This is a genomic window from Pseudomonas sp. 10S4, from assembly GCF_034344865.1.
Classification (GTDB): domain Bacteria; phylum Pseudomonadota; class Gammaproteobacteria; order Pseudomonadales; family Pseudomonadaceae; genus Aquipseudomonas.
Window position 1 is genome coordinate 1,380,793 of the sequence record NZ_CP133774.1, and the last position, 57,671, is coordinate 1,438,463.

General features: G+C 59.5%; 47 protein-coding genes and 8 pseudogenes (2 of these 55 only partly in view). 20 read left to right on the forward strand and 35 right to left on the reverse strand.

All coding sequences use genetic code 11. The features are described from left to right. Positions 1-64 carry the end of an HAD family hydrolase gene (locus RHM58_RS06495; RefSeq protein ID WP_201198641.1) on the forward strand. Its footprint begins 593 nt before the window's first position, so only the last 64 of its 657 coding nucleotides appear in the window; the start codon falls outside the window, past its left edge; its stop codon occupies positions 62-64. A gap of 120 nt (positions 65-184) precedes the next feature. Here the strand turns inward: RHM58_RS06495 and RHM58_RS06500 are convergent, their stop codons facing one another. Then, positions 185-610 (reverse strand): DUF2269 family protein, encoded by a 426-nt coding sequence (locus RHM58_RS06500; RefSeq protein WP_201198643.1) that lies wholly within the window; start codon positions 608-610, stop codon positions 185-187. A 39-nt stretch (positions 611-649) separates the two neighbouring features. Then, a pseudogene (gene ilvA / locus RHM58_RS06505) lies at positions 650-2,165 on the reverse strand (threonine ammonia-lyase, biosynthetic). A gap of 347 nt (positions 2,166-2,512) precedes the next feature. Between ilvA and rpiA the strand changes: the two are divergent. Then, positions 2,513-3,187, forward strand: coding sequence for a ribose-5-phosphate isomerase RpiA (gene rpiA / locus RHM58_RS06510; RefSeq protein ID WP_123404076.1), 675 nt, complete (start codon positions 2,513-2,515; stop codon positions 3,185-3,187). Between the two features lie 126 nt (positions 3,188-3,313). Here rpiA and RHM58_RS06515 read toward each other — a convergent pair whose 3' ends face one another. The 4 genes from RHM58_RS06515 to RHM58_RS06530 all read right to left on the reverse strand — a co-directional run bounded on the left by RHM58_RS06515 (position 3,314) and on the right by RHM58_RS06530 (position 7,716). Beyond that, complete coding sequence (locus RHM58_RS06515; RefSeq protein WP_201198649.1) at positions 3,314-4,231, reverse strand: SdiA-regulated domain-containing protein; 918 nt, start codon at positions 4,229-4,231, stop codon at positions 3,314-3,316. Between the two features lie 184 nt (positions 4,232-4,415). Beyond that, on the reverse strand, positions 4,416-5,345 hold the full coding sequence (locus RHM58_RS06520) for an SdiA-regulated domain-containing protein (RefSeq protein WP_201198651.1): 930 nt from the start codon (positions 5,343-5,345) through the stop codon (positions 4,416-4,418). Between the two features lie 273 nt (positions 5,346-5,618). Continuing rightward, a complete protein-coding gene (locus tag RHM58_RS06525) occupies positions 5,619-6,284 on the reverse strand; it encodes a fumarylacetoacetate hydrolase family protein (protein WP_201198653.1) in 666 nt (221 codons plus the stop codon). 37 nt (positions 6,285-6,321) lie between these two features. Beyond that, positions 6,322-7,716, reverse strand: coding sequence for an FAD-binding oxidoreductase (locus RHM58_RS06530; RefSeq protein ID WP_201198655.1), 1,395 nt, complete (start codon positions 7,714-7,716; stop codon positions 6,322-6,324). A 204-nt stretch (positions 7,717-7,920) separates the two neighbouring features. Here RHM58_RS06530 and serA point away from each other — a divergent pair, with 204 nt between their 5' ends. Then, the gene (gene serA, locus RHM58_RS06535; protein WP_201198657.1) at positions 7,921-9,150 is read left to right on the forward strand and encodes a phosphoglycerate dehydrogenase; all 1,230 of its coding nucleotides are present in this window, start codon (positions 7,921-7,923) and stop codon (positions 9,148-9,150) included. Positions 9,151-9,212: 62 nt separating this feature from the next. Here the strand turns inward: serA and RHM58_RS06540 are convergent, their stop codons facing one another. Next, positions 9,213-9,638, reverse strand: coding sequence for a DUF4399 domain-containing protein (locus RHM58_RS06540; protein ID WP_201198660.1), 426 nt, complete (start codon positions 9,636-9,638; stop codon positions 9,213-9,215). Positions 9,639-9,773: 135 nt separating this feature from the next. On the opposite strand from RHM58_RS06540, the gene RHM58_RS06545 reads away from it, so the two are divergent. Next, on the forward strand, positions 9,774-10,361 hold the full coding sequence (locus RHM58_RS06545; protein ID WP_201256775.1) for a transporter substrate-binding domain-containing protein: 588 nt from the start codon (positions 9,774-9,776) through the stop codon (positions 10,359-10,361). A 142-nt stretch (positions 10,362-10,503) separates the two neighbouring features. On the opposite strand, the gene RHM58_RS06550 is transcribed toward RHM58_RS06545, so the two are convergent. After that, positions 10,504-10,989, reverse strand: coding sequence for a DUF523 domain-containing protein (locus tag RHM58_RS06550; RefSeq protein WP_322269911.1), 486 nt, complete (start codon positions 10,987-10,989; stop codon positions 10,504-10,506). Positions 10,990-10,991: 2 nt separating this feature from the next. Beyond that, positions 10,992-11,624, reverse strand: a complete 633-nt coding sequence (locus RHM58_RS06555; protein ID WP_201198666.1) for a 2OG-Fe(II) oxygenase — start codon at positions 11,622-11,624, stop codon at positions 10,992-10,994. A gap of 108 nt (positions 11,625-11,732) precedes the next feature. On the opposite strand from RHM58_RS06555, the pseudogene RHM58_RS06560 reads away from it, so the two are divergent. Further along, a pseudogene (locus RHM58_RS06560) lies at positions 11,733-12,484 on the forward strand (DUF2059 domain-containing protein). A 104-nt stretch (positions 12,485-12,588) separates the two neighbouring features. Here RHM58_RS06560 and RHM58_RS06565 read toward each other — a convergent pair. Then, the gene (locus tag RHM58_RS06565; RefSeq protein WP_201198670.1) at positions 12,589-13,536 is read right to left on the reverse strand and encodes an alpha/beta hydrolase; all 948 of its coding nucleotides are present in this window, start codon (positions 13,534-13,536) and stop codon (positions 12,589-12,591) included. Positions 13,537-13,632: 96 nt separating this feature from the next. Between RHM58_RS06565 and RHM58_RS06570 the strand changes: the two genes are divergently transcribed. Further along, positions 13,633-14,211, forward strand: a complete 579-nt coding sequence (locus tag RHM58_RS06570) for a DUF6436 domain-containing protein (RefSeq protein ID WP_201198672.1) — start codon at positions 13,633-13,635, stop codon at positions 14,209-14,211. 103 nt (positions 14,212-14,314) lie between these two features. Continuing rightward, complete coding sequence (locus RHM58_RS06575; protein WP_322269912.1) at positions 14,315-16,717, forward strand: penicillin acylase family protein; 2,403 nt, start codon at positions 14,315-14,317, stop codon at positions 16,715-16,717. A 129-nt stretch (positions 16,718-16,846) separates the two neighbouring features. On the opposite strand, the gene RHM58_RS06580 is transcribed toward RHM58_RS06575, so the two are convergent. Further along, entirely contained in the window at positions 16,847-17,752 is a 906-nt protein-coding gene (locus tag RHM58_RS06580) for an AraC family transcriptional regulator (protein ID WP_201256777.1), read from the reverse strand. Positions 17,753-17,862: 110 nt separating this feature from the next. Here RHM58_RS06580 and RHM58_RS06585 point away from each other — a divergent pair, with 110 nt between their 5' ends. Further along, the gene (locus tag RHM58_RS06585) at positions 17,863-18,204 is read left to right on the forward strand and encodes a carboxymuconolactone decarboxylase family protein (protein WP_201256778.1); all 342 of its coding nucleotides are present in this window, start codon (positions 17,863-17,865) and stop codon (positions 18,202-18,204) included. A 158-nt stretch (positions 18,205-18,362) separates the two neighbouring features. Here RHM58_RS06585 and RHM58_RS06590 read toward each other — a convergent pair whose 3' ends face one another. Next, positions 18,363-19,328: a GlxA family transcriptional regulator gene (locus RHM58_RS06590; RefSeq protein WP_322269913.1), complete on the reverse strand. Its 966-nt coding sequence runs from the start codon at positions 19,326-19,328 to the stop codon at positions 18,363-18,365. Positions 19,329-19,688: 360 nt separating this feature from the next. Between RHM58_RS06590 and RHM58_RS06595 the strand changes: the two genes are divergently transcribed. Continuing rightward, positions 19,689-20,330 carry an HD domain-containing protein gene (locus RHM58_RS06595; RefSeq protein ID WP_201256780.1) on the forward strand — a complete coding sequence of 214 codons (642 nt, stop codon included), beginning with the start codon at positions 19,689-19,691 and terminating at the stop codon, positions 20,328-20,330. Between the two features lie 140 nt (positions 20,331-20,470). Here the strand turns inward: RHM58_RS06595 and RHM58_RS06600 are convergent, their stop codons facing one another. The 8 genes and pseudogenes from RHM58_RS06600 to RHM58_RS06635 all read right to left on the reverse strand — a co-directional run. Next, positions 20,471-21,361, reverse strand: a complete 891-nt coding sequence (locus RHM58_RS06600) for an ABC transporter permease subunit (RefSeq protein WP_201256781.1) — start codon at positions 21,359-21,361, stop codon at positions 20,471-20,473. Further along, a complete protein-coding gene (locus RHM58_RS06605; RefSeq protein WP_201205056.1) occupies positions 21,358-22,239 on the reverse strand; it encodes an ABC transporter permease subunit in 882 nt (293 codons plus the stop codon). The genes RHM58_RS06600 and RHM58_RS06605 overlap by 4 nt, the downstream gene beginning before the upstream one ends. A 35-nt stretch (positions 22,240-22,274) precedes the next feature. Further along, positions 22,275-23,415, reverse strand: a pseudogene (locus RHM58_RS06610) (ABC transporter ATP-binding protein). Between the two features lie 72 nt (positions 23,416-23,487). Further along, the gene (locus tag RHM58_RS06615) at positions 23,488-24,585 is read right to left on the reverse strand and encodes a polyamine ABC transporter substrate-binding protein (protein WP_201198689.1); all 1,098 of its coding nucleotides are present in this window, start codon (positions 24,583-24,585) and stop codon (positions 23,488-23,490) included. A 188-nt stretch (positions 24,586-24,773) separates the two neighbouring features. Then, positions 24,774-25,868: a polyamine ABC transporter substrate-binding protein gene (locus RHM58_RS06620; RefSeq protein WP_201205058.1), complete on the reverse strand. Its 1,095-nt coding sequence runs from the start codon at positions 25,866-25,868 to the stop codon at positions 24,774-24,776. 183 nt (positions 25,869-26,051) lie between these two features. Continuing rightward, on the reverse strand, positions 26,052-27,416 hold the full coding sequence (locus tag RHM58_RS06625) for an aspartate aminotransferase family protein (RefSeq protein ID WP_201198690.1): 1,365 nt from the start codon (positions 27,414-27,416) through the stop codon (positions 26,052-26,054). A 56-nt stretch (positions 27,417-27,472) separates the two neighbouring features. Then, entirely contained in the window at positions 27,473-28,831 is a 1,359-nt protein-coding gene (locus RHM58_RS06630) for a glutamine synthetase family protein (RefSeq protein WP_201198692.1), read from the reverse strand. Positions 28,832-28,965: 134 nt separating this feature from the next. Next, a pseudogene (locus RHM58_RS06635) lies at positions 28,966-29,247 on the reverse strand (gamma-glutamyl-gamma-aminobutyrate hydrolase family protein); the annotation flags it as partial. Positions 29,248-29,524: 277 nt separating this feature from the next. On the opposite strand from RHM58_RS06635, the pseudogene RHM58_RS06640 reads away from it, so the two are divergent. Together RHM58_RS06640 and RHM58_RS06645 are read left to right on the forward strand one after the other, a co-directional pair. After that, positions 29,525-30,900 (forward strand): annotated as a pseudogene (locus tag RHM58_RS06640) (glutamine synthetase family protein). Between the two features lie 285 nt (positions 30,901-31,185). Then, entirely contained in the window at positions 31,186-31,824 is a 639-nt protein-coding gene (locus RHM58_RS06645) for a TetR/AcrR family transcriptional regulator (RefSeq protein WP_201198694.1), read from the forward strand. A 203-nt stretch (positions 31,825-32,027) separates the two neighbouring features. Here the strand turns inward: RHM58_RS06645 and RHM58_RS06650 are convergent, their stop codons facing one another. The 8 genes from RHM58_RS06650 to RHM58_RS06685 all read right to left on the reverse strand — a co-directional run bounded on the left by RHM58_RS06650 (position 32,028) and on the right by RHM58_RS06685 (position 39,288). Continuing rightward, positions 32,028-32,243, reverse strand: a complete 216-nt coding sequence (locus tag RHM58_RS06650; RefSeq protein WP_003229256.1) for a TOBE domain-containing protein — start codon at positions 32,241-32,243, stop codon at positions 32,028-32,030. Positions 32,244-32,277: 34 nt separating this feature from the next. Further along, entirely contained in the window at positions 32,278-33,084 is an 807-nt protein-coding gene (ssuB, locus tag RHM58_RS06655; RefSeq protein WP_201190231.1) for an aliphatic sulfonates ABC transporter ATP-binding protein, read from the reverse strand. Beyond that, positions 33,081-33,863, reverse strand: a complete 783-nt coding sequence (gene ssuC, locus RHM58_RS06660; RefSeq protein WP_201198698.1) for an aliphatic sulfonate ABC transporter permease SsuC — start codon at positions 33,861-33,863, stop codon at positions 33,081-33,083. The genes ssuB and ssuC overlap by 4 nt, the downstream gene beginning before the upstream one ends. 9 nt (positions 33,864-33,872) lie before the next feature. Beyond that, positions 33,873-35,021 carry an FMNH2-dependent alkanesulfonate monooxygenase gene (gene ssuD, locus RHM58_RS06665; RefSeq protein ID WP_322269914.1) on the reverse strand — a complete coding sequence of 383 codons (1,149 nt, stop codon included), beginning with the start codon at positions 35,019-35,021 and terminating at the stop codon, positions 33,873-33,875. Between the two features lie 25 nt (positions 35,022-35,046). Next, positions 35,047-36,012, reverse strand: a complete 966-nt coding sequence (locus RHM58_RS06670; protein WP_201198702.1) for a sulfonate ABC transporter substrate-binding protein — start codon at positions 36,010-36,012, stop codon at positions 35,047-35,049. Positions 36,013-36,113: 101 nt separating this feature from the next. Then, positions 36,114-36,707 (reverse strand): NADPH-dependent FMN reductase, encoded by a 594-nt coding sequence (gene ssuE / locus RHM58_RS06675; protein ID WP_201198704.1) that lies wholly within the window; start codon positions 36,705-36,707, stop codon positions 36,114-36,116. 315 nt (positions 36,708-37,022) lie between these two features. After that, the gene (locus tag RHM58_RS06680; RefSeq protein ID WP_322269916.1) at positions 37,023-37,661 is read right to left on the reverse strand and encodes a peroxiredoxin; all 639 of its coding nucleotides are present in this window, start codon (positions 37,659-37,661) and stop codon (positions 37,023-37,025) included. A 295-nt stretch (positions 37,662-37,956) separates the two neighbouring features. Then, a complete protein-coding gene (locus RHM58_RS06685) occupies positions 37,957-39,288 on the reverse strand; it encodes an OprD family porin (protein WP_201198709.1) in 1,332 nt (443 codons plus the stop codon). 367 nt (positions 39,289-39,655) lie between these two features. Here RHM58_RS06685 and tauA point away from each other — a divergent pair, with 367 nt between their 5' ends. After that, positions 39,656-40,642 carry a taurine ABC transporter substrate-binding protein gene (tauA, locus tag RHM58_RS06690; protein WP_416195321.1) on the forward strand — a complete coding sequence of 329 codons (987 nt, stop codon included), beginning with the start codon at positions 39,656-39,658 and terminating at the stop codon, positions 40,640-40,642. Between the two features lie 153 nt (positions 40,643-40,795). Here the strand turns inward: tauA and argA are convergent, their stop codons facing one another. Both argA and argE read right to left on the reverse strand, forming a co-directional pair. After that, complete coding sequence (gene argA, locus RHM58_RS06695; RefSeq protein WP_201198711.1) at positions 40,796-42,094, reverse strand: amino-acid N-acetyltransferase; 1,299 nt, start codon at positions 42,092-42,094, stop codon at positions 40,796-40,798. Positions 42,095-42,361: 267 nt separating this feature from the next. Next, positions 42,362-43,531, reverse strand: coding sequence for an acetylornithine deacetylase (gene argE, locus RHM58_RS06700; protein WP_201198713.1), 1,170 nt, complete (start codon positions 43,529-43,531; stop codon positions 42,362-42,364). A gap of 157 nt (positions 43,532-43,688) precedes the next feature. On the opposite strand from argE, the gene RHM58_RS06705 reads away from it, so the two are divergent. Next, positions 43,689-45,056 (forward strand): inorganic triphosphatase, encoded by a 1,368-nt coding sequence (locus RHM58_RS06705; RefSeq protein WP_322269918.1) that lies wholly within the window; start codon positions 43,689-43,691, stop codon positions 45,054-45,056. Positions 45,057-45,211: 155 nt separating this feature from the next. On the opposite strand, the gene RHM58_RS06710 is transcribed toward RHM58_RS06705, so the two are convergent. Continuing rightward, positions 45,212-45,682: an Lrp/AsnC family transcriptional regulator gene (locus RHM58_RS06710; RefSeq protein WP_123509746.1), complete on the reverse strand. Its 471-nt coding sequence runs from the start codon at positions 45,680-45,682 to the stop codon at positions 45,212-45,214. A 126-nt stretch (positions 45,683-45,808) separates the two neighbouring features. On the opposite strand from RHM58_RS06710, the gene RHM58_RS06715 reads away from it, so the two are divergent. From RHM58_RS06715 to RHM58_RS06740, 6 genes and pseudogenes are all read left to right on the forward strand, one after another. Then, positions 45,809-46,147 (forward strand): hypothetical protein, encoded by a 339-nt coding sequence (locus RHM58_RS06715; protein WP_201198717.1) that lies wholly within the window; start codon positions 45,809-45,811, stop codon positions 46,145-46,147. 114 nt (positions 46,148-46,261) lie between these two features. Continuing rightward, a pseudogene (locus RHM58_RS06720) lies at positions 46,262-48,048 on the forward strand (GspE/PulE family protein). 109 nt (positions 48,049-48,157) lie between these two features. Continuing rightward, entirely contained in the window at positions 48,158-49,078 is a 921-nt protein-coding gene (locus tag RHM58_RS06725) for an SPFH domain-containing protein (protein ID WP_201256269.1), read from the forward strand. Positions 49,079-49,086: 8 nt separating this feature from the next. Further along, entirely contained in the window at positions 49,087-49,536 is a 450-nt protein-coding gene (locus tag RHM58_RS06730) for an NfeD family protein (protein WP_322269919.1), read from the forward strand. Positions 49,537-49,601: 65 nt separating this feature from the next. Then, entirely contained in the window at positions 49,602-49,922 is a 321-nt protein-coding gene (locus RHM58_RS06735; RefSeq protein WP_201190679.1) for a DUF2388 domain-containing protein, read from the forward strand. Positions 49,923-50,133: 211 nt separating this feature from the next. Next, entirely contained in the window at positions 50,134-50,802 is a 669-nt protein-coding gene (locus tag RHM58_RS06740) for an outer membrane protein (protein ID WP_322269920.1), read from the forward strand. Between the two features lie 138 nt (positions 50,803-50,940). Here RHM58_RS06740 and gcvP read toward each other — a convergent pair. Beyond that, a pseudogene (gcvP, locus tag RHM58_RS06745) lies at positions 50,941-53,817 on the reverse strand (aminomethyl-transferring glycine dehydrogenase). 155 nt (positions 53,818-53,972) lie between these two features. On the opposite strand from gcvP, the gene RHM58_RS06750 reads away from it, so the two are divergent. Next, positions 53,973-55,112, forward strand: a complete 1,140-nt coding sequence (locus tag RHM58_RS06750; RefSeq protein WP_322269921.1) for a DegT/DnrJ/EryC1/StrS family aminotransferase — start codon at positions 53,973-53,975, stop codon at positions 55,110-55,112. A 64-nt stretch (positions 55,113-55,176) separates the two neighbouring features. Here the strand turns inward: RHM58_RS06750 and gcvH are convergent, their stop codons facing one another. The 3 genes and pseudogenes from gcvH to RHM58_RS06765 all read right to left on the reverse strand — a co-directional run. Then, positions 55,177-55,560: a glycine cleavage system protein GcvH gene (gene gcvH / locus RHM58_RS06755; RefSeq protein ID WP_201198737.1), complete on the reverse strand. Its 384-nt coding sequence runs from the start codon at positions 55,558-55,560 to the stop codon at positions 55,177-55,179. Between the two features lie 50 nt (positions 55,561-55,610). Further along, a complete protein-coding gene (gene gcvT, locus RHM58_RS06760) occupies positions 55,611-56,693 on the reverse strand; it encodes a glycine cleavage system aminomethyltransferase GcvT (protein WP_201198739.1) in 1,083 nt (360 codons plus the stop codon). 155 nt (positions 56,694-56,848) lie between these two features. Next, positions 56,849-57,671: pseudogene (locus tag RHM58_RS06765) on the reverse strand (ABC transporter permease) (it continues 793 nt past the right edge of the window).

Below are 57,671 nucleotides of genomic sequence, written 5' to 3' on the forward strand. Positions count from 1 at the left end.
TGATCCGAATCTGCGGGCCGAGGCCGAGAAGCGTGGTTGGCCGGTGATGACTCTGCGCGACTGACATCGCTATCGCGAGCAAGCTCGCTCCCACAGGATTTGTGAAAGGCCACAATGTTGTGATCGACACAAATCCCCTGTGGGAGCGAGCTTGCTCGCGATGGGGTCAACGCGGCCCAACGCCTTAAACCGGCTTGGCGCCCATCAACCCCGCAATCGCGATAAAGCAGACAAAACTGAACAACGCCAAGGCAAAGGTAAATTTACCCACGCCACCCGGCGCCTTGCGCAGTTTGTTGAGGCGCACCAGCAGCCAGAACCACGCCAGCGCCGCCACGGTGTAGAGCACGCTCGACGCCAGAATCCAGGTCTGCCCCAGCGGCCAACCCACCAGATGCACCATCCACCACCCCGTGAACGGCATGCTCAGCAACGCCAGGCCCATCAGCAGCCAAACGAACACCCGGGGCCGCTGCAACGTGCGACTTCCCGCCGTTGCGTCGCCCTTGCGCCGTGCAAGCCCGACCCAGATCGCCAGACCCAAGGCACTGGCCAGCAGCAACACCGTTGCCACCATATGAGCCATTTTCAGGGCGGTTAACGTTTCCATTGTTCGATTTCCTTATGACTTGCCCATCAGCGTAGCCGCTCAGCCGAGAAACAGCTTATAGGCCGGGTTGTCGCTTTCGTCCCAGTACGGGTAACCGATTTCTTCCAGCGCTGCCGGCACCAGATGACGTTCGTCATGCGGGACTTGCAGGCCGGCGACCACACGGCCATCCGCCGCTCCGTGGTTGCGGTAGTGGAACATCGAGATGTTCCAGCGCCCGCCCAGTTTGTTGAGGAAGTTGAACAGCGCTCCCGGACGCTCCGGGAATTCGAACCGCAGAATCACTTCATCAACCACATGCGCCGCGCGACCACCAACCATGTGGCGGATGTGCAACTTGGCCAGTTCGTTGTCGGTCAGGTCGAGCATGCCGCGGAAGCCCTGCTCGCTCAGGCTGGCGATCAGCGCACTGCGCGGATCGGTTTCCGGGTGCGTCTGCACACCGACGAAGATGTGCGCTTCGCTGCCGGTGTTGTAGCGGTAGTTGAATTCGGTGATCTGGCGCTTGCCAATCGCCTCGCAGAACGCCTTGAAGCTGCCCGGCTTCTCGGGGATGGTCACGGGAGAGTGCCTCGGCCGCGCCGGCCAGTTCGGCGCGTTCGGCCACGTGGCGCAGGCGGTCGAAGTTGACGTTGGCGCCGGAGTCGATGGCCACGAAGGTGTGCCCGGTGACGCCGTTCAGCTCGACGTATTTCTTGATCCCGGCCACGCCAAGCGCGCCGGCAGGCTCGGTGATCGAGCGGGTATCGTCGTAGATATCCTTGATCGCCGCGCAGATTTCATCGGTACTGACGGTGATCACATCATCGACGTAGTCTTTGCAGATATCGAAGGTGTGCTTACCGATCTGGGCCACCGCCACGCCGTCGGCAAAGATGCCCACAGTCGGCAGAATCACCCGCTCGCCAGCGGCCATAGCGGCTTGCAAGCAGTTGGAGTCATCCGGCTCGACGCCGATGATTTTGATTTCAGGGCGCAGGTATTTCACGTAGGCCGCGATACCGGCGATCAAGCCGCCGCCGCCCACCGGGACGAAAATCGCATCCAGACGACCAGGGTGCTGGCGCAGAATCTCCATCGCCACCGTGCCCTGCCCGGCAATGGTGTGGGGATCGTCGTACGGGTGGATGTAGACGTAGCCTTTTTCGTCGACCAGTTTCAGCGAGTAGGCCAGGGCCTCCGGGAACGAATCACCGTGCAGCACCACTTTGCCGCCACGGGAACGCACGCCTTCGACTTTGATTTCGGGAGTGGTCTTGGGCATGACGATGGTCGCTTTGACGCCCAACACCTTGGCCGCCAGGGCCAGACCTTGCGCGTGGTTGCCCGCCGATGCGGTGACCACACCACGAGCGCGTTCTTCATCGCTCAGTTGGGTCAGCTTGTTGTAGGCGCCGCGAATTTTGAACGAAAACACCGGCTGCAAGTCTTCGCGCTTGAGCCAAATATTGTTGCCCAGCCGCTCGGAGAGCTGGCGAGCAGTCTGCAATGGGGTTTCTACGGCAACGTCATAAACGCGCGAGGTGAGGATCTTTTTGACGTACTGTTCGAGCATCGGAAAGCATCACTGAGCGGGTTGGGCAGGGCCAAGGAGTCTAACCCGGCTTTTACCTGAGCGACCACACTAAACAGGTGGTTTTATCCTTCGGGGACACCGTCGATCCATTGTGGCGAGGGGGCTTGCCCCCGTTCGGCTGCGAAGCAGTCGTAAAACCTACTAATTTGATGTACCTGGAAGAATGCTGGGGAGCGCTTCGCACTCCAACGGGGGCAAGCTCCCTCGCCACAGGGATCTGCGCCGACCGCCTCATCTCCATCCCGCCAATCGGGCAATGACCTTCACCGCCCCGAAGCCTATAATGCCGGCCTTTCCGTTCCCTCCTTGCCCGCTTCGGAGCCCGCATGACCCAGGATCAACTCAAACAGGCAGTGGCTCAGGCCGCCGTCGACTTCATCCTTCCGAAACTCGACGACAAGAGCGTCGTCGGTGTCGGCACCGGCTCCACCGCCAACTGCTTCATTGATGCACTGGCCAAGCACAAGGGCGCTTTCGATGGCGCGGTCGCCAGTTCCGAAGCCACCGCCGCCCGCCTCAAGGGCCACGGCATTCCGGTGTATGAGCTGAACACCGTCAGCGACCTGGAGTTCTACGTCGACGGCGCCGACGAAAGCGACGAACACCTGAACCTGATCAAGGGTGGCGGCGCCGCCCTGACCCGCGAGAAGATCGTTGCGGCCGTGGCCAAGACCTTCATCTGCATCGCCGATGGCAGCAAACTGGTGCCGGTACTCGGCGCGTTCCCGCTGCCGGTGGAAGTGATCCCGATGGCCCGCAGCCACGTGGCCCGCGAGCTGGTGAAACTGGGCGGCGACCCGGTTTACCGTGAGGGCGTGCTGACTGACAACGGCAACATCATCCTCGACGTGTTCAACATGCAAATCACCAACCCGGTAGAGCTGGAAACGCAGATCAATGCGATCGTCGGCGTGGTGACCAACGGTTTGTTCGCGGCGCGTCCGGCAGATTTGCTGTTGTTGGGCACGAGCGAAGGCGTAAAAACCCTGCGCGCTGAATAAGCCATACACAGATCCCAATGTGGGAGCGGGCTTGCTCGCGAAGAGGCCGTGTCAGTCGATAGAGATGTCGACTGACAAACCGCTTTCGCGAGCAAGCCCGCTCCCACATTGGGTTTGTGGTGATTGTTAGGGTTTTGTCGGTTTTTTGAAGGTGTAGAACAGGTTCGGTTCGCTGACGAGGTACAAGGTGCCGTCGTCGTCCATCGCGATCCCTTCCGCCTGCGGCACGGTCTTTTGCAGGCCCTGGCGCCCACTGTTCAGTGACATCGTACTCAGCGGCCGGCCGTCGATATCCAATTCCAGAATCAGCCGTGACTCATCGGACAGCGCCATCAGGTGGCCGCTGCGCTCATCGTATTGCAGGCTCGACAGGTCTCGCACAAACATCCCGGCATCGCGCTTGGGGTTGTTGACGACGTGTACGGCGTAGGATTTCTCCGGGTTGTAATGCGGGAAGCCCTGCACTTCGTAGATCAGCATCGGGTCGCGCTCCTTGGCGACAAACAGCCGCTTGCCCACCGAGTCATAAGCCAACCCTTCAAAGCCCTTGTTGCCGCTCATGTGCACGCCAAGGGTCATTTGCTCGGCGTCCGCGGCATCGAGGAACGTCGTGTCCTTCTCCAGATGAATCTTGATCAGCCGCTGCTGGCGCTCATCGGTCACCACGTAGGTATCGACGCTGATGAACTCCACCGCCTCCGGGTCACCGAAGCCGATCAGCGCCACCCGCCGCAGGATCTTGCCGTCCAGGGACAGCTCGATCAGCTCGGCGTTTTTGTTGGTCACGGTGAACAGGCTTTTGCGCACAGGATCGTAGGTCAGTGCCGAGACGTCGTCGTTCAACCCGTCAATGACGTGCGCCTCGACCACGACTTGATACTGGTCGAGGCCAATCGACTGGGCATTTTCCGGCAGCCAGACCGTCTGAAGGTTGAACCAGGCACGTTCGAACAGACGCAAGTACTGGCCCACCGCGACGAGCACGCTCAGCGCAATCACCGACAGAATCAAAATCAGGGGTTTGGGGCGGGCAAGTCGACGCATTCAGGCAAGCTCGAAAACAGGGCGGGCGGATGAAATATCACGGCCGTCTGAATTCAAGCTTAATGGCCAGTAGCCTTGAACCACAACCGTGGGAGCGAGCTTGCTCGCGATGGCGATCTCAAGGACGCCTTCGCCGGCAAGCCGGACTCCTACAGGTGTTTCCCGCAGGGCGGGGGGAATGTGGTTACTTTTGCTTTTCGAAGCGATAGAACAGGTTCGGCTCACTGACCATGTACAGCGTGCCCGCTTCGTCCATGGCCACGCCCTCGGCGCGGGGAATGGTCTTCTTCAAGCCGTTGAAACCGCCCAGCAGGGTCATGAAGCTGACCTGATCGCCCTTCTCGTCCAACTCAATCAGCAGGTGCGAGTCGGCGGACAGCACCAGGGTGTGACCAGTGCGCGGGTCGATGGTCAAGGCCGACAGGTTACGGATGTCCAGATCGTTATTAATCAGTTTCTCTTTGTCGCCCTTAAGGCTCTGGCTGCCGTCGCTCTTCCAGCGGAACAGTGCTGGCGGACGCTCTTCACCCAGCAAAAGCTGCTGATTGCGCGGGTCCCAGGCAACGGCTTCGAAGGCCTTGTTCTGGTCTTTTGACGGGCCCAGATCGTATTTCGGGAAGTTGTCGCGGTTCAGTTCGCGGGTAGTGGCATCGACCTTGATGATGGACAGCATGTGCTCTCGCTCATCGGTGATGGCCAGCAGACCGTTGCCCATGACCGTCACACCTTCCGGATTGACCCAACCCACCAGCGGCATCTTGCGCAGCACATCGCCCTGCAACGTCAACTCGACCAGGAACGGGTTCTTGCCCATGACCGAAAACAGGGTTTTTGTCTGCGGGTCGTAGGACAGGTCCGAAGCTTCGTCCTTTTCCATGCCCGGCAGCAGTTTGGCGTCGATCACCGCCCGATAATCCGGCAGCCAGACACTTTGCTGGCGTTCGGCCGGGCTTTCGAAGCTCTCCTTGACCCAATGCACAGCGCGGTTGTCCCAATGCATCGCGAACGCGAGGCCATAGCCCGCCGCCGCAGCCAGCAACAGCCAGTAATACCAGCGCATGAGGAATCGTGGACGACGAGGAGTTTGCAGGGGCGGGAGCGGTTGCGTTGCCATCAGGGGATGCGTTCCAGAAATTCAGGCTAGAGGTAATAGCACAAACGGGCAGGCTCAGCCGCCAAGAGTCCCGGATTTTCCAGACAGGATGTGAAAAAAACGGAAAATGGCTGGAAAGCCTTGTGTGGGCAGATGCAGTTTGCGGGCAGGATCACAAAACCAATGTGGGAGCGGGCTTGCTCGCGAAAGCGGTGGATCAGTCAACATCGTCGTTGAATGACACACCGCTTTCGCGAGCAAGCCCGCTCCCACAGGGGTTCAGCGGTGTTGCAGTTAGCGGACGCTGCTGGTGAAGCTGCTCGCACCGGCCAGTTCCAGCACCAGGTCGTCACCGACATTCAGCGGGCCAACACCCACCGGGGTGCCGGTCAGAATCACGTCACCCGCCTGCAGCGAGAAGCAGCCAGCCATGTACTGAATCATCGGCACGATCGGGTTGAGCATGTCCTTGCTGTTGCCATCCTGGCGCACTTCGCCGTTGATGGTCAGGCGAATGCCGATATCGGTCAGGTCGGCAAAGGTGCTGCCAGACACGAACGGGGCAATCACCGCCGCGCCGTCGAAGGACTTGGCGACTTCCCACGGCAAGCCCTTGGATTTCAGCTCGGCCTGTTTGTCCCGCAGGGTCAGGTCCAGGGCCGGAGCGAAACCGGAGATCGCGTCGAGCACTTCTTCACGGCTCGGCTTGGTCGACAGCGGCTTGCCGATCAACACAGCGATTTCCGCTTCGTAGTGCACCGAGCCACGCTCGGTCGGAATGGCAAAACCGCCTTCCAGCGGCACCACGCAACTGCCCGGCTTGATGAACAGCAACGGCTCGGTAGGCACCGGATTGTCCAGTTCCTTAGCGTGTTCGGCGTAGTTGCGGCCGATGCACACCACTTTCCCGAGCGGGAAGTGAATACGCGTACCGTCGACATACTGGTGCTGATAGCTCATTACCGACTCCTGCTCGTGGATTCTTAAAACTCGCGGATCACACCGCGAAGATCTTGCCCGGGTTCATGATGCCGTTCGGGTCGAACACAGCCTTGACGGCTTTCATGTACTCGATCTCAACCGGGGAACGGCTGTAGGTCAAGTAGTCACGCTTGGTCATGCCCACGCCGTGCTCGGCGGAAATCGAACCGTTGTACTTCTCGACGGTTTCGAATACCCACTTGTTCACCGTAGCGCACTTGGCAAAGAACTCGTCCTTGCTCAGGTTATCCGGCTTGAGGATGTTCAAGTGCAGGTTGCCGTCGCCGATGTGGCCGAACCAGACGATTTCGAAGTCCGGGTAATGTTCGCCGACGATCGCGTCGATTTCCTTCAGGAACGCCGGGACTTTCGATACGGTGACCGAAATGTCGTTCTTGTACGGCGTCCAGTGGGAGATCGTTTCGGAGATGTATTCGCGCAGCTTCCAGAGGTTCTGCAACTGGGTTTCGCTCTGGCTCATCACGCCGTCCAGCACCCAGCCCTGCTCGACGCAATGTTCGAAAGTTTCCAGGGCATGGTTGGCCACTTCTTCGGTGGTCGCTTCGAATTCCAGCAGCGCGTAGAACGGGCAATCGGTTTCGAACGGTGCCGGCACATCGCCGCGGCCCATGACCTTGGCCAGGGCTTTGTCGGAGAAGAATTCGAACGCGGTCAGGTCCAGTTTGCTCTGGAACGCGTGCAGTACCGGCATGATCGAGTCGAAATCGGTGGTGCCGAGGACCATCGCGGTGAGGTTTTTCGGCGCACGGTCCAGACGCATGGTCGCTTCGACCACAAAACCGAGGGTGCCTTCGGCGCCGATGAACAGCTGGCGCAGGTCGTAGCCGGTGGCGTTCTTGATCAGGTCGCGATTGAGCTCCAGCAGATCACCCTTGCCGGTGACGACTTTCATGCCGGCCACCCAGTTGCGGGTCATGCCGTAGCGAATAACCTTGATCCCGCCGGCATTGGTGCCGATATTACCGCCAATCTGGCTCGAACCTGCCGAAGCGAAGTCCACCGGGTAGTACAACCCGTGTTCTTCGGCCTTGTTCTGCAACTGCTCAGTGACCACACCCGGCTGACAAACGGCCGTACGGTCGGTGAGGTTTACCTCGAGAATCTGGTTCATGTAGTCGAACGAGACGACCACTTCGCCATTGGCCGCCACGGCAGCGGCGGACAACCCGGTGCGCCCACCGGACGGCACCAGCGCGACCTTGTGCTCATTGGCCCAACGGACAATGGCCTGGACCTGCTCGGTGGTCTTGGGGAACACGATGGCGGTGGGCGCGGGGGCGAAATGCTTGGTCCAATCCTTACCGTAAGCATTCAGGGAGTCGGCGTCGGTCAGGACCTTGCCAGGCTCAACCAGGGTCTTCAGCTCTTCAATCAGGGAAGGATTGGTCATCGACAGAACTCTCGAACAATTCATGGTCATCCTGAGAACGCTTCACGTCGCAGGAATGAGTGTTTAGCGGGGTGCGTATGCTAGCATACCGACCCCGCAGGGTAGTGCCCAAAGGCTATTCTGCGGTGACGGCATTGTTGCCGTCCGGGTCAGCATCTGCTGGCTACTTCCTGCCAATTTTCTCCGGGATACAGGTTTACGCAGATGAGCAAGACTTCTCTCGATAAGAGCAAGATCAAGTTCCTTCTTCTCGAAGGCGTCCACCAATCGGCTGTCGACGTTCTCAAGTCGGCTGGCTACACCAGCATCGAGTACCTTACAGGTTCTCTGCCGGAAGCCCAGCTGAAGGAAAAGATCGCTGATGCGCACTTCATCGGCATTCGCTCTCGCACTCAACTGACCGAAGAGATCTTCGATCACGCGAAGAAGCTCGTGGCTGTAGGGTGTTTCTGCATCGGCACCAACCAGGTTGACCTGAACGCTGCCCGCGAACGCGGTATCGCCGTGTTCAACGCCCCGTACTCCAACACTCGCTCCGTTGCCGAGCTGGTGCTGGCCGAAGCGATCCTGTTGCTGCGCGGCATCCCTGAGAAGAACGCTTCCTGCCACCGTGGCGGCTGGATCAAGAGCGCGGCCAATTCCTTCGAGATCCGTGGCAAGAAGCTCGGCATCGTCGGTTACGGCTCGATCGGTACGCAACTGTCGGTCCTGGCTGAAGGCCTGGGCATGCAGGTGTTCTTCTACGACACCGTGACCAAGCTGCCATTGGGCAACGCGACTCAGGTCGGTAACCTGACCGAGCTGCTGGGCATGTCCGACATCGTCACCCTGCACGTACCGGAAACCGCAGCCACCCAGTGGATGATCGGCGAGAAGGAAATCCGCGCTATCAAGAAGGGCGGCATTCTGATCAACGCCGCTCGCGGCACCGTGGTCGAACTGGACGCCCTGGCGGACGCGATCAAGGACAAGCACCTGATCGGCGCGGCCATCGACGTATTCCCGGTGGAGCCTCGCTCCAACGACGAAGAGTTCGAAAGCCCGCTGCGTGGTCTGGACAACGTGATCCTGACCCCGCACATCGGTGGTTCCACCGCTGAAGCGCAAGCCAACATCGGTCTGGAAGTGGCAGAAAAACTGGTCAAGTACAGCGACAACGGTACGTCCGTATCGTCGGTGAACTTCCCGGAAGTGGCCCTGCCGGCTCACCCTGGCAAGCACCGTCTGCTGCACATCCACCAGAACATTCCGGGTGTGATGAGCGAGATCAACAAGGTCTTCGCCGAAAACGGTATCAACATCTCCGGTCAGTTCCTGCAGACCAACGAGAAAGTCGGCTACGTGGTTATCGACGTAGACGCCGACTACTCGGAAATCGCCCAAGAGAAACTGCAGCACATCAACGGCACCATTCGTTGCCGTGTACTGTTCTGATAACTGCTTGAGCGACAAAAAAAGGGAACCCTCGGGTTCCCTTTTTCATGCCTGCGGAAAAGTTACTTCACCGTCACGGTGATCTTTTCCGAGACGATTGGCGGATCGAAAGCCATGTGGTTCTTGTCGCCCAGTTCGAGTTGCAACGTGTGCTGGCCTGGGGTCAATGTCACCTCGGTTTCAGTCTGGGCCTTGCCGAAGTGCACATGATTGGCATCTGACGGGATCACCGAACCGGCAGGAATGACCTCCTTGGCGTCGATCAGCAGGTGGTGGTGGCCGGTGTTCGCAGTGGCGTCACCCGCCGGAGCCAGAGCAACGCCTTTGACTTCAAACTTGACCTTGAACGTCTTGCCAACAGTTTCGCCGCTGGTTGGCGAGCCGATGTTCACTGCGGCACCTTGCGGGGCCGGGGTAGCTGCGCTGGCCATCATCGAAGCGCCCAGCAAAAGGGCCGCCAAAACAGCACGTGACATGAATGTTTGCATTCTCTTCTCCAGTTTTTTCGTAAAATCCGCTTGGCCGTGACAACTTCACGGCTATTCGTTGTCGAAGGACCTCAATAACCATAGCAAAGCGCGCCTGAACCAGAGCGCCGCGATAATGAATTCAAAGGAGTGACCATGCGTTTTTTGCCTGGCCTGATCTGCCTGCTACCCCTTTTGAGCCCTTTGGCTCATGCCGAACTGATTGATGACGTTAACGACCGTGGCGAATTGCGCATTGCCCTGGAAGCCAATACACCGCCATTCAATTTCAAGGACGACGGCAAACTCACAGGGTTTGAAGTCGAGCTGGGTCAGTTGCTGGCCAATGAACTGGATGTGCGGGCCGACTTCGTTGTCACTGAGTCAAACGATCTGCTGCCAGGCGTTGAAACCGGCAAGTACGACGTCGCCATCAACCACATAGCAGTGACCGCGAATCTGAAGGATCGTTTCGACTTCAGCGAACCTTACAGCCACACCGATGCGCAATTGATCACACAGAAAGAAGAAGCGCCGCGCTCGATGCTGCTGGTGCAGTCGCTGAAGGAAGAGGCGCCCAAGGCGAGCCAGCCAGTGAGCCTGGCGATTCCGTTCCAGAAAGGAAACCCGGCATTCCACGCCAGCCTCGACAACGCGTTGCAGCGGATCAAGGCGGATGGTCGGTTGGAGGCGTTGACGCAGAAGTGGTTTGGGGCGGATACGAGCGTAGAGCCCAAACCCTGATTAACCCGCAATAGATCAAGTGCTGGAGATCCAATGTGGGAGCGGGCTTGCTCGCGAATGCGGTGTGTCATTCAATGATGATGCTGACTGATCCACCGCTTTCGCGAGCAAGCCCGCTCCCACAGGGGTTTTGTGTAAGTCGTCAGTCTTGCGCGATTAATGCCACTGCGGCTTGCGGCAACTCAAGTTCGCTGAAAACTTGGACTCCATGGCGCTTAAGCAACGCCGTCGTCACCCCTTCGCCACTGACCTTCACCCCACTGAAGCTCCCGTCATAGGTCAGCAAATTCCCGCACGACGGACTATTAGCCTTCAAAACAGCAATCCGGATGCCGTGCTTCTGCACCAGCTCCAACGCTTGATAAGCCCCCGAAAGAAACGCCGCGCTGACGTCCTCACCCTCGGTAGTGATCACCGGCGCACGGCCATCAAGCACGTCACCACCCTGCCCGCCCGGAATCTCCGCCGCAGCCCTTGGCGTCGGCAACCCGCCGGCCATTTCCGGGCACAACGGCACGACCCGGCCTTCGGCGATCCACTGATCCAGCAAATCAAACGGCCCACTGGCCCCGCCGTCGTAGCGCACGCGGTGGCCCAACAGGCAGCGGCTGACCAGAATCTTTTGCATGATCAGAACGGCTCGTTGCCACGACGCCGGAACCAGCCCGTCAACGACAGGCGCTCCCGGGTCGCAGGCAGGACTTCGTGGGGCACTTCGCCCGACAGGAATACCACCAGGCAGCCACCAGTAGGCACGACGTTGTGTTCGACGCCATCCTCCAGGTACATGCGCAGTTCGCCGCCGTGCTCGGGCAGCCAGGCGTCATTGAGGTAGATCACCGCCGAGACCATGCGCCGGTCGTCGTCGCGGAAACGGTCCACATGCTTGAGGTAGAAAGCACCGGGCGGGTACAGGGCGAAGTGGCTTTCGAAGTCTTCCAGACCGAGGAACAACCCGCGATTCATCGCCTCGCGCAGGCTGTCCATCAAACTCAGATAACTGTCGCAGGCCTCGGTTTCACCGGGTTCGAGCCACTGAATGTGGTCGCCACGAATGCCTTCGCGAATCTCTGAAGTCGGCCCACGGCCCACCGCCGCCGGGGCCAGTTCACCCTCGGCCGCACGTTTACGGCACTCAGCCGCCAGTTCCCGGGTCAGACCCAGAGGCAGGAAAATATTCTGCCGCGACCAGCCACGTTCGGCCAAGTCGTCGACGATACGTAACAGCAGCGGGTGATCAGAGGGTATTTGCATGGCGCGCATAGTATTCCTGTGCCTGCAAATCCGACAGAGCCGCGCAGCGGGCTGATACGAATTCTCGACAAGTTCTTGTACCGCACGGAGAATAGTCGCCTGCTGACAGGAGTCCCTATGCGCCGTTTGCTTTTTTCACTGTTGATGTTCTGTGTTTTGCCCGCTTGGGCAGACGGCCACGACCAGTTGTACAAGGTCGCCGGTTGGCCAGACCAACGCGCGCATTTCAACGACGCACTCTCGGCCGCTCAGCAGCGCTACCAGAACAGCTTGCCGCCAGCGGTGTTTCAGGCTCTGGTGAACAACAGCAACCAGCGCTTCGCCCCCAAGCCATGGACCAGCGCGCCGAAGCGCAATTGCGCAAGACTCTGGCCGACCCGAAACCGGCCCTGACTTTCTTTCAAACTCCACTGGGCAAGAAAATCGTCGCCGCCGAACTGCTGGCGACCCGGCGCGATCAACTGGCGAAAAACGCCAAGGGCTTGCCCAAGATCGAGGCCAGCGACACGCGTCTGTTGATCATCGGCCATCTGGCCCAAGCCTTACCGGCCCGCGAGGCAGGTGCTGAAGTCACCTTGGCAATTGCCGGCATCGCGGCGGACAGTCTGAGTTCGATGATCCCCGGTTTGCTCGGTGGCGGTCAGGCGCCAGGGATGTTGAATGGTCAGCGCCAGCGCTTGATGGATCAGATTGGCACCGACCTCAACAACACGCTGCTCTACGTTTATCGCGACTTGTCGGATAACGAACTGGAAGAATTCGCCACGTTTGCCGAATCGGCTGAGGGCAAGGCGTATTACCAGGCAGCGCTGGCGGCGATTCGCGCGGGGTTGGCGGTGGGGCAAAGCACCTCGAATTTAAATCAGTAATTTTGGGCGTTTGGAAGATTGCCTTCGCGGGCAAGCCCGCTCCCACATTGGAATGCACTTCAAATGTGGGGGCGGGCTTGCCCGCGAAGAGGCCCTAACAGCCGCTACAGATTCCGGCCTTTAATCCGCTTCGTCAAAAACCCGAAATACTCTTCCCGCAACGCCAGCGTCTCGTTCGCCAGATGATGCCGCGCCTCAGGCAGCATCAACACCTGCGGCCGATCAAACTTGGCCTTCAACACCTCCAGGTTGTGCTCCCAGTCCACCGTCATGTCCGCCTGCCCCTGCACGATCAGCGGCCGTCGTGGGCTGTTCGGTGCGGCCTCGACGCGCTTGATCCAGCGTCCCAACGCGCCCACCCACGCCGTCGGCAAACGCAGCGGCTGCAACGGGTCGGCGAGCAGAAATGGCAAGAACGCCGGGTCATTGGAGTTCTCGCTGAAACGCCGGGCAATGCCTTTGACGAAGGGCTTGAGCAGGTAATAGCTCAACTGCGACCAACCCCAGGCTCGCGGTCGTACCAGCGGCGACAGCAAAATCAACTGACCCTGAGCCGGACTGTTCGCACCTTGGTTCAGCACATGATCAATCACGATCGCCCCGCCAGTGCTCTGCCCGCACAGGTGCCACGGCTGCGGCAAATTCAGCGACTGCGCTTCAGTGAACAAGCCTTGCAGGGTGTCCTGATACTCGGCGAAATCCTTGATGCTCGCGCGCTCGCCGCTGGACAGGCCATGCCCCGGCAAATCGCAGGCGATCACCGCAAACCCCTGATCCAGCGCCCACTCAATCACATGCCGATAGAGCCCGGTGTGATCGTAGAAGCCGTGAAACAGGAACAACGTCGCCTTCGCCCGCGCCGGCCACCAGACCTGGCTGACCACCTCATAACCATCGACCGCGAAACGACCGAGCCCCTTGCGCAGCGTACGTCCGGGGAAATCCAGCCCATAAAACGTCTGATAGGCCTGGCCCTCAGTCGACAACGGCTGCCACTCGGCCAATGGCCGCAGGCCGGCGCGCAAATGATCGGGAGTGAAAGTGGCAGGCATGGTTATTCCAGAACGTGAAACAGACTTTATGGGCCTGCGATATTCATCTGTCGCGGCAAGCATGGCAAGCTAGCCGACCTTCGAGGATCGAAACCCATGCGTCCGGCCTACCGCACCACTCTGCTTGCCAGCCTGCTCGCCCTCATGTGTGCTGGCGTGCTGTGGGCGGCGTACGATTGGTTTCAGGGTCGCTACCTGCGGGCGTTCAGCGAGCACACGGCGGTGTTTTCCGGCGACCCATTGCGCCTGCCCGACAACCTCGCCGGCCCCGGCGCCATCCGCCTCGTACATTTCTGGGACCCGGCCTGCCCGTGCAACGTTGGCAATCAACAGCACCTCACCGAACTGGTTGAGCGCTATGTACCGCAGGGCGTCGAGTTTTACTCGGTACAAAAACCCGGCAGCCACGGCCAGTTGCCCAGCACCTTGAGCAGCCTGAAAACCATCACCGTACTGCCCGGCTCCGAGCAGATCCCCGCCAGCCCGGCGGTGGCGATCTGGGACCGCGCCGGCAAGCTCGCGTATTTCGGCCCGTACAGTGAAGGCCTGACCTGCAACTCGAGCAACAGCTTTATCGAACCGATCCTGCAAGCGCTGAACGAAGGCCGCACGGTGAACGCCACCCACACGCTGGCGGTGGGTTGCTATTGTCCGTGGGCGGTGGAAGTGAAGTAAGGCATTCCGGACTATTCAAGGACGGTGGGTGCCCGGCACAGAAAGTCTGTGCTACATGTTTGCAGCCCACACGGGCGGCAATCTCGAAGAACAAGGAGTCACCATGAAACGCGTCCTGACCGTACTTGCCTTGCTGATCGTCGCGCTCGCCATCGGCGTGGGCGGCTACATCTACAGCAAGCAGCCGACGCGCCAGGGCCAGGTGACGCTGAACAACCTGCAAGGTTCGGTGACCGTGCGCTACGACGAGCGCGGCGTACCGCATATCCGCGCCGACAACGAAACCGACCTCTACCGCGCCCTCGGCTACGTCCACGCCCAGGACCGCTTGTTCCAGATGGAGGTCATGCGCCGGCTGGCCCGTGGCGAACTGGCGGAAGTCCTCGGGCCGAAACTGGTGGACACCGACAAACTGTTCCGCAGCCTGCGCATCCGCGAGCGTGCCGAGAGCTATGTGGCCGCGCTGGATCGTCAGTCACCGGCGTGGAAAGCCCTGCAAGCCTATCTGGACGGGATCAACCAATATCAGGACACCCACGCTGCACCCGCAGAGTTTGACGTGCTGGGCATCCACAAACGCCCCTTCACCGCCGAAGACAGCATCAGCGTCGCCGGCTACATGGCCTACAGCTTTGCCGCCGCGTTTCGCACCGAGCCATTGCTGACCTACGTCCGCGATCAGCTCGGCCCCGACTACCTGAACATCTTCGACCTCGACTGGCAGCCCAAAGGCGTGTTGGCCAAGGCCCGCGCCAAACCCGGCCCGGCACTGGCCGCCAGCGACTGGAAAGACCTGAACGCCCTCGCTCGCCTGAGCGAACAAGCCATGACCGAGAACGGTTTGCCGCAGTTCGAGGGCAGCAACGCCTGGGTCATTTCCGGTAACCGCAGCAAAAGTGGCAAGCCGCTGCTGGCCGGTGACCCGCACATTCGCTTCTCGGTGCCGTCGGTGTGGTACGAGGCGCAACTGTCGGCGCCGGGCTTTGAGCTTTACGGTCACCATCAGGCGTTGGTGCCGTTCGCGTTCCTGGGGCACAACCTGGATTTCGGCTGGAGCCTGACCATGTTCCAGAATGACGACCTGGACTTGATCGCCGAGAAGGTCAACCCGGACAACCCGAACCAGGTCTGGTATCGCGGCAAGTGGGTGGACATGGTCAGCACCGAACAGCAGATCGCCGTGAAAGGCCAGGCGCCGGTCACGCTGACGCTGCGTCAGTCGCCTCATGGCCCGATCATCAACGACGTGCTCGGCACCGCGGCCGGCAAGACGCCGGTCGCCATGTGGTGGGCGTTCCTCGAAACGCCGAATCCGATTCTCGAAGGCTTCTATCAGCTCAACCGTGCCGACACCCTGGCCAAGGCCCGCGCCGCAGCGGCCAAGGTTCAGGCGCCGGGGTTGAACATCGTCTACGCCAATGCCAAGGGTGATATCGGCTGGTGGGCCTCGGCCCTGCTGCCCAAGCGCCCGGCTGGAGTGAAACCGGGCTTCATCCTCGATGGCAGCACCAGTCAGGCGGACAAGGAAGGTTTCTACCCGTTCAGCGCCAACCCCCAGGAAGAGAACCCGGCGCGGGGCTATATCGTCTCGGCCAACTTCCAACCCGTCTCGCCCACCGGCATGGAGATTCCCGGCTACTACAACCTGGCCGACCGCGGTCAACAGCTCAATCGCCAGCTCAACGACAAAAACGTGAAGTGGGACAACGACGCCAACCAGAAGCTGCAACTGGGTACCACCACCGCTTACGGCCCGCGCTTGCTGGCGCCGTTGCTGCCGGTATTGCGTGAAGTGGTCACTGACCCGGCCGAACAAAAACTGGTGGAGCAACTGGCCCAGTGGCAAGGCGATTACCCACTGGATTCAATCAATGCCACGGTGTTCAACCAGTTTCTGTACAACCTGGCCGACGCGACGATGCGCGATGAACTGGGCAACGACTTCTTTGAAACGCTGCTCTCGACCCGGGTGATCGACGCCGCGCTGCCGCGTCTGGCCGCCAACCCGGATTCGCCGTGGTGGGACAACCGCAACACCCCGGCCAAGGAAACCCGCGCCGACACGGTGAAGGTCGCGTGGCAGGCGAGCATTGCGCACCTCAAGACCACGCTGGGTGCTGATTTCACCCAGTGGCAGTGGGGCAAGGCGCACACGCTGACCCACGGTCATCCGCTGGGGATGCAGAAGCCTTTGGACCGGATTTTCAACGTCGGCCCGTTCGCCGCTCCCGGCAGCCACGAAGTACCGAACAACCTCTCGGCCAAGATTGGCCCGGCGCCATGGCCAGTGACGTATGGCCCGTCGACCCGGCGGCTGATCGACTTCGCCGACCCGGCCCACAGCCTGACCATCAACCCGGTCGGCCAGAGCGGCGTGCCGTTCGACAGCCACTATGACGACCAGGCTGAGGCGTATATCGAAGGGGTTTATTTGCAGGCGCATTTCAGTGATGAAGAAGTGACGGCGAATACCCGGAGTACGTTGAAGCTGTTGCCGGCGCGGTAGTTTTTTGTTGTTCGGACTGCCGTCTTCGCGAGCAAGCCCGCTCCCACATCGGACCGTGTCCGTGCAAACAACGCGGTCAACTGTGGGAGCGGGCTTGCTCGCAAGAGGCCCGCACAAACACCCCAAAATCTAAATCCCCCGCCGCACCCTCCCCGGCGCCTCGCCATAAATCTCCTTGAATTTCTTGCTGAACGCCGCTTGTGATTGATACCCGACCTGCAGCGCAATATCGCTCAACCCCAGGTGCGATTGGCTCAGCAAACTGAACGCCAACTCCATCCGCACTTGCGTCAGCAACACCCACGGCGACACGCCGGCCACCTTCACAAACGCGCGCATGAACGTCGCCCGGGACATGTTCGCCGTTTCCGCCAGACCTTCGATGGTCCACTCATGGGCCGGGTCCGCCAGCATCGCCTGCCAGGCGCGGCCCAGGCGTTTATCACCGAGTAGCGCCAGTGTGCCGCTGGCTGGCCCCAACGTCGCCAGATGCGCCCGCAGCATCAGGGTGAACAACGCCTGCGATAACGCGTCGAGCAAAAACTTCGCCCCGGCCTGATTGCTCTCCGCCTCACCGCGCAACACCTCGACCAACGCCGGCAACGGCCCATTGGCCGGGAGCGCACCGCTGGGGATCACCAAATACGCGGGCAGCGCGGCAAACAGCAAGGAAGCGCGGTTGTAATGGAAGGTCCCGCAGAGCATGTCCAGATCCGCGCTCGCACCACCGATGCGATGCACCTGCAACGCACCACCGACGATGATCTTCGGCACAGTCGGGGTGACGGTTTTTCCGGGGCTGTGGATAACGTGGGGCGTGCCGCCGGGCAGCAGCAGGATATCGCCTGCGCGCATCGGCAGACGCTGGCCGTCGGGAAACTCCACGCGGCATTCGCCCGCCAATACGATGTGATAAGGCGCCATACCCAGCGCTTCCTGCCCATGGGCCAGCGCCCAGTCGCCCTGGAATTGGCAGCGCAGGTCCAGACTGCCGCGAACGTTGGCCAGCGTGATGAGTTTATCGATCGGATTCATTTGAGCGCATCGAGGAAAGATCTGAGCGGATCGAACAAACCCGAACCGCGCCAAGGAGCAAGACTGAACGTGTCGAAACAGTACACCCAACCTGCTCAGGAGTTAACGCAATGTTCAATAACTGGTCCGAACTGCTGCCCACCATTCAGAAAGCGTTTGGCGCGCTGGGCAAGAGCAACCCGAAAATGGTCAAGGCCTACATGGCTCTTGGTGAAGCCGCTGCGGAAAACGACGTGCTGGATGCCAAGACTCGCGAATTGATCTCCATTGCCGTGGCCATTACTACTCGTTGTGATGGCTGTATTGCCGCGCATACCGATGCGGCGATCAAGGCTGGAGCGAGTCGCGAAGAAGTCGCGGCGACCCTGGCGACGGCAATTTCGCTGAATGCCGGCGCGGCGTATATCTACTCGCTGCGTACGCTTGAGGCGTATGACTCGTTGAAGGGCTGACACACATCCTGTGGCGAGGGGCTTGCCCCCGTTGGGTTGCGAGCAGCCCCAAAACCTGAAACCCGGCTGCATCAGGCACACCGTGTTTATCGGATTTGGGAGTACTGCGCACTCCAACGGGGGCAAGCCCCTCGCCACAATGGTTTCTCGTAACCGTCCTAGACCATCGCCGCAAAGTTCAGCCTGAACTGCTGCGGTGTCACCCCGAGCCGGCGGTTGAACACACTGCGCATGTGCTGGGCATCGCGAAACCCGCATTGATACGCCACGGTCTTGAGCGGCGACCGCGTACTTTCCAGCAGCACCCGCGCCGCATCCACCCTCGCCCGCTCGACGAATTCCGCCGGGGTCACTTTCGCTTCCTTGGCGAACACCCGGGAAAAGTTGCGAGCGCTCATGTTGGCGGCGTTGGCGAGGTCGGCGATGGTCAGGTCGCCGTTGAGGTTGGCGAGGACATAGAGCTGCACCAGCGCCACCGCCGAAGTCGGTTCGGCGTGAGGTGTGAGGAACGGGCTGAACTGCGATTGCCCGCCCGAGCGCTGGGTGAACACGACCAGGCGTTTGGCGACGCTGAGTGCGACTTCCGGGCCGTGATCGAGACCCAACAGGTACAGCGACAAATCAATCCCCGCCGTTACCCCGGCCGAGGTGTAAAGCTCGCCGTCCTGCACGTACAAACGATCAGCCTCCACCTGCGTCGACGGACACATCGCCGCCAACGCAGCTGCGTCGCCCCAATGAGTTGTGACAGTTCGTCCTTCGAGCAAACCGGCCCGGGCGAGCATGAACGCGCCGTTGCAGATCGAACCAAAGCGTTGCGCCCGCGCACTCGCGTCCCGCAGCCAGGCGTCGAACGCCACGCCAAAATCCATGAACGGCAATTGCGGCCCACCGGCCACCAGCAGCAAGTCATAAGCCTCAAGCGCTTCGCTGAAATGCCGGTGAGCGTTCAAGGACAAACCGTTGGAACACGGCATCATCCCGCGCTCGACGCCGATCACTTCCAGCCGATAGTGATCCTGCGGCGCCAGAAAACGATTGGCCTCGGCGAACACATCCATGGGCCCGGTGACGTCCAGCGACTGAACGCCGGAAAACACCACGATGGCGACGGTTTTTTGCATGGTTCGAAACGCCTCTCTGGCTTCAAGTATCAACACTGACCTGTGGCGAGGGAGCTTGCTCCCGTTCGGCTGCGCAGCAGTCGTAAAACCTCTGGATGCGAGATGCCTGACAGAACCAGGTTGCAGTTTTGGGGCCGCTTCGCAGCCCAGCGGGAGCAAGCTCCCTCGCCACAGGTAGTCACCTGTTTGAAGTGCGCGACAACGCTTCACCCTAGCCAATCCAGCCCCAACAAGCGAGGTTGGCGCGATATGCCTGCTCATTGGCCGGGATCGCAGCCATGGATCGATTGTCCGGTTTCAGGTGCAGGCACAGACTTTACCCATCAGCGCCGCCACGGCGTTCCCCATGAGGAAAGCACTATGAGCAGCATCATTGCCGGTATCAAAATCCCCGACAGCGCGTTGGCCAAAGCCACCACCGAATACATCCGCGACGTCGAATCCGACCTGCTCTATCACCACTCGCGCCGTGTATTTCTGTTCGGCGCCTTGAGCGGTGAACGCAAGCAACTGGCCTACAACCCGGAGTTGCTGTACGTCGGCGCGATGTTCCATGACTTGGGTCTGGTGGAAGGTCAGCGCAGTGATAACGAGCGTTTTGAAGTCGACAGTGCCAATGCCGCCAAAGCATTCCTCAAGCCGTTCGGGTTGAGCGATGACGATATCGAGCAGGTCTGGTTGTCGATTGCGCTGCACACCACTCCGGGCGTGCCGCAACACCTGCGGCCGAACGTCGCGCTGGTCACAGCGGGTGTCGAGATGGATGTGCTGGGCATCGATTACGCGGCGTTCCCAACGCAGCAGCGCGAGGCGGTGGTGCATGCCCACCCTCGTGGCGAAGGTTTCAAGGAATGCATTCTCTGTGCGTTCGCCAATGGCTTCAAACACAAGCCGGACACCACGTTCGGCACGGTGAATGCGGATGTGCTGGTGGACAGCGAGCCGGGGTTCAAACCGATGAACTTTGTCGAGATCATCCGCAAATCCCCTTGGGCTGCATAAACAACTGTGGGAGCGAGCTTGCTCGCGAAAGCGGTGTGTCAGGCAACATTGATGTCGACTGACACTCCTCTTCGCGAGCAAGCCCGCTCCCACATTTGAACCGGGTTGACCACAAGAATGGGGTCAACCCTGCATCAGGCTTAAGCCGCTTCCGGCGCCTGCGCCCGACGCACGTCCGGTTGCTTCCAGGAATCGGCAGCACCTTCTTCGATCGCTTGCTGAATCGCCCGCTTGCGGCTTTCCTCGGCACGGCGGCTGAAGAACCAGACCATGAAGGTCACGATCGATACCGCCAACAGGATCAGGCTGGCCACGGCGTTGATCTCAGGCTTCACGCCCAGGCGTACCGCCGAGAACACTTCCATCGGCAGGGTCGTCGAACCCGGGCCGGAGACGAAGCTCGCCAGCACCAGGTCATCCAGCGACAGCGCGAAGGACATCATCCCGCCCGCCGCCAATGATGGCGCGATCATCGGAATGGTGATCAGGATGAACACCTTCCACGGCCGCGCGCCAAGGTCCATGGCCGCCTCTTCGATGGACAGGTCCAGCTCACGCAAGCGCGCCGAGACCACCACCGCCACATACGCCGCACAGAACGTGGTGTGGGCGATCCAGATCGTCACAATGCCGCGTTCCTGCGGCCAACCGATCATCTGCGCCATGGCCACGAACAGCAGCAACAGCGACAGACCGGTGATCACTTCCGGCATCACCAACGGCGCAGTCACCAGGCCACCGAACAGCGTGCGGCCCTTGAAGCGGGTGATCCGGGTCAGGACGAACGCCGCCAGAGTGCCCAGCGCCACCGCCGCAATCGCGGTGTAGCAGGCGATTTCCAGCGAGCGCATCACCGAGCCCATCAGTTGGGTGTTGTCGAGCAGGCCGACGTACCACTTGATCGACCAGCCGCCCCAAACCGTTACCAGTTTCGAGGCGTTGAACGAGTAGATCACCAAGATCAGCATCGGCGCGTAGATGAACAGCAAACCGAACACCAACATAAAGCTCGAGAAACTGAAGCGCTTCATTCTTTGCCCTCCATTTCTTTGGCCTGGCTACGGTTGAACAGGATGATCGGCACAATCAGGATCAACAGCATCACCACCGCCAGGGCAGACGCCACCGGCCAGTCGCGGTTGTTGAAGAACTCTTGCCAGAGCACTTTACCGATCATCAGGGTTTCCGGACCGCCGAGCAGTTCCGGGATCACGAACTCGCCCACCACCGGAATGAACACCAGCATGCAGCCGGCGATGATGCCGTTCTTGGACAGCGGAATAGTGATCTTCCAGAAGCTGTTGAAGGTGCTCGAACCGAGGTCCGACGCGGCTTCCAGCAGGCTATGGTCGTGCTTCACCAAGTTGGCGTAGAGCGGCAGGATCATGAACGGCAGGTACGAATAAACCACGCCGATGTAGACCGCCAGGTTGGTGTTGAGGATCTGCAACGGCTCGTTGATCCAGCCCATGCTCATCAGGAAACCGTTGAGCAGGCCGTTGTTGCTGAGGATGCCCATCCACGCGTAAACGCGGATCAGGATCGCGGTCCAGGTCGGCATCATGATCAGCAGCACCAGCACCGTTTGCAGCTCTTTACGGGCGCTGGCGATGGCGTAGGCCATCGGATAGCCAATCAGCAGGCAGAGGATGGTGCTGAAAAACGCCATCTTCAGCGAGCCGAGGTAGGCAGCGATGTACAACTCGTCGTCGCCGAGCATCGCGTAGTTGCCCAGGTTCAACAGCACCTGGAGCTTCTGGTCAACGAAGCTGTAGATCTCGGTGTACGGCGGGATCGCCACGTCGGCTTCGGCGAAGCTGATCTTCAAGACGATGAAGAACGGCAGCATGAAGAACATGAACAGCCAGATGAACGGAACCCCGATGACCAGTTGGCGGCCACCGGGAATTATTCGATTGAGTCGGCGTTTGAGTTTGCGCATGTTCATGAGCGAAGTACCACGCCGCTGTCGTCTTCCCAGTACACGTAGACCTGATCGCCCCAGGTCGGACGCTGGCCACGGCGCTCGGCGTTGGCAACGAACGACTGCACCAGTTTGCCGCTCGGCAATTCGACGTAGAACACCGAATGGCCGCCGAGGTAGGCAATGTCGTGGACCTTGCCGCTGGACCAGTTGTATTGGCAGGTCGGCATTTCGGCGGTGACCAGCAGTTTTTCCGGGCGAATCGCGTAGGTAACGGACTTGTCCTGCACCGAGGTGCTGATGCCGTGGCCGACGTAGTCGGTCAATCCAGGTCTTTGCAGGTGATGGTCGCGTGGCCTTCGGCGTCGTCGATCACTTCACCTTCGAAGATGTTGACGTTGCCGATGAACTCGCAGACCAGACGGCTGGTCGGGGTTTCGTAGATGTCGATCGGGCTGCCGATCTGGGCGATCCAGCCCAGGTGCATGATCGCGATGGTGTCGGCCATGGTCATGGCCTCCTCCTGGTCGTGGGTGACCATGACGCAGGTTACGCCGACGCGTTCGATGATCTCGACCAACTCCAGTTGCATCTGCGAACGGAGTTTTTTATCCAGTGCACCCATCGGTTCATCGAGCAGCAACAGCTTCGGCCGCTTGGCCAACGAACGCGCCAGGGCTACACGCTGACGCTGGCCACCGGACAACTGATGCGGCTTGCGCTTGGCGTACTGGCTCATCTGTACCAGCTTGAGCATTTCAGTTACGCGGGCATCGACTTCCGACGACGAGATCTTGTCCTGCTTGAGGCCGAAGGCGATGTTCTGCGCCACGGTCATGTGCGGGAACAAGGCGTAGGACTGGAACATCATGTTGATCGGTCGCTCGTACGGCGGCATCTCGGTGATGTCGACGCCGTCGAGGAAATGCGCCCCTCCGTGGGCCGTTCGAACCCTGCGAGCATCCGCAGCAAGGTGGATTTGCCCGATCCCGAACCGCCGAGCAGGGCAAAGATTTCACCCTTTTTGATTTCCAGGGACACATCGTCCACCGCAATCGTCTCGTCGAACTTCTTCGTGACCCGGTCGATTTTGACCAACACCTGTTTAGGTGATTGGTCGCCCTCGAGGGCTTTCTTATAGGCGCCGGAGGCAACTGCCATTTACGAAACTCCCAGAAAAAAGAGTGCAGTTCGCTCGAGGTGAGCCAACCTTGGATAGTTTGAGCCTTGAAGCTATTTACCCGACTTGACCTTGGTCCAGCTGCGGGTCATCAAACGTTGAATGTTCGGTGGTAACTCGACCGACACGTAGGTCTTGTCGAGCACTGCTTGCGGTGGATAAACCGCTACGTCGGTGCGGATGGACTGTTCCATCAGTTTGTCCGACCCTGGATTAGGGTTGGCATAGCCGACCGAATCACTGACCTGGGCAATCACCTCAGGTTTCAGCAAATAGTTGATGAACGCGTGGGCTTCTTTGACATTGCTCGAATCCTTTGGAATCGCCAGCATGTCGAACCACAGCGCGCCGCCCTCTTTCGGGATGGTGTAAGCGACCTTCACGCCTTTGCCGGCTTCGGCTGCGCGGGACCGGGCCTGGAACATGTCACCGGAGAACCCGATCGCGATGCAGATGTCGCCGTTGGCCAGGTCCGAGATGTACTTGGACGAGTGGAAGTAGGTCACGTAAGGCCGCACCGCGAGCAACTTGGCTTCGGCCTTTTTGTAATCTTCGGGGTTGGTGCTGTTGGCGTTCAGGCCCATGTAGTTGAGGACTGTCGGCATCATTTCATCGGCGGAATCGAGGAACGCCACGCCGCAACTGTGCAGCTTCTTGATGTTTTCCGGCTCGAACAGCACGCTCCAGGAATCGATCTTGTCGACGCCCAGCACTTCCTTGATCTTGTCGACGTTGTAACCGATGCCGTTGGTGCCCCACAGGTACGGCACGGCGTACTGGTTGCCCGGATCGTTCTGTTCCAGGCGCTTGAGCAGCACCGGGTCGAGGTTGGCGTAGTTGGTCAGTTGCGAGCGGTCGAGTTTCTGGAACGCGCCGGCCTTGATCTGCTTGCCGAGGAAGTGGTTGGACGGCACGACCACGTCATAACCGGTACGCCCGGCCAGCAACTTGCCTTCCAGGGTTTCGTTGGAATCGAACACGTCGTAAACCGGTTTGATGCCGGTGGCCTTCTGGAAATCGGCCAAGGTGTTTGGAGCGATGTAATCCGACCAATTATAAATATGCACTGTGGGCGCAGCCTGGACACTGACGGCAATCGTCAGTCCGGCGCCGACCAGCAGGGCATTGCGCAACAAAGAAAAAATAGGCAAGTGGAGGTCCTCTAAAATTAGTTGGGCCCAAGTTGCCCCGTGTTACATGACAGCCTTAGCTGCCCAGCAACAAAACCGGCGCGCAACTTACCCTCGATAAACCGTTCCAGCAAAACTTTCTGTCATTTAATTATTCCTGTTGCCGCCACCGCGCAGGCAACGGCAACAGGATGTGGCTTCAAATCGGCTTATTTACCGGATTTGATCTTGGTCCAGCTGCGGGTCAGCTCACGCTGAGTGGCCGCTGGCAAGTCAGCGATCGCATACAGCTTGGCCTGCACTTCGGCGGACGGGTAGATGCCCGGGTCCGAAGTGATTTCCTTGTTCACGTACTGGGTTGCTTCGGCGTTACCGTTAGGGAAACGCACGGCGTTGGTGATGTCGGCCATCACTTTCGGCTGCAACAGGTAGTTCATGAACTTGTAGGCACCGTCGACGTTTTCCGCATCCTTGGGGATCGCGACCATGTCGTAGAAGCTGCCAGCGCCTTCTTTTGGAATGGCGTAGCTGACTTTAACCTTGTCACCGGCTTCAGCAGCGCGGGACTTGGCTTGCTGCACGTCACCCGAGTAACCGACGGCTACGCAGATGTTGCCGTTGGCCAGGTCGGAGATGTACTTGGACGAGTGGAAGTAAGTGACCGAAGGACGAATCTTCAGGAACAGATCTTCGGCTTTCTTGATGTCTTCTTTCTTCTGGCTGTCGGTAGGCAGGCCCAGGTAATGCAGCGCGACTGGCAGCATTTCGGTCGGCGAATCGAGGAAGCTCACACCGCAGCCTTTGAGCTTGGCGATGTTTTCAGGCTTGAACAGGATGTCCCAGGAATCGATTGTGTCGACGCCCAGTGCAGCCTTGACCTTCTCGGGGTTGTAACCGATACCGATCGAGCCCCACATGTAAGGGAAGGCGTGTTTGTTGTCCGGGTCGCTGATGGAAACCGCTTTGAGCAGCGATTTGTTCAGGTTGCCGTAGTTGGACAGCTTGGACTTGTCCAGCTCCTGGTAAACGCCGGCCTTGATCTGCTTGGCGAGAAAGTTGTTCGACGGCACGACGACGTCGTAGCCGGACTTGCCTGCCAGCAACTTGGCTTCCAGGGTTTCGTTGCTGTCGAAAACGTCGTACACCACCTTGATCCCGGACTCTTTCTCGAAGTTCGCGATGGTGTCCGGTGCAATGTAGTCGGACCAGTTGTAGATATGCAGCACCTTGTCATCGGCCTGTACTGCACCCGCCATCACGCCCATCAGGGACATGGCGAGGAGGGTCTTGCCAGCTATCTTCATACCTAATGCCTTCATGGGTAATGCTCCAATTTTTTCTTTTTAACCACGTGCTCAGCGGCCTGTTACTGGGCATCCGAACAACCGGTAGTCTGGCAAGTTACAAGGCAGGCTTTCAAGGAAAGACCCATCCTTTGTTTACTCCGGGCGAAGTGCCGTCTTCGCACCCCGCCCAGAGCCTAGCACTTAGGCCTGCAAGGCACTCAGGGTCAGGTCCAGGCACTTGCGCGCCTTGGCCACCAGCTCATCGATTTCAGCCGGTGTAATCACCAGTGGCGGAGCAATGATCATGGTGTCGCCCACGGCACGCATGATCAGGCCGTTGTCGAAGCAGAACGTGCGGCAAATCATGCCGACGCCCTTGCCTTCGTAACGCTTGCGAGTGGCCTTGTCCTGGACCAGTTCGATGGCCCCCAACAGACCAACGCCGCGCACTTCCCCCACCAACGGGTGATCGCTCAGTTCCCGTAGACGCTTTTGCAAATAGGGTGCCGTTTCTGCGTGAACGCGCTCGATAATTTTTTCTTCGCGCAGGATACGGATGTTTTCCAGTGCCACCGCAGCGGCCACCGGGTGACCGGAATAGGTGAAGCCATGGTTGAAATCGCCGCCCTCATTGAGCACCGCCACCACGTCGTCACGCACGATCAGGCCACCCATCGGGATGTAGCCGGACGTCAGGCCTTTGGCGATGGTCATCATGTCGGGCTTGAGGTCGTAGTAATCACTACCGAACCACTCACCGGTACGGCCGAAACCGCAGATCACTTCGTCGGCCACGAACAGAATGTCGTACTTGGCGAGGATTTCCTTGATGCGCGGCCAGTAGCTTTCAGGCGGAACGATCACGCCACCGGCACCCTGGATGGGTTCGGCAATAAAGGCGCCGACGTTGTCCACGCCGACTTCCAGAATCTTCTCTTCCAGCTGATTGGCAGCCCAGATACCGAACTCTTCCGGGCTCATGTCGCCACCTTCACCGAACCAGTACGGCTGGGCGATGTGGACGATGCCCGGGATCGGCAAGTCGCCTTGTTCGTGCATATAAGTCATGCCACCCAGGCTCGCGCCGGCCACGGTGGAACCGTGATAGCCGTTCTTGCGGCTGATGATGACTTTCTTCTTCGGCTGGCCTTTGATCGCCCAGTAGTGACGAACCATGCGCAGCATGGTGTCGTTGCCTTCGGAACCGGAACCGGTGAAGAACACGTGGTTCATGCCTTCTGGCGCGATGTCGGCGATGGCTTTGGCCAGTTCCAGCACCGGCGGGTGAGCGGTCTGGAAGAACAGGTTGTAATAAGGCAGCTCGCGCATTTGTTTGCTGGCGGCGTCGGCCAGTTCATCACGACCGTAACCGATGGCTACGCACCACAGGCCAGCCATGCCGTCGAGGATCTTGTTGCCTTCGCTGTCCCAGAGGTAAACGCCCTTGGCGCTGGTGATGATGCGCGGGCCTTTCTCTTTAAGCTGTTTGAAGTCGCTGAACGGCGCCAGATGGTGATCGTTGCTCAGCGCCTGCCATTCACGGGTTTGCGGGTTATTGCTGGTCATGCGAATTCTCCTTGTTATTGGTTAGAGCGCAGCTAGACACAGCCGCGCCCGGCGCATCAGACGGCGAAGAGCAGGAATTCCCGCTCCCACGAACTGATCACGCGCTTGAAGTTTTCATGCTCGGCCCGCTTGACCGCGACGTAGCCAGTGATGAATTTTTTGCCCAGGTATTTCTCGATCGTCGCGCTGTTTTCCATCCGGTCCAGCGCGTCTTCGATGGTCAGTGGCAGGCGCAGGTTGCGGCGTTCATAGCCACGGCCCACTACCGGCGCACTTGGGTTCAAGTTTTCGACCATGCCGACATAACCGCAGAGCAGGCTCGCGGCAATCGCCAGGTACGGGTTGGCGTCGGCGCCCGGCAGGCGGTTTTCCACCCGACGGTTTTGCGGGCCGGCATCCGGCACTCGCAGGCCCACGGTACGGTTCTCTTCGCCCCACTCCACGTTCACCGGTGCCGAGGTGTCCGGCAGGAAGCGGCGGAACGAGTTGACGTTCGGGGCGAACAGCGGCAACAGCTCGGGGATCAGCTTCTGCAAACCGCCGATGTGATGCAGGAATAACTGGCTCATGGTCCCGTCTTCATTTGAGAAGACGTTCTTGCCGGTCTCGATGTCGATGATGCTTTGGTGCAAGTGCATCGCACTGCCCGGCTCGCCGGTCATGGGCTTGGCCATGAAGGTCGCCGCCACGTTGTGCTTGAGCGCGGCCTCGCGCATGGTGCGTTTGAACACCAGGATTTGGTCGGCCAGGGACAGGGCATCGCCGTGACGGAAGTTGATTTCCATCTGCGCCGTGCCGTCCTCGTGGATCAGCGTGTCGAGGTCCAGCTCTTGCAGTTCGCACCAGTCGTAGACGTCTTCGAACAGCGGATCGAATTCGTTCGCTGCTTCAATCGAGAACGACTGGCGACCGGTTTCCGGGCGACCGGAACGGCCAATCGGCGGTTGCAGCGGGAAGTCCGGGTCTTCACAGCGTTTGGTCAGGTAAAACTCCATTTCCGGCGCCACGATCGGCTGCCAGCCCTTGTCGGAATAGAGTTTCAGGACCTTCTTGAGCACGTTGCGCGGCGACAGCTCGATCGGGTTGCCTTGCTTGTCGTAGGTGTCGTGGATCACCTGAGCGGTAGGCTCGATAGCCCAAGGCACCAGGAACACCGCGTTCTGGTCGGGGCGGCAGATCATGTCGATGTCGGCCGGGTCGAGCAGTTCGTAATAGATGTCGTCTTCGACGTAGTCGCCGGTCACGGTCTGCAACAGAACGCTCTCGGGCAGGCGCATGCCTTTTTCAGCAATGAACTTGTTGGTCGGCGAAATCTTGCCCCGGGTGATCCCGGTCAAGTCGGCGATCATGCATTCGACTTCTGTGATCTTGTGGTCTTTCAACCAATCGGTGAGCTGGTCGAGGTTGTTACTCATAAATGCCTCTAGGCTGAGTTTCCTGACTCTTATAAGTCAGGCGTTGTTTGACGCGTCGGCGTCGCGTGATACAGATTGCCACTGCAATGGCCGGGCACAAATACCCGTCGCGACCCTGGAGAGGGTCAGCGAAAGCTAGATGTGCGTGCAGAATCATGAGCAGAACCCGGCTTATTGGCTGGGCTGCCACGGTGAAACGGTTCTATATTGGAGGGAGAGCGATTAAAGAGAATGCCGTCCAGATCGTCCAGAATATCGGACGGGGCCAGCGAATCCGCCAAAGACGGAAGAATGAACGGCACGCCTTTGGCAACTGAGGCCATGGCATGTACGTATTTGTCGCCACTGATGTGATAAGCATGCAGACCTATCTGCCTAGAGCAGATGGTGACGCCGATTAACGGCAGGCGAGACATGAAGCACCCCGGTATTATTGGTGTTATGGGTTTGAATCGAGCTTAGCCTTGTTCATTTTTTTACACAACACCCCCGTAAAAAATACAACACGGCCCGCTCAAGCCCGCGGGCGCCAAAGCGCTCAAAGGCAAAAAAACGCCCCAAAGTGCCTCAAAAAGCCCTGCGAGCGCTTTTTTAGGGCAAAAAAGGCCTCGCTTGACTTCGGCATGCCGTTCGGGTTGACTGAAACCCGAAGAGATCAATGATTGATATTTTTAACAACAAAGGTGTTGCATCATGTCGGTACCCCCGCGTGCCGTTCAGCTTAACGAAGCGAACGCGTTCCTTAAGGAACATCCTGAGGTTCTGTACGTTGACCTTCTGATTGCGGATATGAATGGTGTGGTGCGCGGCAAGCGCATTGAACGCACCAGCCTCCACAAGGTTTACGAGAAAGGCATCAACCTGCCGGCCTCTCTATTTGCTCTGGATATCAATGGCTCTACGGTGGAAAGCACCGGCCTGGGTCTGGACATCGGCGATGCTGACCGAATCTGCTATCCAATCCCCGACACCCTGTGCAATGAGCCTTGGCAGAAGCGCCCTACTGCGCAACTGTTAATGACCATGCACGAAATCGAAGGTGAACCTTTCTTCGCCGATCCTCGCGAAGTCTTGCGTCAAGTCGTGACCAAGTTCGATGACCTGGGTCTGACGATCTGCGCCGCGTTCGAACTGGAGTTCTACCTGATCGACCAGGAGAACGTGAACGGTCGACCGCAACCACCACGCTCGCCGATCTCCGGCAAACGTCCGCACTCGACACAGGTCTCCTGATCGACGACCTCGACGAATATGTCGATTGCCTCCAGGACATTCTGGAAGGTGCGAAAGAGCAAGGCATCCCGGCCGACGCCATCGTCAAGGAAAGTGCCCCGGCGCAGTTCGAAGTGAACCTGCACCACGTGGCCGACCCGATCAAGGCTTGCGACTACGCGGTACTGCTCAAGCGCCTGATCAAGAACATCGCCTACGACCATGAGATGGACACCACCTTCATGGCCAAGCCTTACCCAGGCCAGGCGGGTAACGGTCTGCACGTGCACATTTCGATTCTAGACAAAGACGGCAAGAATATTTTTGCCAGTGAGGATCCCGAGCAGAACGCCGCATTGCGTCACGCGATCGGCGGTGTGCTCGAGACCCTACCGGCGCAGATGGCTTTCCTCTGCCCGAACGTCAACTCGTACCGTCGTTTCGGCGCACAGTTCTACGTGCCGAACTCGCCGTGCTGGGGCCTGGACAACCGCACCGTAGCGATTCGCGTACCGACCGGCTCGTCCGATGCCGTACGTATCGAACACCGCGTTGCCGGCGCCGATGCCAACCCGTACCTGCTGATGGCTTCGGTTCTGGCCGGTATTCACCACGGCTTGACCAACAAGATCGAGCCGGGCGCGCCCGTAGAAGGCAACTCCTACGAGCAGAACGAGCAAAGCCTGCCGAACAACCTGCGCGACGCATTGCGTGAGCTGGACGACAGCGAAGTCATGGCCAAGTACATCGATCCGAAATACATCGATATCTTTGTGGCCTGTAAGGAAAGTGAGCTGGAGGAGTTCGAACACTCCATCTCCGACCTTGAGTACAACTGGTACCTGCATACCGTGTAAGTGGTTGCAGTAAAAAGAAACGCCGCCGGCTGATAAGGCCGACGGCGTTTTTTTATGGCCGCCATCAACCCCTGTGGCGAGGGAGCTTGCTCCCGCTGGGTCGCGAAGCGACCCCAAAACCAGTCAATGCGGTGTGCCTGACAGAACCGCATTGCGTATTAAAGGGAGTCCTACGGCCTCCAACGGGAGCAAGCTCCCTCGCCACAGTGAATCACTGAGAGCCACAGGGGATATGGAACATCTCCCGCTCTGCGTACAATGCCCGCTGCCCCGCAGGAGACTCCAATGACGCGCCCCGCCCCTATTCGCAAACCCCGCGCACGCAGCCAGGCCCGGATCGATTCGATACTCGATGCCGCCCGCACGCTGCTCGCCGCCGAGGGCGTGGCCAGCCTGTCGATCTACAGCGTCGCCGAGCGCGCGCAGATCCCGCCGTCCTCGGTCTACCACTTCTTCGCCAGCGTCCCGGCCCTGCTCGAAGCCTTGACCGCCGACGTCCACGCAGCATTCCGCGCCTGCCTGCAAGCGCCGATCAACCACGAAGCCCTCCACAGCTGGCGTGACCTGTCACGACTGGTGGAACAGCGCATGCTCGACATCTACGGCGAAGACGCGGCCGCCCGGCAACTGATCCTCGCCCAGCACGGCCTGACCGAAGTCACCCAGGCCGACCGCCAGCACGACATCGAACTGGGCGACCTGATGCACAAACTGTTCGATCACCACTTCGAGCTGCCGAGGCTGCCGATGGATGTGGATGTGTTTGCGTTGGCGATGGAGCTGGGAGATCGGGTGTATGCGCGCTCGGTGCAACTGCATGGGCAGATCACACCGCGCATGGCTGAGGAAGGGATGCGGGTGTTTGATGCGTATTTGGGGCTTTATCTGCCGCCCTACTTGCCCAAGCGCACCCTTTCAGCCTGAGTTCTCTAGTGGCTTCAATGGCCTCTTCGCGAGCAAGCCCGCTCCCACAATTGATCTTCAATGAGCATGGAATTTGTGTTCGGCACAAATCCCCTGTGGGAGCGGGCTTGCTCGCGAATGCCACACCACCGAACTCACTGATTCACTCGCATAAAAATCCCCGAAGGGCTCACACCCTCCAGGGTTGTTCGTAATGCACGCGTTTACAACTTGGCGATCGACACCTCGGTGGATTTCACGAACGCGATTACTTCGCTGCCGACCACCAGTTCCAGCTCTTTCACCGAACGGGTGGTGATCACTGAAGTGACGATCCCGGAAGCGGTTTGCACGTCGATTTCCGACAGCACGTCACCCAGCACGATTTCTTTGATCGAGCCTTTGAACTGGTTACGAACGTTGATGGCTTTGATAGTCATGATGTTGATTCCTGTCGTTGAGATGAGGCGTGAGTTATTGCGCCCAGCGCAGTTGCGTAGGCAATGGTGAAACAGGTTCCGGCTCCGGCGGCTCGCCGGGCAGTGACAGCACACGGTTGAGGACTTCGGTTTCCAGCGCCGCCAGCCGATGGGAGCCACGAACCCGAGGGCGCGGCAGTTCCACGTGCAGGTCGAGGCCGACTTCACCCTCTTCGATCAGGATCACCCGATCGGCAATCGCCACCGCTTCACTGACGTCGTGGGTCACCAGCAACACGGTGAAACCGTGCTTTTGCCAGAGCCGTTCGATCAGTTGCTGCATTTCAATTCGGGTCAGGGCATCCAGGGCGCCTAGGGGTTCGTCCAGCAGCAGCAAGCGCGGTTGATGGATCAGCGCGCGGGCCAGGGCCACACGTTGCTTCTGGCCACCGGACAAGGCCGCCGGCCACTCATTGGCACGATCCGCCAGGCCTACCGACTCCAACGCGTCCAGTGCTTGTGGTCGCCAGTTGCCCTTGAGCCCGAGGCCGACGTTGTCGATAACCTTTTTCCATGGCAGCAGACGCGCTTCCTGGAACATCAATCGCGTGTCTTCCCGGGCATCACTCAAAGGCGCAGAACCGGCCAGCAATTCGCCGCCCGTGGGCAGGTCGAGACCAGCGAGCAAGCGCAGCAAAGTGCTTTTGCCGCAACCGCTGCGACCGACCACGGCGACGAATTGACCGGCCGGAATGTGCAGGTCGATCTCGCGCAGTACCTGCCGCGAACCAAAAGTCTTTTGCAGTTTGCGCACCGCCAGCGGAATCCCGCGCAGCAGGCGTGGAGGTTGTTGAGCAGTCATGCGGCACCTCCTTTGGCAACCTGATACGCCGGATGCCAGCGTAGCCAGACACGCTCCAGTCCACGGGCCGCAAGGTCGGCCAGTTTGCCGAGCACCGCGTACAACAGAATCGCCAGCACCACCACGTCGGTCTGCAAGAACTCTCGCGCATTCATCGCCAGATAGCCGATGCCGGAGCTGGCGGAAATGGTTTCGGCGACGATCAGCGTCAGCCACATAAAGCCCAGCGCGAAACGCACACCGACCAGAATCGAAGGCAGTGCACCCGGCAGGATCACCTGACGGAACAGACTGAAACCGGACAAGCCGTAACTGCGCGCCATCTCCACCAGCGCCGGATCGACGTTGCGGATGCCGTGATAGGTATTGAGGTAGATCGGGAACAACGTGCCCAACGCCACCAGGAAAATCTTCGCCGACTCATCGATGCCGAACCAGAGGATCACCAGTGGAATCAGCGCCAGGTGCGGTACGTTACGGATCATCTGTACCGAACTGTCGAGCAGGCGCTCGCCCCACTTCGACAAGCCGGTGATGAAGCCCAACGCCAGACCAATGCTGCCGCCAATGGTGAAACCCAGCGCCGCACGCCAGCCACTGATGGCGAGGTGAGTCCAGATTTCGCCGCTGCGCACCAGGCTCACGCCGGCTTCGATCACCGCGATGGGTGCCGGCAGAATCCGTGTCGACAACCAACCCGCCGACACCGATAACTGCCACACCGCCAGCAACAACACCGGCAACGCCCAGGGCGCGAGGGTGTGGATAATTTTCTTCATGGCGGCGCCTCAGCTCTGGGACGCGGCTTTAGGGAGGATGTCGTTGGCCACCATCTCGCCAAACGGGCTGACGAAGTTGGCACCTTGGGGCTGTTCCGGGCGCTGCACGTCAATGTGCGGGAACAGCAATTCGGCGACGCGGTAAGCCTCTTCCAGGTGTGGATAACCGGAGAAGATGAACGTGTCGATGCCCAGGTCCGCGTATTCCTTCATGCGCGCGGCCACGGTCGGGCCATCGCCCACCAATGCGGTGCCGGCGCCGCCGCGCACCAAGCCAACACCGGCCCAGAGATTGGGGCTGACTTCCAGGTTGTCGCGGCTACCGCCATGCAGTGCGGCCATACGTTGCTGACCCACCGAATCGAACCGCGACAGCGAAGCCTGGGCCCGAGCGATGGTCTCGTCGTCCACATGGGAGATCAGTCGATCCGCCGCGGCCCACGCTTCCTCGTTGGTTTCACGCACGATCACATGCAGGCGAATGCCGAAGCGTACGGTGCGACCGAGCTTCGCGGCTTTGGCCCGCACTTGCTCAATTTTCTCGGCCACGGCGGCCGGTGGTTCGCCCCAGGTCAGGACCATTTCCACCTGTTCGGCGGCCAGGTCCTGCGCGGCTTCCGACGAACCACCGAAGTACAGCGGCGGACGCGGTCGCTGGATCGGCGGATAGAGCAACTTGGCGCCCTTAACGCTGATGTGCTGGCCGTCGTAATCGACGGTTTCGCCTTCCAGCACGCGGCGCCAGATGCGGGTGAATTCTACCGAGGCCTGATAACGCTCTTCGTGGCTGAGGAACAAACCGTCGCCGGCCAATTCATCCGGATCACCACCCGTCACCAGGTTGAACAGCGCACGACCGCCGGACAAGCGATCCAGTGTCGCCGCTTGCCGCGCGGCCACCGTTGGGGAAATGATCCCGGGGCGCAGGGCGACAAGGAATTTCAAACGCTGGGTGACCGGGATCAGCGACGCGGCCACCAGCCACGAGTCTTCGCAAGAGCGACCGGTGGGAATCAGCACACCGCCGAAACCCAGGCGATCCGCCGCTTGGGCGATCTGTTGCAGGTAACCGTGGTCAACGGCGCGAGCGCCTTCGGCGGTGCCAAGGTAATGGCCGTCGCCGTGGGTAGGCAGGAACCAGAAAATATTGAGGCTCATGGAGTGGTCTCCTTAGGAAATCGAATTACTGCGCTTTGGCAACGGCTGCCGGTGGCGTCCAGATCACGTCTTTGATGCTCAAGGGCTTGGGAATCAGCTTGAGCTGGTAGAAGCTGTCGGCGATTTTCTGTTGGGCGGCGACCACTTCCGGCGTGAGGAACAACGCGCCGTAGCCCTGGCGTTTCACCGAGGTCAGGGTGATGTCTGCCGGCAGGCCGAGCAGAGGCGAAACTTGTTTGGTGACGTCTTCGGGATTGGCCTTGGACCATTCACCGACCGCGCGCACTTCCTCGACAAGGGCCTTGATCACCTCGGGATTTTTCTGCGCGTAGGGTTTGGTCGCCAGGTAGAACTGATGGTTGTCGACGATGCCCTGGCCATCGCGCAGGGTGCGCGCTTGCAGTTGCTGTTCGGCGGCAGCCTGGTACGGGTCCCAGATCACCCAGGCATCGACGCTGCCGCGCTCGAACGCAGCGCGGGCATCGGCGGGCGGCAGGAATACGGTCTGGATGTCGGTGTATTTGAGGCCGGCGTCTTCCAGCGCCCGGACCAATAGGTAGTGAACATTGGAGCCTTTGTTCAGGACGACTTTCTTGCCCTTGAGGTCCGCTACGGATTTGATTGTCGAGTCCTTCGGCACCAGGATCGCTTCGCTGTGCGGCGCTGGCGGTTCGTAGGCGACGTAGAGCAGATCGGCGCCGGCCGCCTGGGCGAATACCGGAGGCGTTTCACCGGTGACACCGAAGTCGATGGAGCCGACGTTCAGGCCTTCCAGCAGCTGCGGGCCGCCGGGGAATTCAGTCCATTGCACGTCCACACCTTGGGCGGCGAGGCGTTTTTCCAACGTGCCTTTGGCTTTGAGCAGCACCAGGGTGCCGTACTTTTGATAGCCGATTCGCAAAGTCTCGGCTTGTGCTTGAGAAATAACGCCGAAGGACACAGCCGCCACAAACAGAGCGACCAGACCACGACGCAAAATGACAGTGCGCATAGCGCTCTCCTATTTGCTGTTGGGTTTTGGCTGCACCTGCTTGGCCGTTAGCGGCTGAGTAAGGTGAGGACTTCAAATTCAGGGGTGGCTTAAGTGCCGGCTTAAATGCTCCAGCGAGCACTCAACAAACGTTCGTTCAGCAGGTTCGGGTCGATCGGCTTGGGCCGTCGCGCCATGGCGCTGAAAAACAGCTCCAGTGATTCATTCAGTCGTTCTTCCAACTCGGGCGCCAACAGCGCCTGGGCGCTGCCTTCGCCGTAAGCGATCTGGCTGTCCACGGCGAAAATCCCGTGGAGCATTTCCTGGGCCTTCAATGCCGAGAGCACTGGTTTGAGTGCGTAGTCCACCGCCAACATGTGGGCGATGCTGCCGCCGGTGGCCATTGGCAACACCACTTTGTGGGCCAGGGCCCGCTCGGGGAGCAGATCCAATACAGTTTTCAGAGCGCCGGAGAACGATGCCTTGTAGACCGGCGTGGCGATGAGCAGGCCATCGGCGTTTTCAATCTGTTGCAGCAGGTCGATCACCTTCGGGCTGTCGAAGCGGGCATGCAGCAAGTCTTCAGCCGGGAAGTCCCGTACCTGATAACTCACCACTTCCACACCTTGTTCTTGCAACCAGCGCTGCGAACGCTCCAGCAGCACCCCGGAACGAGAGCGTTGGCTGGGGCTGCCACCGAGTGAGACGACCAGCATTCAGATGATTCCTTGAGCGGTGTTAGCGATTCGCCGTGCGCGATCTCGCTTTGATGGAAGTGACCTTAACAGGTGATTTATATATCCATAAATCATATTTATTCATTTAGTTATTCTTTGTAGATCTATACAGAACACCCAAATTCAGGCAAAAAAAGGCCGTCGAAACGGCCTGAAATCCCCTGCTTTGAGAATGCATGCCCCACCTGTAGGAGCGAGGCTTGCCCGCGCAGGCGTCATCATGGCCAGCATCAATGTCGGACGTGATGGCCTCTTCGCGGGCAAGCCTCGCTCCTACAGGGGCAGTATTTCAGATCAACGATTCGGTTGCGGCGTCAGGCGCAGGTACGGTTTCACCGCGCGATAACCCTTGGGAAAGCGTTTCTTGATTTCGTCTTCGTCCTTGAGCGACGGCACGATCACCACTTCATCACCGTTCTGCCAGTTGGCCGGGGTGGCCACTTTGTAGTTATCGGTGAGTTGCAGCGAGTCGATCACCCGCAGGATTTCATGAAAGTTGCGACCGGTGCTGGCCGGATAAGTGATGGTCAACCGAACCTTCTTGTTCGGGTCGATTACGAACAGCGAGCGCACCGTCAGGGTGTCGTTGGCATTCGGGTGAATCAGGTCGTACAGGTCCGAGACCTTGCGATCAGCGTCGGCCAGGATCGGGAAGTTGACGATCGTGTTCTGGGTTTCGTTGATGTCCTCGATCCACTTGTGGTGCGAGTCCACCGGGTCGACGGACAGCGCGATGGCTTTTACGCCGCGCAGGGCAAATTCATCCTTGAGCTTGGCGGTGAAGCCCAGTTCGGTGGTGCACACCGGGGTGAAGTCCGCCGGGTGGGAAAACAGCACGCCCCAGCTATCACCCAGCCATTCGTGGAAACGGATGGTGCCGGCGCTGGAATCCTGTTCGAAGTCGGGGGCGATGTCGCCAAGTCTGAGGCTCATGGTGCTGCTCCTGGTGAGTGCTTGATGAGCTCAACTGTGCCTGTGTTTCTTATAGTTTAAAAAGAATAAATATCGATTTATTTAGATCATAAATGAATATTAAAGATCTGTTCACTGGACCTGCACGGTCATCGAGACGAACATCGCTCACAAGGTTCGAGAAGGCCTTGAGTAGCTGCACAGAGGGGAATTTCGGGGAAGGTTTACGGGGGTGAGCCTGACTCGGAAATGTAAAAGCCCCGCTCGGCGTGGTGCCGGGCGGGGCTTTTTTACTCAGACTTACAAGGTCACGCTATTACAACAGCGGGATCGAGTAGCTGACGATCAGACGGTTTTCGTCTTGATCGCGAGTGCTGGCCAGGTCGGTGCGCCACATGGCGTTCTTCCAGGCAACACCGAGGTTTTTCAGCGGACCTTGTGGAACAACATAACCTACGGTCAGGTCACGTTCCCACTCGGTCTTCTCACCAGCGGTGCTGTCGATGTTGTTGCCACGCAGGTAGATCACACCAGCAGTCAGGCCTGGCAGGCCGACTTTGGCGAAGTCATAGGCATAGCGAGCTTGCCAGGTACGTTCGCCAGCACGGGCAAACTTCTGGATCTGCATGTCGGTGATGGTGCTGTTGGACGAGCCGTCACCCTGGTTCAGCCAAGGGAAGTCGCTGTCGCCCTTGGTGTACTGGTAGCCGCCGCCGAAGGTGTGACCTTCAACCGAGTACAAGGCCAGGTAGCTGTAAAGGTCGTTGTCGACTTTACCAGCGGTTTTGGTCTTGTTGTCCGGATAGTAACCGGAGGTGAAGTAGGCAGCAGTATCGCCGTTGGCACCGTTGTCGCGGCTGCGGTAGTAACGCAGGTCACTTTTCAGGACGCCAGGACCGATGGACCAGTTGTGCACCAGGCCCAGGAAGTTCTGCGAGTAGAAGTCTTTCAGCTCACCGTAGTAGTACGAAGCGGTCAGATCCTTGGTGATCTTGTAGTCAGCGCCAGCGTAGTAGAACTTGTTGCTGAACTGGCCGGTGTCGTAGTTGGAGCCTTTGTTGGCGCCAGCGATCGACAGATCTGCATCGTTGCTGGAGTTACGGCCTTTGGCGGACTCGATTTGACCAGCGGTCAGGGTCAGGTCTTTGATTTCGTTCGAAGTGAGCTGACCACCGGTGAAGGTTTGTGGCAGCAGACGACCATCGTTGTACTTGATGACCGGGTTGTTCGGCATCAGGGTGCCGACTTTCAGTTCGGTCTGGGAGATCTTGACCTTACCGGTCAGACCCAGGCTTCCGAAGTCTGGAACAGCACTGTTGCCATCGCTCGGGAACACGGTGCCGCCAGAAGAAGTGCCGCTGGAGTTACCGCTCTTGGCCGGGCTGGAATCCAGACGCACGCCGTACAGGCCGATCGCATCAACGCCGAACTGAACAGTACCTTGGGTGTAACCCGAGATGAAACGCAGATCGAAGCCTTGGCCCCACTCTTCGTTCTTGTTCGCGCCAGTGCCATCGCGGTTATCGGTGTTGATGTAGAAGTTACGCAGACCCAAGGTAGCCTTGCTGTCTTCGATGAAACCGGCGGCGCCTGCCTGCTGCGCCAAAACCCCTACGGCCACTGCCAGGGCCAAAGTGGACTTGTTCATTGTTTCGCTCCTCTCGTTCTAATTCTTGTGTATCTGGTCCTGGGTCGTATGCCCTGGATCCGAAGATGCGCGATTAGCGCCAGACCGTGACCAATAAGTCAATCGTTACCAACCATGTCTACGACCTTCGTCTAACCGCAGTGATTTGGTCCCTGCAGGGTAATGAATTACTCATAAACCCAAAAAGAATTATTTCATTCTTTTTCATACCGCAATGGAATATAGCTCATCACTGCGAAACCGCACCGGGACATCAGGTATCGGCTCATAAGCTAATTACTAAATGGTATTTATTAGCCTTTTTTTAGATCGCTTAGCGTTGACACATCTTCAATTCGTCAACCCCTATCGAAAAGGCGACGCCATGATGGCCAAACGCGCACTATCCAGTCAAATTGTTACAGTTTGTATATCGATATTAATTTCCTGTGGTGCTCAAGCGGCCAACCTCACGGTGGGCTATCAGACCGGTATCGACCCGAGCAAAGTACCTCAGGCAGATGGCACTTATGAGACAGCCATTGGACAGAAAATTGACTGGCGGCGTTTTAATAGCGGCCCGGAAGTGGTCACCGCCATTGCCTCCGGCGATGTGCAGATCGGCAACCTTGGTTCCAGCCCCCTGGCCGCGGCCGCTTCACGCAATCTGCCAATCGTCGCGTTTATCGTTTCCGCCCAGATCAACGCCGCCGAAGCCTTGGTTGTGCGTAATGGCAGCGGCATCAATAAACCGGAAGATTTGATCGGCAAGACCATCGCCACGCCCTTCGTTTCAACGTCCCATTACAGCCTGCTCGGCGCACTGAAGCATTGGGGCCTCGATGCCTCAAAAGTCAAAGTGGTGAACCTGCAACCTGCTGAAATCGCCGCTGCCTGGAAGCGTGGCGACATCGACGGCGCATTTGTCTGGTCACCGGCGCTGGGGGAAATTCGTAAGACCGGCAAGACCTTGACCGATGCCGCACAGGTCGGCCAATGGGGTGCGCCGACCTTCGAGGTCTGGGTCGCGCGCAAGGATTACGCCGAGAAGCATCCAGAGGTGGTGGCGAAATTCGCCAAGGTCACCCTGGACTCGTTCGCCGACTATGCCGCCCATAAAGACAGCTGGACTGCCGACTCGGTGCCGGTGCAGAAAATCGCCAAACTGACCGGAGCCAATGCCGCCGACGTGCCGGAATTGCTGGCCGGCTCAAACTTCCCGGATGCCAAGGCGCAACAGACCACCGCGCTGCTGGACGGCGGCACAGCCAAGGCAATTGGTGAGACAGCGAAGTTTTTGAAGGAGCAAGGAAAGGTCGAAACGGTGCTGCCGGATTACTCGCCGTACGTTAGCGCGAAGTTCGTAAAGGAATAACACAACCCCTGTGGCGAGGGAGCTTGCTCCCGCTGGAGGCCGAAGGACTCCCAAACCCGGCAGCGCGTTGATTCAGATATAACGCGATTGCCGGGCTTGGGGCCGCTACGCAGCCCAGCGGGAGCAAGCTCCCTCGCCACAATAGTTTTGTGGTTACAGGGTCTTTTCGAAGATCTTCGAATTACGCTGATAGTTGTACAGCGACGCCCGCGCCGACGGCAGGCGCTCGACGCTGCTTGGCTCGAACCCACGCTCGCGGAACCAGTGAGCGGTCCGGGTGGTCAGCACGAACAGGGTTTTCAGACCCTGCGCCCGGGCACGGGTTTCGATCCGTTCCAACAGTTCATCGCCACGACCGCCATGGCGATACTCCGGGTTCACCGCCAGACAGGCCAGTTCCCCGGCATCCGAATCGGCAATCTGATACAGCGCCGCGCAGGCGATGATCATGCCTTCGCGCTCGACCACGCTGAACTGCTCGATCTCACGTTCCAGCACTTCACGGGAACGGCGTACCAGAATCCCCTGCTCTTCCAACGGGCTGATCAAGTCCAGCAAACCACCGACGTCTTCAATCGCCGCTTCGCGCACCAGCTCGAATTGTTCCTGGGCCACCAACGTGCCGCCACCGTCGCGGGTGAACAGTTCGGTCAGCAGCGCACCGTCTTCGGCGTAGCTGACGATATGGCTACGCGCCACGCCGCCGCGACACGCTTCAGCCGCCGCATCCAGCAACTCAGCCTGATAGTTGCTGCCCAGGCGTTGCAGATGCGCCGGCACCTGTTGCGGACGCAACTCGCGAACCAGGCGACCGTGTTCATCGATCAAGCCCAGGTCCGCGCCGAACAGCAGCAGTTTGTCCGCGCCGAGGTCGATGGCAGCACGGGTGGCGACGTCTTCACACGCCAGGTTGAAAATCTCACCGGTCGGCGAGTAGCCCAGCGGCGACAGCAGCACGATGGAGCGCTCGTCCAGCAGGCGATTGATGCCCTTGCGGTCGACCCGGCGCACTTCGCCGGTGTGGTGATAGTCGACGCCTTCGAGCACGCCAATCGGCCGTGCCGTCACCAGGTTGCCGCTGGCCACCCGCAGCCGCGAGCCCTGCATCGGCGACGAGGCCATGTCCATGGACAACCGCGCTTCAATGGCGATACGCAGTTGACCGACCGCATCGATCACGCATTCCAGGGTCGCGGCATCGGTGATGCGCATCCCGTGGTGGTAGTGCGGGATCAGGCCGCGGGCGGCGAGGCGGGTTTCGATTTGCGGACGGGAACCATGAACCAGCACCAGTCGCACGCCGAGGCTGTGCAACAGCACCAGGTCGTGGACGATATTGCCGAAGTTCGGATGCTCCACACCGTCGCCGGGCAGCATGACGACGAACGTGCAATCGCGGTGGGCATTGATGTAAGGAGATGCGTGACGAAGCCAATTAACGTATTCGGGCATGAACCTGGGCCTGTAATAAATAGCAGCCAAAAAATGGGCGAAACACAAAACGCACAACGGGCTGGTGGTTATCGTCGGAACAGGCTTGGCAACACGCGAGCTCTCCTCATGAATACGGGTTTGGACACTGGTAATTTAAACCGGTTAATCAGCCTAAACACAGAACCTGTGGGAGCGGGCTTGCTCGCGAAGGGGCCGTGTCAGCCGACATCAATATTGCCTGACACACCACTTTCGCGAGCAAGCCCGCTCCCACCTGGATTGCGTTTAACTGGCTGGCATTGGGTTTTGGGCCGGTGTCAGGCAGTAATGTTCAATCAGTTGTCTTAATAGATGCACGGTAGGCTGCAAACGTGACATTTCGAGGTATTCCCCCGGTTGGTGAGCGCAAGCGATGTCGCCCGGGCCGAGCACCAGTGTTTCGCAGCCAAGACGCTGAAGATAAGGTGCTTCCGTGCCGAACGCTACTGCTTCGGCCCGATGACCGGTGAGCTTTTCCGCGACCCGGACCAATTCGGCGTCTTCGGCCTGCTCGAACGGTGGCACTTCGGGGAACAGCGGCGCGTAATCGATCTTCACCTGATGCCGCTCGGCAATCGGCTTGAGCTTCTGCAAAATCGCCTCGCGCAGGGCATTCGGGTCCATGCCCGGCAGCGGTCGCAGGTCAAATTCCAGCGAACACTGGCCACAGATGCGGTTGGGGTTGTCACCGCCGTGGATGCAGCCGAAGTTCATCGTCGGTTGCGGCACGCTGAACTGCGGGTTGCGGAATTCGCGTTGCCATAAAAGACGCAAGCCGCGCAGTTCGCCAATCGCGTCGTGCATGGCTTCGAGAGCACTGTGCCCCAGGCTTGGGTCCGAGGAATGGCCGCTGCGACCGAGAATATCGATGCGTTCCATCATCACGCCTTTATGCAGGCGGATCGGCTTCAGGCCGGTCGGCTCGCCAATCACCGCCGCCCGGCCCAGCGGGCGTCCAGCGGCGGCCAGGGCCCGCGCCCCGGACATCGAGCTTTCTTCATCGCAAGTGGCGAGGATCATCAAGGGCTGCTTGAACGGCTGGTCGAGCAGCGGAATGACCGCTTCGATGGCCAAGGCGAAAAAGCCCTTCATGTCACAACTGCCGAGGCCGACCCAACGGCCGTCCACTTCCGTCAGTTTCAATGGATCGGTCTGCCACAACGCGCCGTCGAACGGCACGGTGTCGCTGTGCCCGGCCAGCACTAGCCCACCGGGGCCGGAACCAAAACTGGCGAGCAAGTTGAATTTGCCGGGGCTGACCTGCTGGATATCACAGGCAAAACCCAAATCACCGAGCCAGGTCGCCAGCAAGTCGATCACCGGACGATTGGTTTGATCCAGGCTCGGCTGGGTACAACTGACCGACGGCGCAGCGATCAGCGCAGCGAACTGATCTTTCATGGACGGCAAAGGCATCGCTGACTCCAAACTCCCGATTTGAAGTCCATCATAGAACCATCCGGCTTCAGGAATAAACCGCCGCGGCGCGTAGGACTTGTGAGTCCTGTACACTGCACGACCTTGGCAGCCACACATTCCCCCGGCTGCGCTCCCGATCCTGGATTTTCCGGCCATGCAGAAAGAAACCGAAATCAAACTCCGCGTCAGCCGCGAAACCCTCGCTGCCCTGCGCGAGCACCCGCTACTGAAAAAACGCAACAAAAGTGGCTGGGAACGCCGTGAGTTGATGAACCAGTACTTCGACACGCCTGAGCGCGACCTGGCCCGCGCCAAGGTTGCCCTGCGCCTGCGCCGCGATGGCGAAGAAGTGATTCAGACCCTCAAGACCCGCGGCCAGAGCGTTGCCGGTCTGTCCGAGCGTAACGAATACGACTGGAACCTGCCCAAAGCCAAGCTCGACGTGAAGAAACTCGACGGCGAATGCTGGCCTGAAGAGCTGGCCGAGCTGGACAAGAAAACCCTGAAAGCCATTTTCACCACCGATTTCGTTCGCGAACGCGCGGAAATCGCTTGGGGCCGTGGCAAGACCAAAGTGGTCATCGAAGCGGCGCTGGACTTCGGCCACGTAGTGGTCGGTAAACAGAAAGAAGAAATCTGCGAGCTCGAACTGGAACTGCGCGAAGGCGAACCTGCCGCGCTGCTGGAACTGGCCGCTGAACTGGCCGCGACCCTGGCCCTGATGCCGTGTGACATCAGCAAGGCCGAGCGCGGCTATCGTTTGTACGACGCCAACAGCTACTCGCTGAGCCTGCCGGCGCCGCAAATCACTGCCGAAATGCCGCTGGACGACGCTTTCGCCGCCCTGAGCTGGCACTTGTTGGGCAGCAGCCAGCGTCTGGCTGAACAATATCGCTTCAATGGCCACTGGCGCCTGTTGCAGGACTGGGTCGAAAACCTCGGTGAACTGCGCGCGCTGCTCAGCAGCCTCGGTCAAGCGGCACCGCGTCAGTCGACTCACGACCTGCGCGTTGCACTCGACGCCTTGCTGGAAGACTGGCGTCCGCTGGTTCAAGCCGGGCTGGACGACGAAGACGTGCGCAAAGCCGCGCCGGAGCAGTTCCTCGAAGAACTGGAAGACCCGCGCTGGGGCCTGTTCTCGCTGAACACTTCGCGCTGGTTGCTGGCCCGCACCTGGGCTGCCGATCGCAACGTGCGCGGCAATCGCCAAGGCGCTGCGCAACTGGCCAACTGGCTCCCGCGCCTGCTGGGCGAAGAAGCCACGTCCCTGCAATTGCAGCGTTATCAGCAACAGCCGGAAGACCTGGCCGAGCAACTGCCACGCATCGAACGCATCCAGGCCTGGATGCACCACGCCCGTGGCGTGCTGGACATCCCGGAAATGGATCGCCTGTACGGTGAGCTGAACAAACTGGCGCAACTGGCCAACGAGCCGATCACCGACGAAAGCCTGGATGCGCGCAAGCAGCAGGCGATTGCCGTGTATCAGAACCGTGCCTGGAAAATGTTGTTGCGTATGTAACAACTAAGACCTGTGGCGAGGGAGCTTGCTCCCGCTGGGGTGCGAAGCGCCCCCAAATCCGACAAACGCGTTACGCCTGTTTCACCGCGTTTTCGGGATAGGGAGTCCTTCGGCCTCCAGCGGGAGCAAGCTCCCTCGCCACAAGTTCATAGGCGTTACCGCAACACCGGCAAACTCGTCGTGGACTTGATCTCCGACAGCGCCACGATCGAGTTCACCTCCTGAATCCCCGGCACCATCGACAGCTTCTCAAAGAAGAAGCGCTCATAAGCCTCGATGTCCGCCGTGACGATCCGCAGCAAGAAATCCACCGACCCCATCAGCACATAACACTCCAGTACTTCGGGAAAGCCGCGAATCGCCTCGGTGAACTCTGTGAAGTTCGAACGCCCGTGGGCATTGAGTTTGATCTCGGCGAAGATCTGCGTGTTCAGGCCTATTTTCTTGCGATCAAGCAGGGTCACCTGAGCGCGAATGATCCCCTCCTCCTTCATCCGCTGAATCCGCCGCCAGCACGGCGATTGCGACAGTCCCACCTGCTCGGCGATTTGTGCGCTGGAGAGTGAGGCGTCCTCTTGCAGCAACGCGAGAATTTTGCGGTCGTAGCCATCCAGCTCGGCGTGCATAGAAAAACCTTTGATTGATAGCTTGTTGAATCAAACGATTCGATAAATCGCCAATGAGCCCAATCATAGATAAGAAATGCCCGACACCGAATGTAAAAATTCCTCCAGTGATTTTGGAGACCGACCATGCCGCATCTTGAAGCCGTGAATACCCCGCTAGCCCGCGCCGACGTGTGGAATGTCAGCAACGCCCATTGCCGCGTTCAGTACCAACTGCTGGCCGAGGCCGAACCGGATCTGCTGTGCCGCGCACTCAACCTGTTCGCCTTGCAGTTTCTGACCCCCGAGCAGGTCAACGTGCAACGCATGGACGATTTGCTGTCGATCGACATCGTCATCGACGGCTTGAGCTGGCACCGCGCTGAAGTGATCGCTGAAAAATTACGTAACCTGATCAGCGTCTGCTCGGTGAACCTGCAAAGTGCTGATGCGGCGTGGGATGAGCAGACACAAGCGGCGGGCTGAAAGAACTGGAAACGGCTTTGCCAGGTAGTGGCCCAACGGTCTGCGGGTCCGCGACTATCCTTTGCACACTGCGGTCTAGATCGCTGTTTGCAGGATTGTTCATAAGGAACCCGCATGTCCGTTCAACTTGCCACTCAGGACCGCTGGCTGGATCTCAATGATTTGCTGCGAGAACTGGTCGCCCAGGGCTTTATCAATCAGGACTCGGCCGAACTCGCGCTCAACGCCCGCCGCCGGCATGCCGCCAATGGCCAACTGCACCCGCTGGAATTTATTGCCAGCCAACACCTGGACGACCTCAGCCGTCCGGGCAAACATCTCGACCTTGAAAGCCTGACCCTGTGGTTATCCCAACAGGCCGGTCAGCCTTATCTGCGCATCGACCCACTGAAAATCAACGTCGCGGCCATCACGCCGCTGATGTCCTACGCCTTCGCCCAGCGGCACAAGATTCTCGCCGTTTCCATCGACCGCGACGCCGTGACAATCGCCAGCGCGCAACCCTACGTCACTGGCTGGGAAGCCGACCTGACCCACGTGCTGAAGCTGCCGATCAAGCGTGTGGTGGCCAACCCGGTGGATATCCAGCGCTTCAGTGTGGAGTTTTTCCGCCTGGCCAAATCGGTGACCGGCGCCACCAACGCTGATCAGCAGACCAGCACCCTGGGCAACTTCGAACAACTGCTCAACCTCGGCGCCAGCGATCAGGAGCCGGACGCCAATGACGCGCACATCGTCAACATCGTCGACTGGCTGTTCCAGTACGCGTTCCAGCAGCGGGCCAGTGATATCCATATCGAACCCCGGCGCGAGCAAGGCACGGTGCGGTTTCGCATCGATGGCGTGCTGCACAACGTCTATCAATTCCCGCCCCAGGTAACCATGGCCATCGTCAGCCGCCTGAAAAGCCTGGGCCGGATGAACGTCGCCGAAAAACGTAAACCCCAGGACGGCCGGGTCAAGACCAAGACCCCGGACGGCGGTGAAGTCGAACTGCGGCTGTCGACCTTGCCCACCGCGTTCGGCGAAAAAATGGTCATGCGGATCTTCGACCCGGAAGTGCTGCTCAAGGATTTTGATCAGTTGGGTTTCTCCGCCGATGACCTGCGGCGCTGGCAGGACATGACCCGCCAGCCCAACGGCATCATTCTGGTGACCGGGCCGACCGGTTCGGGCAAGACCACCACCCTCTATACCACCCTGAAGAAACTGGCGACTCCGGAGGTCAACCTCTGCACCATCGAAGACCCGATCGAAATGGTCGAGCCAGCCTTCAACCAGATGCAGGTCCAGCACAACATCGACCTGACCTTCGCCGCCGGGGTGCGTGCGCTGATGCGGCAAGACCCGGACATCATCATGATCGGCGAGATCCGCGACCACGAGACCGCGCGAGATCGCCATCGAGGCGTCGCTCACCGGCCACCTCGTGCTCTCGACCCTGCACACCAACGACGCCCCGAGCGCGATCAGCGCGCCTGCTGGAACTCGGCGTGCCGCATTACCTGATCAAAGCCACGGTGCTCGGGGTCATGGCCCAGCGCCTGGTCCGTACCTTGTGTCCCCACTGCAAGGCACCGCTGACCCTTGAGGAAGAGGATTGGCAAACCCTGACCCGCCCCTGGCAAGCACCGCTGCCGACCAATGCCCATCGCGCCATCGGTTGCCTGGAATGCCGCGACACCGGCTATCGCGGGCGCGCCGGGGTCTACGAAATCATGCAACTGACCGACAGCATCAAAGCGCTGATCACCCCCGATACCGACTTGCTGGCGATTCGGCGTCAGGCGTTCAAGGAAGGCATGCGCAGCTTGCGATTGTCGGGGGCGCAGAAGGTGGCGGCAGGCTTGACGACCATCGAGGAAGTGTTGCGGGTGACGCCGCAGAGCGAGCAGAAATGAAACCTTTTATGTCTCCTGATGATGCAAGGGGTGACTAACCGGTATTGCTACCCGACCCGCGCCGCTACACTCCAGCCATTGCAATGTCATTGATCAACAGGGAATCGTTATGCAGATCGGTAGTGTGCTTTTACTGTTTGTCGGCCTGGTCGTCGCCATTCTGTTCATGGGTTTCAAGGTCGTGCCGCAGGGCTATCAGTGGACGGTCGAGCGCTTCGGTCGTTACACCAACACCCTCAAGCCTGGCCTGAACATCATCATTCCCATCGTGGACCGCATCGGCCGCAAGATGAATGTCATGGAAAGTGTGCTGGATATTCCGCCTCAGGAAGTCATCACCTCCGATAACGCCACGGTGCAGATCGACGCCGTGTGCTTCTTCCAGGTGGTCAACACTGCGCAGGCCGCCTATGAGGTGAACAACCTCGAACACGCCATTCGCAACCTGCTGCAAACCAATATCCGTACCGTGCTCGGTTCCATGGAGCTGGATGCGATGCTCAGCCAGCGCGACGGTATCAACGAAAAATTGCTACGCACGGTCGATGAAGCCACGGCGCCGTGGGGCATCAAGATCACCCGGATCGAAATCAAGGACATCAGCCCGCCAGCGGACCTGATGGCTGCCATGTCTGGCCAGATGAAAGCCGAGCGGATCAAGCGCGCACAAATCCTCGAAGCCGAAGGCCTGCGAGCTGCTGCGATCCTGACTGCCGAAGGCAAGAAACAGGCGCAGATTCTCGAAGCTGAAGGCGGTCGTCAGGCGGCTTTCCTCGAGTCCGAAGCCCGGGAACGTCAGGCCGAGGCCGAAGCCCAGGCCACCAAAGTGGTGTCTGAAGCCATCGCTAACGGCAACGTGCAGGCGGTGAACTACTTTGTCGCACAGAAGTACATCGATGCCCTGGGCAAACTGGCCTCAGCCAATAACAGCAAAGTGATTCTGATGCCGCTTGAGGCCAGCTCGATGATCGGCGCAGTCGGCGGCATCGGCGAAATCGTCAAGGCAACGTTCGACAACAAGAAAGCCTGAGGCTCGCCATGTGGGCATTCCTGCAACATTTGTCGTTCTGGGACTGGCTGGCACTGGGCACGGTGCTGCTGATTCTTGAAGTGTTCGGCGCCGGCGGTTATCTGCTGTGGATCGGCATGGCGGCGGCAGCGGTTGGCGTGCTGACCTTTGTACTGCCAAGCCTGTCCTGGGAAATGCAGTTTCTGTTGTTCGGCCTGCTCTCGATTGCCACTGCCCTGTACTGGTGGCGACGCCAGCGCAGTGCCGTGAGAGAGAGCGACCAGCCAAATCTCAATCTGCGGGGCCAGGAACTGATCGGCAAAACCTTCGTGGTGTTTGAAGCGATTGTCGACGGCCACGGCAAAATCAAAGTGGCCGATGGCGTGTGGATCGCTCGCGGGCCAGATGCCGCGCTGGGTAGCCGGGTTCGGGTGGTCAGCCAGCAAGGGGCGATTCTGCTGGTGGAACCGGCTGACTGAGTGGTCATGGAACTCGATTGGGTAAATGGCGATCCAACCCCGTAGTTAATTCAGTGGAGTCACCCATCATGCGTCTCAAACTTGCTGTCGCTACCCTTGCCATGCTGTCCCTACCCGTTGGTTCAGCGATGGCCGACAGCTTTTGGCGTAACGTCATCTCGTCCGGTGCGACCACCGGTTCGACCTACCTGACCTTCAAGGATCACAAGCTGATCGTCGCGGCCCAGGACGATGCCGGCAGTTTCGTCGCCAGTGACGGCGGCATCCGCGGCCCTTACCTGGAAGCCGCCATGCAGAAAGTCCGCGCCGACAACCCGGGCCTCAAAGCCACGGACATGGAACTGGCGAATGCGATCCTGGCGAAGAACGCCGTCGCCTCGGACTAAGCGTTTACAGATGTAAAAATGCCGCTCACATGAGCGGCATTTTTTATGGGCCAGAAAAACTGCACGCCGCTTTCCTACAGAGGTGACGGTCAAAACCCTGACACCCAGACGACAATTCGCCAGCTTACTGAGGAAGGCTCTGATATTAGCGTCCGGCGTGTGAACCCAGACTTTGTCGATTCGGATTATCCACACAAGTGAATCGATACCCATGAACAAATCAAGCCTGTCGTTACTGCTGCTAGCCGCCGCCTTCAGCAATCTGTCTCATGCCGAAGGCCTATACGGCTCGGTGAAAATCCAGAGTGCCCAACAAGACCTTTCAAGCGCGCTGCTCACCAGCCCCAGGGTCAGCCATCGCGTGGTCAGCCCGGACAGCAGTAAAAACGTCGGCGGCGCACTCGCGGTGGGTTATGCATTCAAAGGTGACTGGCGTCTGGAAGGCGAATACACCCTCAAAAACGATTCGGAGTTCAAGAGTCATTGGGCGCCGTTCAATGCCAACGTCAACAACATGCAAGTCTCGTCCAGCCGCTTGATGCTCAACGGCTACAAGGACTTCCCGCTGAACGACTACCTGTCGCTGTACGCCATGGCCGGGGTGGGTATGGCCCACATCAGCTCCGAGGGTTATCAATCCAACACCTCGCGGCGATTCGCCAATAACAGCCAGAACAATTTCGCCTATGCCGTGGGCGTCGGGGCCGACTTCAAGCTCACCCAGCAAATCACCCTCGGCACTGGTTACCGCTATGTCGATATGGGTGACATCGAAACCGGCTACAACACCTTCGCCAACCGCATCAATGCCCGGGATGAACAGCTCAAAGGCAAGCTGCGGGAGCAGAACCTATACGTCGAGGCGCGGATGTCGTTCTGAGTTTTTGGATCAGAACGCAATCCATTGTGGGAGCGGGCTTGCTCGCGAAGGGGCCGTATCAGTCAACATTGGTGTCGGATGACACACCGCTTTCGCGAGCAAGCCCGCTCCCACATTGGATAGGTGTAAACCGGTAGATCAGCGGTAATCATCCACCGGCACGCACGCGCAAAACAGATTCCGGTCGCCATAAACGTTATCGACACGGTTCACCGCTGGCCAATACTTGTGCGCCTTGGTGTGCGCATCCGGCGTCACCGCTTGTTCGATGGTGTAAGGCCGCTCCCAGACCCCGGTGATATCAGCCAGGGTGTGCGGTGAGCGTTTCAACGGATTGTCCTCAGCGTCCCAATGACCGTTTTGCACTTCGGTGATTTCTGCGCGAATGCTCAGCATCGCCGCGATAAAGCGGTCCAGTTCAGCCTTCGATTCGCTCTCGGTCGGTTCGACCATCAACGTCCCCGGCACCGGAAAGGACATGGTCGGCGCGTGGAAGCCGTAGTCGATCGAGGCGCTTGGCGACGTCCTCCTCGCTAATCCCGGTCAGCGCCTTGAGCGGTCGCAGATCCAGAATGCATTCATGGGCCACCCGCTCGTTGCGCCCGGTGTAGAGCACCGGGAAAGCGCCGGACAAATGCTGCGCCAAGTAATTTGCGGCCAGAATCGCCACCTCGCTGGCATCCGCCAATTGCGGCCCCATCATGGCGATGTACATCCAACTGATCGGCAAAATACTCGCGCTGCCCCAAGGCGCGGCGCTGACTGCGCCGTTCTGCGGCTGCGGACCGTCGATCGGCACCACCGGGTGATTGGCCACAAACGGCGCCAGATGCGCGCGCACACCAATCGGCCCCATGCCCGGCCCGCCGCCACCGTGGGGAATGCAGAAGGTTTTGTGCAGGTTCATGTGGGACACATCGGCGCCAATATCAGCCGGTCGCGCCAGGCCGACCTGGGCATTAAGGTTGGCACCGTCCATGTAAACCTGGCCGCCATGGCTGTGGATAACTTCACAGATCTCGCTGATGCCTTCCTCATAGACGCCGTGGGTCGAAGGATAAGTCGCCATCAGACAGGCGAGTTTGTCCCCCGCTGCTGACGCTTTGCCCTTCAGGTCGTCCAAATCGACGTTGCCCGCCTCGTCACACTCAACGATCACCACCCGCATCCCGGCCATTTGCGCCGAGGCCGGGTTGGTGCCGTGGGCCGAGGACGGGATCAAACAGATATCCCGGGCGCCTTGATGCCGACTCTCGTGATATTTGCGAATCGCCAGCAACCCCGCGTACTCACCCTGGGCGCCGGAGTTGGGCTGCATGCAGATCGCATCAAAACCGGTGATCGCGCAAAGCCAGCGCTCCAGCTCCTCGATCAACAGCGCATAACCCGCCGCCTGCTCCTTGGGCACAAACGGGTGCAGGTTGGCGAATTGCGGCCAGGTGATGGGGATCATCTCGCTGGTGGCATTGAGCTTCATGGTGCAGGAGCCGAGTGGGATCATGCCGCGGTTCGAGCGCCAGGTCCTTGTTCTCCAACTGCTTGAGGTAGCGCAGCATCTCGGTTTCGCTGTGATGGGCGCTGAACACCGGGTGACGCAGATAAGGCGTGGTGCGCAACAATCCGTCAGGAATGCCGCAGACCAGGGTTTCAGCGTCGAGTTCGTCGACGTTAAGCCCATGATCGGCACCGAGGAATACATCGAACAGCTTCGCGACAGTGGACTCATCGCACGTTTCATCAAGACTCAGGCCCAGTTGCCCGCGTCCGAGAATACGCAAATTGATCTGCGCCGCTTGGGCGCTTTCGATGATCGCGGTTTGCGTTCCGCCGACCTCCAGGGTCAGGGTGTCGAAAAACTGTTTGTTGAGGCGGGTAACGCCATGACGCTCAAGGCCGGCGGCGAGGATACAAGTCAGCCGATGCACGCGTTGAGCAATCCGTTTCAGCCCTTCCGGGCCATGGTAGACCGCGTACATGCCCGCGATGACTGGCGAGGAGCACCTGGGCGGTGCAGATGTTCGAGGTTGCCTTGTCCCGGCGGATGTGCTGCTCGCGGGTTTGCAGGGCCATGCGCAGGGCGACGTTGCCACGGGCATCTTTCGACACGCCGATGATCCGCCCTGGAATCGCCCGTTTGTACTCATCACGGCTGGCAAAAAACGCTGCATGCGGACCGCCGTAGCCCATCGGTACGCCGAACCGCTGGGACGAACCAAATACCACATCGGCGCCCAGCTCTCCCGGCGGGGTCAGCATTAACAAACTCAGGAGGTCAGTCGCCACACAGGCCAGCGCCTGCTGGGCATGCAAGTGATCGATCAGTGGCCGCAGATCACGAATCTCGCCGTGAGTGTCGGGATACTGCAGCAACGCACCAAAAACCTGGTGCTGCTTCAGGTTATCCACAGCGTCGATGATCAACTCGAAACCGAAACCTTCGGCCCGGGTCCGGACCACGGAAATGGTCTGCGGATGGCAGTTCTCGTCGACGAAAAACAGATTGCTCTTGGACTTGGCGACCCGCTTGGCCAACGCCATGGCTTCAGCGGCAGCCGTGGCTTCATCCAGCAACGAGGCGTTAGCCAGCTCCAGGCCCGTAAGGTCGATGGTCAATTGCTGGAAGTTGAGCAGCGCTTCGAGCCGCCCCTGGGCAATCTCGGGCTGATAAGGCGTGTAAGCGGTGTACCAACCGGGATTTTCCAGCACGTTACGCAGGATGACGGTCGGCGTAAGGGTGCCGTGGTAACCCATGCCGATCAGGCTGGTCCAGACCTGGTTCTGTTCGGCATAACCGCGCAGCTTGGCCACCGCCGCTTCTTCGTCGAGGGCTGGCGGCAAGTCCAGTTCACGGTTGAGGCGAATGCCTGGCGGCACGGTTTGTTCGATCAGTTCGACCCGGCTGCCGAGGCCGAGGCTGTCGAGCATCGCCTGCTGTTCGGCGGCATCGGGGCCCAAGTGGCGACGCAGGAAAGTATTGGGGTCGCGTAACTGGCTCAAGGACGGAAATTGGGACATGACGGGCTCTCTCTTGACTGGCGCTCAGCGTCGATGCAACACGGTCAAACCAGCATAGCAGTCGATACCCGAGCAGATGGCGTGGCGCCTTCGCTCAAACCGGATCATCATGTGCGGCGCATGCCTAATGTCCGCCAATCAGGTGTCTACTGTTTATGAGCCAACTGCCATTTTTGCCGTTTTCCAAACCCACCATCGACGAAGCCACGATTGTGGCGGTCGGTGATGTATTGCGTTCGGGCTGGATCACCAGCGGCCCCAAGGTCCAGGCCTTTGAAGCGCAACTGTCGGAGTTCTTTGGCGGGCGCCCGGTGCGCACGTTCAACTCCGGTACCTGCACCATGGAAATCGCTTTGCGCATCGCCGGCATCGGGCCAGGCGATGAAGTGATCACCACGCCGATTTCCTGGGTCGCCACCGCCAACGTGATTCTGGAAGTGGGCGCCACGCCGGTGTTTGCCGACATCGACCCGATCACCCGCAATATCGATCTGGATCAGTTGGAAGCCGCGATCACCCCGCGCACCAAAGCCATCATTCCGGTGTACCTCGCCGGTTTGCCGGTAGACATGAGCCGGCTGTATGCGATTGCCAAAAAGCATGGCCTGCGGATAGTCGAAGACGCCGCTCAAGCCCTGGGTTCGAGCTGGAATGGCCAACGCATCGGCGCGACAGGCGACTTCGTGTCGTTCAGTTTCCAGGCGAACAAGAACGTCACCTCGTCGGAGGGCGGTTGCCTGGTACTGAACACGCCTGAGGAAGTGCGACTGGCGGAGAAGTACCGTTTGCAGGGCGTCACCCGCACGGGTTTTGATGGTCTGGACGTGGATGTGCTGGGCGGCAAGTTCAACATGACCGATGTTGCGGCGGCCATTGGCCTGGGGCAATTTGCTCACATCGAGGCGATCACTGCTCATCGTCGTGAGCTGGCCAAGCATTATTTCGCCTGTTTCGGCGCGGATTTCGAAGCGCAGTACGGGGCGCAACTGCCGCCGGCGGATTTCGAGAACAGCAACTGGCATTTGTTCCAACTGGTGCTGCCTGAGCGCAAGGACGGCCAACCGGCACGGGCCACGTTCATGGAGCAGATGCAGGCACTGGGCGTCGGCATCGGTTATCACTACCCGCCGATTCACTTGCTGAGTCTTTACCGCGAGCGCGGTTTCAAGGAAGGGATGTTCCCGGTGGCAGAACGCGTCGGCCGTTTGATCGTTTCGCTGCCGATGTTTACGGCGATGAGCAAAGCGGATGTCGAGCAGTCCGTGGCAGCGGTAAAAGCTGTATTGAAGCCGTAAACCAACCTGTGTAGGAGCTGCCGAAGGCGGCCGAGCCTTCGGTAGCTCCTACATTGGGCGAGGATTACTCGCCGATGGCGGCTTTGTAGCCAGCTGCATCAAGCAGCTTTTCCAGGTCAGCCGTGTTGCTTGGCTTGAGTTTGAAGATCCAGGCGTTGTACGGCTCGGAGTTGAGCAATTCCGGGTTGGCGCTCAGCTCTTCGTTGACCGCAATCACTTCACCGGCAATCGGGGAGTAGATGTCGGAAGCCGCTTTAACCGACTCCACCACACCTGCCTGATCTTCGGCAGCAAACACATTGCCGACTTCAGTCAACTCAACGAACACCACGTCGCCCAAGGCTTCCTGTGCGTGATCGCTGATGCCCACGGTGACGGTGCCATCGGCTTCCAGACGGGCCCATTCGTGACTTTCGGCGAAACGCAGGTCGGCAGGGATATCGCTCATGTTCTGTGTCCTCAAGAAGAATGTCAGCGGTCGTTGCCCGCCGGAAAAGTTTAAATCAAGGTTTTGCCGTGGCGTACGAAGGTCGGTTTGACCACTCGGACCGGGTACCACTTGCCACGGATTTCCACTTCTGCGCGGTCGGCTGTCGCCATCGGCACGCGCGCCAGTGCAATCGACTTGCTTAGCGTAGGAGAGAAACTACCACTGGTGATCTCCCCTTCGCCAACATTGGCGATACGGACGACTTGATGAGCGCGTAAAACCCCACGCTCCTCAAGCACCAGACCGACCAGTTTGTGCTGTACGCCGTTGGCCCTTTCGGCTTCCAGGGCCGCACGACCAATGAACTGGCGAGTGGCCGGCTCCCAGGCAATGCTCCCGGCCATATTAGAGGCCAGCGGTGAGACGTCTTGATGAATGTCCTGACCGTAGAGGTTCATCCCGGCCTCGACACGCAAGGTGTCCCGGGCGCCAAGACCGATAGGAGAGATGCCGGCGCCGACCAGGTCATTGAAGAAACCTGGCGCCTGATCCGCTGGCAGAACGATTTCCAGCCCGTCTTCGCCGGTGTAACCGGTGCGCGCGATAAACCAGTCGCCATCAGGCTGACCTTCGAAGGGTTTGAGGATCTGGATCAGGTTTCCGCGGGACTGGGTGACCAGTTCGGCAATCTTGTGCCGGGCCTGCGGACCTTGAATAGCCAGCATCGCCATCTCGGAACGCTCATGGATCTGGACTTTGAAGCCGCCGAGATGCGCCTGCATCCAGGCCAGGTCCTGATCGCGGGTGGAGGCGTTGACCACCAGCCGATAGCCGTCGTCGAGACGGTAGACGAGCATGTCGTCGACGATACCGCCGTGCTCGTTGAGCATGGTGCTGTACAGGGCACGGCCGGAGCTGTGCAGGCGTCCGACGTCATTGGCCAGCAAATGCTGGAGCCAGGCCTTGGCCTGGGGGCCGTCGACATCGATCACGGTCATGTGGGATACATCGAAAACCCCGCAATCGCGGCGCACCTGGTGGTGTTCCTCGACCTGCGAGCCGTAATGCAGTGGCATATCCCAACCGCCAAAATCGACCATCTTCGCGCCGAGGGCGAGATGAAGGTCATACAGAGGCGTACGCTGTCCCATGGGTTTCTCCTTCCGGGCGTGGCGAAGGTGCGGACAAGCACTGCACGGGTGAAAGCCTTGAAATAGAAGGCCTACAGCCGATTTCAGCTACCTGATCTGTCAGACGGACCGCACCGAATGCCGCGCATTGTAGCCGCAAGGTGTAGGACTGGCACCTAGGCGTTTCGATGCGCCGAACGTCGAATCAATCCGATAACCGGTAACAGCCCGACCAAAACCAGGGTCAGCGCCGGCAACGACGCCCTCGCCCACTCTCCTTCGCTGGTCATTTCGAAGATCCGCACCGCCAGCGTGTCCCAGCCAAACGGGCGCATCAGCAGGGTGGCGGGCATTTCCTTAAGCACATCGACGAACACCAGCAACGCGGCGCTCAAGGTACCGGGCAGTAAAAGCGGCAGATACACTTTGAAAAACAGTCGTGGCCCACTCACTCCAAGACTACGTGCCGCTTCGGGCAAAGAAGGCCGTATTCGCGCCAGACTGCTTTCCAATGGGCCGTAAGCCACTGCGATGAAACGCACCAGATAGGCCAGCAACAACGCCGACAGGCTGCCCAGCAGTAACGGCTTGCCCGCGCCGCCAAACCAGCCCGACAGCGGAATCACCAGTTCGCGATCCAGATAACTGAACGCCAGCATGATCGACACCGCCAGCACCGAACCAGGCAAGGCGTAGCCAAGGTTGGCCAGGCTGACGCCGGAACGGATCGCCCGGGTCGGCGCCAGTCGTCGGGCAAACGCCAGCAGCAGCGCAACACTGACGGTGATCAACGCAGCCATGCCGCCCAGGTACAGGGTGTGGACGATCAGCCCGGCGTAACGCTCATCCAGGTCGAAGCGCCCGCGCTGCCAGAACCACACCATCAGTTGCAGCATCGGAATGACAAAGGCGCAGGCGAACACCAGCCCGCACCAACTCATCGCCGCCAACGCCTTGATGCCATGCAGGTGATACAACGCCTTGACCCGTGGCCGCTCG

Coding starts and splice junctions, on each gene's coding strand:
- rpiA (WP_123404076.1), top strand. CDS start 2,513: ATGACCCAGGATCAACTCAAACAGGCAGTGGCTCAGGCCGCCGTCGAC.
- RHM58_RS06595 (WP_201256780.1), top strand. CDS start 19,689: ATGAGCAGCATCATTGCCGGTATCAAAATCCCCGACAGCGCGTTGGCC.
- RHM58_RS06565 (WP_201198670.1), bottom strand. CDS start 13,536: ATGCCTGCCACTTTCACTCCCGATCATTTGCGCGCCGGCCTGCGGCCA.
- RHM58_RS06705 (WP_322269918.1), top strand. CDS start 43,689: ATGCAGAAAGAAACCGAAATCAAACTCCGCGTCAGCCGCGAAACCCTC.
- RHM58_RS06730 (WP_322269919.1), top strand. CDS start 49,087: ATGTGGGCATTCCTGCAACATTTGTCGTTCTGGGACTGGCTGGCACTG.
- RHM58_RS06590 (WP_322269913.1), bottom strand. CDS start 19,328: ATGCAAAAAACCGTCGCCATCGTGGTGTTTTCCGGCGTTCAGTCGCTG.
- RHM58_RS06515 (WP_201198649.1), bottom strand. CDS start 4,231: ATGCGTCGACTTGCCCGCCCCAAACCCCTGATTTTGATTCTGTCGGTG.
- RHM58_RS06650 (WP_003229256.1), bottom strand. CDS start 32,243: ATGACTATCAAAGCCATCAACGTTCGTAACCAGTTCAAAGGCTCGATC.
- RHM58_RS06740 (WP_322269920.1), top strand. CDS start 50,134: ATGAACAAATCAAGCCTGTCGTTACTGCTGCTAGCCGCCGCCTTCAGC.
- RHM58_RS06570 (WP_201198672.1), top strand. CDS start 13,633: ATGCGTCCGGCCTACCGCACCACTCTGCTTGCCAGCCTGCTCGCCCTC.
- ssuE (WP_201198704.1), bottom strand. CDS start 36,707: ATGCTGGTCGTCTCACTCGGTGGCAGCCCCAGCCAACGCTCTCGTTCC.
- RHM58_RS06575 (WP_322269912.1), top strand. CDS start 14,315: ATGAAACGCGTCCTGACCGTACTTGCCTTGCTGATCGTCGCGCTCGCC.
- RHM58_RS06670 (WP_201198702.1), bottom strand. CDS start 36,012: ATGCGCACTGTCATTTTGCGTCGTGGTCTGGTCGCTCTGTTTGTGGCG.
- RHM58_RS06750 (WP_322269921.1), top strand. CDS start 53,973: ATGAGCCAACTGCCATTTTTGCCGTTTTCCAAACCCACCATCGACGAA.
- RHM58_RS06710 (WP_123509746.1), bottom strand. CDS start 45,682: ATGCACGCCGAGCTGGATGGCTACGACCGCAAAATTCTCGCGTTGCTG.
- RHM58_RS06540 (WP_201198660.1), bottom strand. CDS start 9,638: ATGCAAACATTCATGTCACGTGCTGTTTTGGCGGCCCTTTTGCTGGGC.
- ssuD (WP_322269914.1), bottom strand. CDS start 35,021: ATGAGCCTCAATATTTTCTGGTTCCTGCCTACCCACGGCGACGGCCAT.
- RHM58_RS06525 (WP_201198653.1), bottom strand. CDS start 6,284: ATGAGCTATCAGCACCAGTATGTCGACGGTACGCGTATTCACTTCCCG.
- tauA (WP_416195321.1), top strand. CDS start 39,656: ATGGCCAAACGCGCACTATCCAGTCAAATTGTTACAGTTTGTATATCG.
- RHM58_RS06580 (WP_201256777.1), bottom strand. CDS start 17,752: ATGAATCCGATCGATAAACTCATCACGCTGGCCAACGTTCGCGGCAGT.
- RHM58_RS06715 (WP_201198717.1), top strand. CDS start 45,809: ATGCCGCATCTTGAAGCCGTGAATACCCCGCTAGCCCGCGCCGACGTG.
- RHM58_RS06600 (WP_201256781.1), bottom strand. CDS start 21,361: ATGAAGCGCTTCAGTTTCTCGAGCTTTATGTTGGTGTTCGGTTTGCTG.
- RHM58_RS06645 (WP_201198694.1), top strand. CDS start 31,186: ATGACGCGCCCCGCCCCTATTCGCAAACCCCGCGCACGCAGCCAGGCC.
- RHM58_RS06550 (WP_322269911.1), bottom strand. CDS start 10,989: ATGCAAAAGATTCTGGTCAGCCGCTGCCTGTTGGGCCACCGCGTGCGC.
- ssuB (WP_201190231.1), bottom strand. CDS start 33,084: ATGACTGCTCAACAACCTCCACGCCTGCTGCGCGGGATTCCGCTGGCG.
- serA (WP_201198657.1), top strand. CDS start 7,921: ATGAGCAAGACTTCTCTCGATAAGAGCAAGATCAAGTTCCTTCTTCTC.
- RHM58_RS06680 (WP_322269916.1), bottom strand. CDS start 37,661: ATGAGCCTCAGACTTGGCGACATCGCCCCCGACTTCGAACAGGATTCC.
- RHM58_RS06520 (WP_201198651.1), bottom strand. CDS start 5,345: ATGGCAACGCAACCGCTCCCGCCCCTGCAAACTCCTCGTCGTCCACGA.
- argE (WP_201198713.1), bottom strand. CDS start 43,531: ATGCCTTTGCCGTCCATGAAAGATCAGTTCGCTGCGCTGATCGCTGCG.
- RHM58_RS06555 (WP_201198666.1), bottom strand. CDS start 11,624: ATGCGCGCCATGCAAATACCCTCTGATCACCCGCTGCTGTTACGTATC.
- gcvT (WP_201198739.1), bottom strand. CDS start 56,693: ATGGGACAGCGTACGCCTCTGTATGACCTTCATCTCGCCCTCGGCGCG.
- RHM58_RS06530 (WP_201198655.1), bottom strand. CDS start 7,716: ATGACCAATCCTTCCCTGATTGAAGAGCTGAAGACCCTGGTTGAGCCT.
- gcvH (WP_201198737.1), bottom strand. CDS start 55,560: ATGAGCGATATCCCTGCCGACCTGCGTTTCGCCGAAAGTCACGAATGG.
- RHM58_RS06500 (WP_201198643.1), bottom strand. CDS start 610: ATGGAAACGTTAACCGCCCTGAAAATGGCTCATATGGTGGCAACGGTG.
- argA (WP_201198711.1), bottom strand. CDS start 42,094: ATGCCCGAATACGTTAATTGGCTTCGTCACGCATCTCCTTACATCAAT.
- RHM58_RS06630 (WP_201198692.1), bottom strand. CDS start 28,831: ATGAGTAACAACCTCGACCAGCTCACCGATTGGTTGAAAGACCACAAG.
- RHM58_RS06620 (WP_201205058.1), bottom strand. CDS start 25,868: ATGAAGATAGCTGGCAAGACCCTCCTCGCCATGTCCCTGATGGGCGTG.
- RHM58_RS06545 (WP_201256775.1), top strand. CDS start 9,774: ATGCGTTTTTTGCCTGGCCTGATCTGCCTGCTACCCCTTTTGAGCCCT.
- ssuC (WP_201198698.1), bottom strand. CDS start 33,863: ATGAAGAAAATTATCCACACCCTCGCGCCCTGGGCGTTGCCGGTGTTG.
- RHM58_RS06585 (WP_201256778.1), top strand. CDS start 17,863: ATGTTCAATAACTGGTCCGAACTGCTGCCCACCATTCAGAAAGCGTTT.
- RHM58_RS06725 (WP_201256269.1), top strand. CDS start 48,158: ATGCAGATCGGTAGTGTGCTTTTACTGTTTGTCGGCCTGGTCGTCGCC.
- RHM58_RS06685 (WP_201198709.1), bottom strand. CDS start 39,288: ATGAACAAGTCCACTTTGGCCCTGGCAGTGGCCGTAGGGGTTTTGGCG.
- RHM58_RS06625 (WP_201198690.1), bottom strand. CDS start 27,416: ATGACCAGCAATAACCCGCAAACCCGTGAATGGCAGGCGCTGAGCAAC.